Here is a 56,224-nt window from a genome sequence, read left to right on the forward strand (position 1 = left end):
CCAGGGGGCAGGCGGGCGTCTTCACGGTGACCGGCATCGGCCCATAGGCGACCGTGGTCGGGTTGCCGGCCAAGGTCTGGGCCAGGGCACGGGCGCAGGTCATCAGCGGCATGACGTACAACAGGTTGATGCCGTTGACCTCGGCACAGTCTCCCAGGGCGAAGATGTTGGCATGGGAGGTACGCAACTGGCGATCGACCACCACGCCACGGTTGACTTCCAAGCCGGCGGCAGCGGCCAGGTCGGTGCGCGGGCGCAGGCCGATGGCCGAGACCACTAGGTCGCAGGGGATCACCCGGCCATCGGACAGATGCGCCTCCAGGCCTTCGCCCACCCGCTGCAGGCGGGTCAGCACCGGCCCCAGGTGAAAGCGCACGCCAAGGCCCTCCAGGCCCGCCTGCACGGCACCGGCGGCGGCCGGGTGCAACAGGGTCGGCATCACCTGCTCGCAGGGCGCGACCACCTCGACGGCGTAGCCTCCCAGGGTCAGGTCGTTGGCGAATTCACAGCCGATCAGGCCGGCGCCGAGGATCAACACCCGCTGCTTGCCCTGCGCGGCGCGGCGGAAACGGTCGTAGTCTTCCAGGTCATTGATCGGGAAGACCAAATCGCCGGCGTCGCCCTCGATGGGCACCTGCACGGTCTGCGCACCCCAGGCAAGGACGAGGTCGCGGTACTGCACCGCTTCCTCGCCAATCCACAGGCGTTTGTGGCCCGGGTCGATGCCACTGATGCGGGTATGGGTGCGGATCTCGGCCTTGAGTTGCTCGGCCATGGTCCCGGGTTCGGCCATGCACAGGCCATCGGCGTCCTTGTGCTTGGCAAAGCCGGTGGAGAGCATGGGCTTGGAGTAGGAACGGCCGTCGTCGGCGGTGATCAACAACAGCGGCGTTTCGCCATCAAGCTTGCGAAATTCACGGGCCAGGTTGTAGCCCGCAAGGCCGGTACCGATGATTACCACAGGGGACGTCATGCCGTGCTTCCTCTCTCGAACAGGGGGTTGCGATCAGCCGATGGCGATCATTTCGAAATCACTCTTGCCGACACCACAATCCGGGCACAGCCAGTCTTCCGGCACGTCTTCCCAGCGGGTGCCCGGGGCGATGCCGTCGTCCGGCCAGCCCTCGGCTTCGTCGTAGATCAGGCCACAGACAATGCATTGCCATTTTTTCATCACGGTTTTCCTCGAACTGACTCAGGCTTGACGCGACCGCCCGGCCCTCGAAGGGGGCCTCAGCCTCGGGCTTTGTACTGGCCCTGCCAGCAGTATGCAAGCAATCCGGGCAAACATGCTAAGCTCGCCACCTCTCTGGCCTGTATCAAGCATACCGACGTGCCGTACGAAACCCCGCAAGCAGCCGCTGTCGCGTGGCTGCCGTCTTCACAGCTGGCGGCCGACGTCGCCCAGCCGACCCTCGACTGGCTCTTCGACCAGGGCTCCCTGACCCGCCGCCTGACCCGCCTGTCCAACGATCATTTCTCGGTCACCCCGTTGTTCGAGGGCTGGCAGGCCCTGCGCGACGACGAGTGCCAGGCCCTGGGCCTGGCGCCCGGCGAGGAAGGCTGGGTGCGCGAGGTCTACCTGCGTGGCCATGGCCAACCCTGGGTGTTCGCCCGCAGCGTGGCCGGGCGCAGTGCCCTGGAGCGTGGCGGCCTCGACCTGGAGACGCTGGGCAGTCGCTCGCTGGGCGAACTGCTGTTCTGCGACCAGGCCTTCGTCCGCCATCCCATCGAGGTGTGCCGTTATCCACAGGCCTGGTTGCCGCCCGAGGTGCGCCACGGCGAGCTGTGGGCACGGCGCTCGCGCTTCGCCCGCGGCGGCCTGGACCTGCTGGTGGCCGAGGTGTTCCTGCCCACGCTGTGGCAAGCGGCCAAGGAGGAGATCCGCTGATGTACCTGCAACTGCTCAAGTCGCTCAACCGCCTGCACCCGCGCGCCTGGGACTTCGTCCAGCTCAGCCGCATGGATCGTCCCATCGGCATCTACCTGCTGCTGTGGCCGACCCTGTCGGCGGTGTGGATCGCCGGGCAAGGCTCGCCGACCCTGGCCAACGTGTTGATCTTCGGCCTGGGCGTGGTGCTGATGCGTGCCGCGGGTTGCTGCATCAACGACTTCGCCGACCGCAAGGTCGACGGCCACGTCAAGCGCACCGCCGACCGGCCGCTGGCCAGCGGCCGGGTCAAGCCGCGCGAGGCGGTGATGCTGTTCGCGCTGCTGGTCGGGGTGAGCTTCCTGCTGGTGCTGTGCACCAACGCCCGGACGGTGTGGCTGTCGTTCGGCGCCGTGGCCCTGGCGTTCTGCTACCCGTTCATGAAGCGCTACACCTACTACCCCCAGGTGGTGCTGGGCGCCGCCTACTCCTGGGGCATTCCCATGGCCTTCACCGCGGCAGGCGGCGACCTGCCGGCCAGCGCCTGGCTGCTGTACATCGCCAACCTGCTGTGGACCGTGGGCTATGACACCTACTACGCGATGGTGGACCGCGACGACGACCTGAAGATCGGCGTGAAATCCACCGCCATCCTGTTCGGTGAAGCCGACCGGGTGATCATCCTGACCTTGCAGATGCTGTCGCTGGGTTGCCTGCTGCTGGCTGGCAGCCGCTTCGAGCTGGGGGCTTGGTTCCACCTGGGGCTGCTGGGCGCGGCGCTGTGCTTTGCCTGGGAGTTCTGGTCGACCCGCGGGCTGGATCGCGAATCGTGCTTCAAGGCATTCCTGCACAACCATTGGGCGGGGTTGTTGGTCTTCGTTGGCGTGGTGCTGGACTACGCGTTGCGCTGAGTTGGCTGGGGCTGCCTTGCAGCCCCTTCGCCCTCAAGGCTTGGCGATATGCCAGACGTCCTTCACGCCATCACCAGTCTTGTCCCCGGCTTTCTTGTCCTTGATGAAGGTGTACAGCGGCTTGCCATCATAGGCCCACTGCTTGCTCCCGTCGTCGCGGGTGATCTGGGTCCACTTGTCGGTGGCCGCTTCATCATCCGCCTTGACCAGCAGCGGCGGCCAGTTCTTGGCGCATTCGCCGTTGCACGCCGACTTGCCGCCTTCGTCCTTGTCGAAGGTGTAGAGCGTCATGCCCGCGTGGTCGACCCACATGCCATCCTTTTCCATCGCATGGTGCGCCGACGCCACCCCCGGTAGCGCCAGTGCAGCGAAAAGGGCCATCCAGCTCAGCGTATGTCGTGTCATTGGAATCACCATTGTTTCGGGGGTGGAGGGAGGTCCGAGTGCCGTTTCGACGGCCCTTTGAAGCCTAGCCCAGTCACGGAATGTCGCCAGAACCGCCAATGTCCTGTCACACAGCTGCAATAATTCCGTTATCTAATGCGGGCCAAGACATCGTTCCCGGGAGAGGTATTGAGCATGGTTGGCAGAAACATTCTGATCGTCGACGACGAGGCGCCCATTCGCGAGATGATCGCCGTTGCATTGGAAATGGCCGGCTATGACTGCCTGGAAGCGGAGAACTCGCAGCAGGCCCATGCCATCATCGTCGATCGCAAACCGGATCTGATCCTGCTCGACTGGATGCTGCCGGGCACCTCGGGCATCGAGCTGGCGCGCCGCCTCAAGCGCGACGAACTGACCGGCGACATCCCGATCATCATGCTCACTGCCAAGGGCGAAGAGGACAACAAGATCCAGGGCCTGGAAGTCGGCGCCGATGACTACATCACCAAGCCGTTCTCGCCCCGCGAGCTGGTGGCGCGCCTGAAGGCCGTGCTGCGCCGTACCGGTCCGAGCGACAGCGAGGCGCCGATCGAGGTCGGTGGCCTGCTGCTCGACCCGATCAGCCACCGCGTGACCATCGATGGCAAGCCGGCCGAGATGGGCCCGACCGAATACCGCCTGCTGCAGTTCTTCATGACCCACCAGGAACGCGCCTACACCCGTGGCCAGTTGCTCGACCAGGTCTGGGGCGGCAACGTCTACGTCGAGGAGCGCACCGTCGACGTACACATCCGCCGCCTGCGCAAGGCGTTGGGTGAAGCCTACGAGAATCTGGTACAAACCGTCCGGGGCACCGGCTATCGCTTTTCCACCAAGAGCTAGCCGCAAGCTCCAAGCCTCAAGCGGCAAGAAAGAGCAGCCAGCGTCAAGCCTGCTCGCCGCTTCAGGCTTGAAATAAAGGACTGAACAGCACCACCGATCCGCTTCTTCTTGCAGCTTGAAGCTCAAAGCTGGATCCGAAGGATTCGTCAATTGAACCAGAACTGGCACGCGACCCTGATTCGCCACATGCTGCTGTTGATCACCGTCTGCCTGGTTGGCGGGCTGGTCAGTGGCTACTACGGCTGGAGCCTGGCCATCGGCCTTGCCCTCTACCTGGGCTGGACCCTCAAGCAGCTGCTGCGCCTGCATGACTGGCTGCGCAACCACCAGCCCGACGAAGCACCGCCCGACGGCTACGGTCTGTGGGGCGAGGTGTTCGACAGCATCTACCACCTGCAACGGCGCGACCAGCGCGTACGCGGCCGCCTGCAGGCGGTGATCGACCGGGTACAGGAGTCCACCGCCGCCCTGCGCGACGCGGTGATCATGCTCGACAGCGAAGGCAACCTGGAGTGGTGGAACCGCGCCGCCGAAACCCTGCTGGGCTTCAAGACCCCACAGGACGGTGGCCAGCCGGTGACCAACCTGGTCCGCCACCCGCGCTTCAAGGAATACTTCGAGTCGCAGAACTACGTCGAACCGCTGGAGATCCCCTCGCCGATCAACGATCGCCTGCGCGTCCAGTTGCACATCACCCGCTATGGCAACAACGAGCACCTGATGCTGGTGCGCGACGTCACCCGCATCCACCAGCTCGAGCAGATGCGCAAGGACTTCGTCGCCAACGTCTCCCACGAGCTGCGCACCCCGCTGACGGTGATCACCGGCTACCTGGAGACCCTGCTGGACAACGTCGAGGAGGTCAACCCGCGCTGGAACCGTGCGTTGCAGCAGATGAGCCAGCAAGGCTCGCGCATGCAGACCCTGCTCAACGACCTGCTGCTACTGGCCAAGCTGGAGGCCACCGACTACCCGTCGGACAACCAGCCGGTGGCGGTCGACGCCCTGCTGCAGTCGATCAAGGCCGACGCCCAGGCCCTGTCCGGCCCGCGCAACCAACGCATCAGCCTGGATGCCACGCCCGGCGTGCGCCTCAAGGGCAGCGAGTCGGAACTGCGCAGCGCCTTTTCCAACCTGGTGTTCAACGCGGTCAAGTACACCCCCGACGAAGGCAACATCCGCATCCGCTGGTGGGCCGATGACCAGGGCGCGCACCTGTCCGTGCAGGACTCGGGGATCGGCATCGATGCCAAGCACCTGCCACGGCTGACCGAGCGCTTCTACCGGGTCGACTCCAGCCGCGCCTCCAACACCGGCGGCACGGGGCTGGGCCTGGCCATCGTCAAGCACGTGCTGCTGCGCCATCGTGGCCGCCTGGAGATCAGCAGCGTACCGGGGCATGGCAGTACCTTCACCTGTCACTTCGCGCCTGCACAATTGGCCAACGCCAGGGGCTGAGCCGGGGCTGCGCAGCCTCTCCCAAAGCCTGTCCCCTTTGCTTTTGCAGCCCCAGCCGCTACATTGAATCCCCTGTGCCAGCCGGAGCTGGCACTTTTTTTCTCCCTTTTCTGAAGACGGACCCCGTAAAAACTCCATCATGGACCCTTCCCCTGGTATCAGCCTCACCACCCTGTTCGCCGACTTCGGCATGATCATCTTTGCCTTGTTCCTGGTGCTGCTCAACGGCTTCTTCGTTGCCGCCGAGTTCTCCATGGTCAAGCTGCGCTCCACCCGCGTCGAATCCATCGCCGACCTGCACGGCTGGCGCGGCAGCATCCTGCGCAAGGTCCACAACCAACTGGATGCCTACCTGTCGGCCTGCCAGCTGGGCATCACCCTGGCCTCCCTGGGCCTGGGCTGGGTCGGCGAACCGGCCTTCGCCCACCTGCTCGAGCCGGTGCTGGCCGCCGTGGGCGTCGACACGCCGGAGCTGGTCAAGGCGATCTCGTTCTTCATCGCCTTCTTCGTGATCTCTTACCTGCACATCGTGGTCGGCGAGCTGGCGCCCAAGTCCTGGGCGATCCGCAAGCCCGAGCTGCTGTCGCTGTGGACCGCCGTGCCGCTGTACCTGTTCTACTGGCTGATGTACCCGGCCATCTACCTGCTCAACGCCAGCGCCAACACCATCCTGCGCATCGCCGGGCAAGGCGAGCCAGGGCCCCACCATGAGCATCACTACAGCCGCGAGGAGCTCAAGCTGATCCTGCACTCCAGCCGCGGGCACGACCCGAGCGACCAGGGCATGCGCGTGCTGGCCTCGGCCGTGGAGATGGGCGAGCTGGAAGTGGTCGACTGGGCCAACTCCCGCGAGGACATGATCAGCCTCGACGCCCGTGCGCCGCTCAAGGAAATCCTGGCGATGTTCCGGCGCCACAAGTTCAGCCGCTACCCGGTCTACGATGCCGAGCGCGAGGAGTTCATCGGCCTGCTGCACATCAAGGACCTGCTGCTGGAGCTGGCCGACCTGGACCACATTCCCGAGACCCTCGACCTGGATGACCTGTGCCGCCCGCTGGAGCGCGTGTCCCGCCACATGCCGCTGGCCCAGTTGCTGGAGCAGTTCCGCAAGGGCGGTGCGCACTTCGTGCTGGTCGAGGAAGCCGACGGCAAGGTGATCGGCTACCTGACCATGGAAGACGTGCTGGAGGTGCTGGTCGGCGACATCCAGGACGAACACCGCAAGACCGAACGCGGCATCCTCGCCTACCAGCCCGGCAAGCTGCTGGTACGAGGCGATACGCCGCTGTTCAAGGTCGAGCGCCTGCTGGGCGTGGACCTTGATCACATCGAGGCGGAAACCCTCGCCGGGCTGGTCTACGAGACCCTCAAGCGCGTGCCCGAGGAAGAGGAAGTGCTGGAGGTCGAGGGCCTGCGCATCATCATCAAGAAGATGAAAGGGCCGAAGATCGTACTGGCCAAGGTGCTCAAGCTCGATTGACCGCACGGCGGCCCAGCCCGCTCAAGGATTGCCGGCCGTGAAGTCCGGCAATCCGCCGATCGGCCGGTCGAACTGGTAGGGAATCGACTCCAGCGCCAGCCCCACATTGCGTTGCACCACGAAATGCAGGTGCGGCCCGGTGCTGTTGCCGGTGTTGCCCGACTTGGCCAGCAGCTCGCCCACGGCCACCCGCTGCCCCTCGCCCACCACCACCGAACCGCGCATCAGGTGCAGGTAGACGCCCATGGTGCCGTCGGGGTGGAGGATCCTGACGAAGTTGCCGGAGGGATGGCTGCCGCGCCCGCTCTGGTCGTTCTCGACCTTCACCACCACCCCGCCCCGCGCGGCGACGATGGGCGTGCCTTCGGGCATGGCGATATCCATGGCATGGCGGCCCTTGGGGCCGAAGTGGCTGAAGCGGCCATTGGGCCCCTGGGTCAGGCGGAACGGGCCGCCGCGCCAGGGAAAGGGGTAACGATAGGCCTGGGGCCGCTGGGCCGGGTCGCCCAGGGCATGGCGAAACTTCGACGCATACTTCAGGCGCGCCCCCTGCCTCGCCATCAGCACGCTGAGCACCTGGGTCGAACGCGCCTGCAGCACCCGCCGCACGATTCTCGGTGCATTGCCGCCCTGGGCATTGGCCAGGCGCTCCAGGCGCAGCTCGACCTCCACCGGGGCGAACAAGGCATTGTGCGCAACGAAGCGCACGCCTGCGGCGAATGGCTCGGCGCGCAAGCGCACCTGGCTGTCGAGGCGCTCGGCCATCGGCTCACGGAACACGAAGGCCCTGGCGCCAGGGCTGGGCTGGTAGGAATAGGACACCACGCCGAAGGTGTCGGTGGTCGTGTAGAGGGTCATGCCCAGGCTCGGCGCCGAGGCCGTGAGCAAGGCACAGAACAGCAGCGGGCGAATGGGCATGATGGTGGCTTTTTGACATTTATTGTTGTCTCGAAGCCTAGCAGCCGGTTTACAGGGAGGTATGGCAGTTGGTCGGAGAAGGTGCCAGTCGGTCAAGCGGGACGGGGCTGCTCGCCGGCAGCCCCACAAGGTTCACCGCTGCCCTCAAGCCCGACGGGGTTGTGGGAGCTGGCTTGCCAGCGATGGGGCGCGAAGCAGCCCCAAAATGGCAGCGGAAAGTCGTGACTGTTTCAATCACGCCCCTGGGGTGAAATGCTTCTGTGCAGTCCCACGGGCGATCAGGCGCGACAGGTAGTCGAGCTTCTGCGCATCCTGGTCGACGAACTTGAACGTCAGTTGCAGCCAGTCGCTCTCAGGCTTCGGCTCCAGGGCGGCAATGGCATGCAGGTAGCCATTGAGGCGAGCGACTTCGGCATTCTCGCCCTGCTCCAGGTCCAGCACCGCACCTTCGAGCACTTGTGGCAGGGCTGCACTGCGGCGCACCACCAGCAGTGCCTCCTTGAGGCTCAGGGCCTTGATCACGCAAGGCTGAATGCCACTGGACAGGCGCAGCTGGCCCTGCCCACGGCCGGCCTGGGCCGCCGCCGCCGCACTCTTGGGCGCCGGCGCACTGATCAAGGGCTTGGCCGGGGCCGCCTTGACCGTTTCCGGACGGCCGCTGGTCAAGGCATTGAGCGAGTCGTTGGCGAATGCCGCATTGGCCCGTGCAGGCGCGCTGGCCACCAAGCCTTCGAGCTTGCCGATCTTGCTCAGGGCCTTCTTCACTTTGGTCAGCAGCTGCTCGTTGGTGAATGGCTTGCCGACGAAATCGGAAACACCGGCCTGGATGGCCTGAATCACGTTTTCCTTGTCGCCACGGCTGGTCACCATGATGAACGGCAGGGCTTTCAACTCTGGTTGCTGACGGCACCAGGTCAGCAGTTCGATGCCGGACATCTCCGGCATCTCCCAGTCGCACAGGACCAGGTCGAAACGCTCCTTGCCCAGCAGGGCCATGGCCTTGCGGCCGTTGACCGCATCCTCGACGACTATGCCGGGGAAGGCATTGCGCAGGCACTTCCTTACCAGGTCGCGAATGAACGGCGCATCGTCCACGACCAGCACATTGACTTTACTCATCCCTACTCCTCTTGAGTCCCGACTAGCATACCGCCGACTGATGGCCATTTGCCAAAACCTGAGTCACGCCGGGACTGCGCACATCGCTCGCGGGTGCCTGCTGGATGCTCGAGCACAAACGAAAACGCCCGGCCAGAGCCGGGCGTCGATACTCAGGAGCACTACTACTTATCGTCAGGCTCGGCCGGAACATTAGCGTTTTCGGCCGCGCCCTCGACTTCCGCCTTCATACGCTTGAGGCCCAGGTGACGCACGTCGGTACCCCGCACGAGGTAGATCACCAGCTCCGAGATGTTGCGCGCATGGTCGCCGATGCGCTCCAGCGAACGCAGCGCCCAGATGACGCTGAGGACCCGCGAGATCGAGCGGGGGTCTTCCATCATGTAGGTGACCAGTTCACGCAGGGCGGTCTTGTACTCGCGGTCGATGTTCTTGTCGTACTGGGCCACCGACAGGGCCAGGTCGGCATCGAAGCGGGCGAAGGCGTCCAGTGCGTCACGTACCATGTTGCGCACCTGGTCGCCGATGTGGCGCACCTCGACGTAGCCCCGTGGCGACTCGCCTTCCTCGCACAGCTGGATGGCACGGCGGGCGATCTTGGTCGACTCGTCGCCGATGCGCTCCAGGTCGATCACCGATTTGGAAATGCTGATGATCAGGCGCAGGTCGGAGGCCGCCGGCTGGCGGCGGGCGAGGATGCGTACGCACTCCTCATCGATGTTGCGCTCCATCTGGTTGATCTGCTCGTCGACCTCTCGCACCTGCTGGGCCAGGCCCGAGTCGGCCTCGATCAGCGCGGTGACCGCGTCGTTGACCTGTTTCTCGACCAGGCCGCCCATCGCCAGGAGGTGGCTGCGAACCTCCTCGAGCTCGGCGTTGAACTGCTGGGAGATGTGATGCGTCAGACTTTCTTTGTTAATCATGCTTTCGCTCCGCACGTAAGCTGCAAGCCTCAAGCTGCAAGCTTCAAGTGGTTCGTGTCGTTCCCTGGCCCTGTGCCAACCGCTTTTTCTTGCAGCTGCGCCGCAGGCGCCGTTAACCGTAGCGGCCGGTGATGTAGTCTTCGGTCTGCTTCTTCGCCGGGTTGGTGAACAGGGTGTCGGTATCGCCGAATTCGACCAGTTTGCCCATGTACATGAACGCGGTGTAGTCCGAGACACGCGCCGCCTGCTGCATGTTGTGGGTCACGATGACGATGGTGTACTTGGATTTCAGTTCGTAGATCAGCTCTTCGACCTTCAGGGTCGAGATCGGGTCCAGGGCCGAGCAGGGCTCGTCGAGCAGCAGGACTTCCGGCTCCACGGCGATGGTGCGGGCGATCACCAGACGCTGCTGCTGACCACCGGACAGGCCCAGGGCCGAGTCGTGCAGGCGGTCCTTGACCTCGTCCCACAGGGCCGCGCCCTTCAGGGCCCACTCGACGGCTTCGTCGAGGGTGCGCTTTTTGTTGATGCCCTGGATGCGCAGGCCGTAGACCACGTTTTCATAGATGGTCTTGGGGAACGGGTTGGGCTTCTGGAACACCATGCCGACCCGGCGGCGCAGCTCGGCCACGTCCTCGCCCTTGCGGTAGATGTTGTTGCCGTACAGGTTGATCGCGCCTTCCACGCGGCAGCCATCGACCAGGTCGTTCATGCGGTTGAAGGTCCGCAGCAGGGTCGACTTGCCGCAGCCGGACGGGCCGATGAAGGCAGTCACGCGCTGCTTGGGGATGTTCATCTGCACGTCGAACAGCGCCTGCTTGTCGCCATAGAACAGGGACAGGCCAGGCACCTCGATGGCCACGGTTTCCTCGGCCAGGCGCAGGCTCTGCTTGTCGCGGCCCAAGGCCGACATATCGATGCCGTGGGCGTGGGATTCTTGCTGCATGTTCTCACTCCGTTCGTAGCTGCCAGCTTCGAGCTGCAAGCTGCAAGTTAGGGCAAAGCGGCAATCTGCTAGGGGCTTGCCGCTGTGGCTTAAAGCTGAAGTCAGCTGTCGAGGGCCTTGTACTTCTCGCGCAGGTGGTTACGGATCCACACGGCGGAGAGGTTGAGGGTGGCGATCACCAGCACCAGCAACAGCGCGGTGGCGTACACCAGCGGTCGCGCGGCCTCGACGTTGGGGCTCTGGAAGCCGACGTCGTAGATGTGGAAGCCCAGGTGCATGATCTTCTGGTCCAGGTGCAGGTAGGGGTAGTTGCCATCCAGCGGCAACGACGGCGCCAGCTTCACCACGCCCACCAGCATCAACGGCGCCACTTCGCCCGCGGCACGGGCCACGGCGAGGATCATGCCGGTCATCATGGCCGGGCTTGCCATGGGCAGGACGATCTTCCACAGGGTCTCGGCCTTGGTCGCGCCGAGGGCCAAGGAACCTTCGCGCACGGTACGCGGGATACGCGCCAGGCCTTCTTCGGTCGCCACGATCACCACCGGTACGGCCAGCAGCGCCAGGGTCAGCGAGGCCCAGAGCAGGCCTGGGGTACCCAGGGTCGGCGCCGGCAGCGCCTCGGGGAAGAACAGGCGGTCGATCGAGCCGCCCAGCACATAGACGAAGAAGCCCAGGCCGAACACGCCGTAGACGATCGCCGGAACGCCCGCGAGGTTGTTCACCGCGATGCGGATCAGGCGGGTGACCGGCCCCTGCTTGGCATACTCACGCAGGTAGACCGCGGCCAGCACACCGAACGGGGTGACGATCACGGCCATGATCAGGGTCATCATCACGGTACCGAAGATGGCCGGGAAGATACCGCCCTCGGTGTTGGCCTCACGCGGGTCGTCGCTGAGGAACTCCCAGACCTTGGCGAAGTAGGTGCCCATCTTGGTCAGGCCGGACATGGCGTTCGGCTGGTAGGCGTGGACCACCTTGCTCAGGTTGATCTCCACCTCACGGCCATTGCCATCGCGGGCCACCAGGCTGTCGCGGGCGAAGGCCTGGTGCAGGCCACCCAGGCGCTCCTCGATGGCCTTGTAGCGGTTGTTCAGCTCGGCGCGATCGGCCTCGATATCAGCCTGGGCGGCGGCGTCCAGCTTGCCCTGCAGCTCCAGCTGACGGGTCTTCAGGCGCAGGCGCTCCAGGCCATGGTTGATGGCACCGATGTCCTTCTTCTCGAGGGTCTGCAGCTCACCGGCCAACTGGTTGGCGCGCTTGAGGCGAGCCTGCAGTTCGGGCCAGGCGGCCGGGCCTTCGGCGACCACACGGCCTTCTTCCTTGACGCTGACCAGGTAGCCATAGAAGTTGCCCCATTCGCGGCGCTCCAGGGCGATCAGCTCGGCCGGCTTCTGCTGGTCGACCAGCCACTCGCCGACCAGCCAGGTGAAGTCGCTGCCGTTGAGGTCGCGGTTGCCCACCTTGACCAGTTCGCGGGTCATGAACTCCGGGCCTTCGTCCGGCACCGGCAGGCCGGCGCCCTTGAGGCGGGCACGCGGCACCTCTTCCTTCTGCACGACCTCACCGATGATCACATGGTCGGCCTGCCCCGGCACCTTGTAGGTGGCCTGGATCAGGTCGGCCGGCCAGAAGTGGCCCAGGCCGCGCACGGCGATCACTGCCAGCAGACCCACGGTCATGATCACCGCGATGGCGACCGCGCCACCGCTGATCCAGACGCCGGGGGCGCCGCTCTTGAACCAGCCCTTGAGGGAATCCTTTTTCACGGATCTCTACCTTTCTATCAAAGCGACGAGTATTTCTTGCGCAGGCGCTGGCGAATCAGCTCGGCCAAGGTGTTCATGATGAACGTGAACAGCAGCAGCACGAGGGCGGCGAGGAACAGCACACGATAGTGGCTGCCGCCGACTTCCGATTCGGGCATTTCCACCGCCACGTTGGCGGCCAGGGTACGCATGCCTTCGAACAGGTTCAGCTCCATGACCGGGGTGTTGCCAGTGGCCATGAGCACGATCATGGTCTCGCCCACCGCACGGCCCATGCCGATCATCAGCGCCGAGAAGATGCCCGGGCTGGCGGTGAGGATGACCACGCGGGTCAGGGTCTGCCACGGCGTCGCGCCCAGGGCCAGGGAGCCCAGGGTCAAGCTGCGCGGCACGCTGAACACGGCATCCTCGGCGATCGAGTAGATGTTCGGGATGACCGCGAAGCCCATGGCGATACCGACCACCAGGGCGTTGCGCTGGTCGTAGGTGATGCCCAGGTCGTGGGTGATCCACAGGCGCATGTCGCCGCCGAAGAACCAGGTCTCGAGGAACGGGCTCATGAACAGGGCGAACCAGCCGATCACCAGGATCACCGGGATCAGGATCGCCGCTTCCCAGCCGTCCGGGATACGCAGGCGGATCGACTCGGGCAGGCGGCTCCAGGCGAAGCCCGCCACCAGGATGCCCACCGGCATGATCAGCAGCAGGCTGAACACGCCTGGCAGGTGGCCTTCCAGGTAGGGCGCCAGGAACAGGCCGGCGAAGAAGCCGAGGATCACCGTCGGCATCGCTTCCATCAGCTCGATCACCGGCTTGACCTTGCGGCGCATGCCCGGGGCCATGAAGTAGGCGGTGTAGATGGCAGCGGCGATGGCCAGGGGCGCGGCGAGGATCATCGCGTAGAACGCCGCCTTGAGGGTACCGAAGGTCAGCGGCGACAGGCTCAGCTTGGGCTCGAAGTCGGTGTTGGAGGCCGTGGACTGCCAGACGTACTTCGGCTCGTCATAGTTCTCGTACCAGACCTTGCCCCACAGTGCGCTGAAGGAAACTTCCGGGTGCGGGTTGTCCAGGTTCAGGGGCAGCAACTTGCCGCCTTGCTCGATGAAAATGCGGTTGGCCCGTGGCGACAGGGCCATCACACCGGCGCCTTCGGCGGCTGGCTCGACCAGCAGGGTACGGTGCGCGGTGCTGTGGAACACGCCGAGCTTGCCGTCGGTATCCAGGGCGATGAAGCCCTTGCGGCGTTCCTCGGCATCGATCTGGGCGATCGGCGCCTTGCCCATCTGGAAGCTGCGGATCAGCTTGAAGCGCGACTCGCCATCCGGGTCACGGGCCATGAACCACTGGCTCAGGCCGCCCTTGGAGTCGCCGAAGATCAGCGAGATGCCGCCGACCAGCTGGGTGCTGGCGGTGATTTCCGCCTTGCCGTCCTCGAGCAGCTTGTAGCGGCCATTGAGGGTCTTTTCACGCAGGCTGAAGACATCGGCCTGGGCGCGGCCATTGACCACGTACAGCCACTGCTGGCGCGGGTCGATGAAGATCGCCTTGACCGGCTCGGACATCTGCGGCAGCGCGATGCGGTTCTGCTCGCTGGTGACCTCGCCGGTCATCATGTTCTCTTCGCGGGTCAGCTCGACCACCTGCAGGTGCGAGCCGGTGGAGCCGGCCAGCAGCAGGGTGTCGCCATTGACGTTGACGCTCACGTGCTCCAGCGCGCGGCCCTGGTCATCCAGGACATACGGCTCCTGGCCGTAGGGGTAGTCGATGGCTGCCTCGATGGTCTTCTTGTTGTCCGGGTAGGTGATCTTGTAGCTGTGGCTGAACACCAGCGCCTGGCCGTTGGACAGGCCCAGCACCACCAGCGGGCTGCCCGGCTGGTCGGTGCTGATCGAGGAGACCTCGGTGCCGGCCGGCAGCGCCAGGTCGACGCGCTTGACCTCGGCACCGGTCTTGGTGTCGAAGAACAACGCCTGGCCCTTGTCGGAAACACGCATGCCCACGAGGTTCTGCTCCTCGAGCGCGATCATCAGCGGCTTGCCGGCATCCTGCTGCAGCCAGGTCGGCTCCAGGGCCTTCTTGCTGGAAAGCTCGGCGCCCTGGAACAGCGGCAGCACCACGTAGGCCAGGTAGAAGAAGATCAGGGTGATGGCTGCCAATACGGCAAGCCCGCCCACCAGTACGTACCAGCGGGTCAGGCGGTCTTTCAGCGCACGCAGGCGGCGCTTGCGTTGCAACTCGGGCGTATTGAAGTCAATCCGCACGGGGGGAGAATTTTGGGTCATTGTGGAGTTGGCCAGATCATTCATGCGCACACCCTAGCGGTCCCGTATGACAAAAACATGACAATGCAGTGACGCAAAAAAGCCCGCCGCTCAGGAGCCCTGGCTGCGGACCGAGAAATCGTGGAAGGAGCCGGCGCAAAGCACCCACTCCTTCCGCTTCACCGCTTACTGCTTGGCCGCGACGTTGGCGTTGTGCGACAGGCCCAGGTCAGCCAGGGTCTTGTCGACCACCTTGGCCGGCAGCGGGATGTAGCCATCCTTCACCACCACCTGTTGGCCAGCCTGGGACAGGACCAACTTGACGAATTCGGCTTCCAGCGGGGCCAGAGGCTTGTTCGGGGCCTTGTTGACGTAGACGTACAGGAAACGCGACAGCGGGTAGGTACCGTTCAGGGCGTTGGCTTCGTTGTCCTCGATGAACGCGCCACCTTCCTTCTTGGCCAGGGGCACGGTCTTGACACTGGCGGTCTTGTAGCCGATGCCCGAGTAGCCGATGCCGTTCAACGAGCTGCTGATCGACTGCACGACCGAAGCCGAGCCAGGTTGTTCGTTGACGTTGGGCTTGAAGTCACCTTTGCACAGGGCTTCTTCCTTGAAGTAGCCATAGGTGCCGGAAACCGAGTTACGGCCGAACAGCTGGACCGGCTTGTTGGCCAGGTCGCCGGTCACGCCCAGGTCGCCCCAGGTCTTGACGTCGCTCTTGCCGCCGCACAGGCGGGTCGTGGAGAAGATCGCATCGACCTGGGCCATGGTCAGGCCCTTGATCGGGTTGTCCTTGTGCACGAACACAGCCAGGGCATCCACGGCGACCGGGATGGCGGTCGGCTTGTAGCCGTACTTCTGCTCGAAGGCCTGCAGCTCGACGTCCTTCATCTTGCGGCTCATCGGGCCGAGGTTGGCGGTACCTTCGGTCAGGGCGGGCGGCGCAGTGGAGGAGCCGGCGGCCTGGATCTGGATGTTTACGTTCGGATATTCCTTCTTGTAGGCCTCGGCCCACAGGGTCATCAGGTTCGCCAGGGTATCGGAACCGACGCTGGAGAGGTTGCCCGATACACCCGTGGTCTTGGTGTAGGTCGGGATTGCAGGGTCGACAGCGGCAACCGCATTGGCGGTGGCTACGCCAGCGGCGGCGAATGTCAGGGCCGCCATCAAACGCTTCAGTTTCATGCCTTGCTCCTAGCAGGAATATTTGGGGTGTGAGATGGATCGGGCCCAAGTATCTGCAGGCCGCATGAACACTCTATGACTCGAATATGACAATTGGATGAAAGGCCATCACTGCTCACGCAGGATGGCCTTTACAGGATGTTGCAAGGGCGGAGATAGAGCGGCAGTCAGCGCTTCTTGGCCAGCAGGTACAGCCCCACCAACAGACCGACGGCGCACAGCCCGGCCACATAGTAGGCCGGTGCCATGGGGCTGAGCTTGAGCAGCGCGGTGACCACCATGGGCGTCAGGCCGCCGAAGATGGCGTAGGCCAGGTTGTAGGAGAACGACAGGCCACTGAAGCGCACCACCGCCGGAAACGCCTTGACCATCACGTAGGGCACGGCGCCGACGATGCCGACGCACAGGCCGGTCACGGCATACAGGGGGAACAGCAGGTCCGGGCGGCTCGGCAGGCTGTGGTAGAAGGCCCAGGACGAGGCCAGCAGCAGCAGGCTGCCCACCACGAAGACGCGCCCGGCGCCAAAGCGGTCGGCCAGGCTGCCAGCGCCGATGCAACCGAGGCTGAGCAGGACGATGGCCAGGCTGTTGGCCTTGAGCGAATCGGTGGGGCTGACGTGGTAGAGGCTCTGCAGCAGCGCCGGGGTCATCAGGATCACCACCACGATGCCGGCCGACAGCAGCCAGGTCAGCAGCATCGACAGGATGATCGCCCCGCGGTGGTCGCGCAGCACCGCACGCAGCGGCAGCTCCTCGGCCAGGACCTTGCGCTGCTGCATCTCGGCGAACACCGGGGTCTCGTGCAGCCAGCGGCGCAGGTACACCGCGAACAGGCCGAACACGCCACCGAGCAGGAAGGGGATGCGCCAGGCGTAGTCCGCGACTTCCTCAGGGGTGTAGACGGTGTTGATCAGGGTCGCCACCAGCGAGCCGAGCAGGATGCCCGCGGTCAGGCCGGCGGTGAGGGTACCGCAGGCGTAACCGGTGTTACGCGCAGGCACGTGTTCGGAGACGAACACCCAGGCCCCCGGCACCTCGCCACCGATGGCCGCACCCTGGACGACGCGCATCATCAGCAGCAGGATCGGCGCCCACAGGCCGATTTGCGCATAGGTCGGCAGCAGGCCCATGACCAGGGTCGGCACGGCCATCATGAAGATGCTCAGGGTGAACATCTTCTTGCGCCCGAGCAGGTCGCCGAAGTGGGCCATGATGATCCCGCCCAGCGGCCGCGCCAGGTAGCCCGCGGCGAAGATACCGAAGGTCTGCATCAGGCGCAGCCATTCGGGCATCTCGGCCGGGAAGAACAACTTGCCCACCACCGTGGCGAAGAACACGAAGATGATGAAATCGTAGAACTCCAGAGCCCCGCCGAGAGCGGACAGCGAGAGGGTCTTGTAGTCACTGCGGGTCAGTGGCCGGGTAGGCTGATCGATACTGCTCGGCACGGAGGTCATGGGTTTTCTCTTGTAGGTCGTGCACGCCGCTTGGCTCGCGGCTTCTGAGTAGGGTGGCCAGCGAAGATAACAAATTGCCGGGCCAGGCTCATAGCGGTACAAAATCCATACAGATATTCATCAATGTGCAGTCGTCGCTGGCTGTTCAGGTCTATATACTGGCCTCTCGTAGGAAAAGGTTGCGCCCCGTATGGGATGTTGTGCGAAAACGCCGGTCGGTATGCTCAGGCGGTTTCGCAGAGTCTCCCTTGGCCGCCCAGTGAAACGAAATCAGCGTAGGATATTGCCAGCTGAATCGTTTTCCCGGCGTCCGTCATTGCGCCAACCAACGAAGCGTCACGGGTCAGAGGCCCCCACCGCATGATTGAGCTCGAACAAGAAGATCCTATCCCACAGGGCGACCTGGCCCTCCAGATCACTGCTTTGCCCCGTGAAACCAACGGTTTCGGTGACATCTTCGGCGGCTGGCTGGTCGCCCAGATGGACCTGGCCGGCACCGCCATGGCCAGCCGCGTCGCCGGCGGCCGCGTCGCCACGGTGGCGATCGACCGCATGGCCTTCCTGGTCCCGGTGGCCGTGGGCGCGCAGCTTTCCTTCTATACCCAGACCCTGGAGATCGGCCGCAGCTCGATCCAGATGATGGTCGAAGTGTGGAGCGACGATCCGCTGTCCAGCGAATGGCGCAAGGTCACCGAGGCGGTGTTCGTGTTCGTCGCCATCGACGGCAGCGGCCGTACCCGTTCCGTCCCTCGTCGCTGAGCCGGGAGCGCGGTAAACTCGGTGCAGGGCACAAGGTCCAAGGGGCTTACGTGCATCACGACGAGACAAGCGCATGGCTACCTTCCAGGTCGAAACGGAACAACACGGCGAACTCAATTGCTGGCGGATCACCAGTGACCACGCCGAACTGCTGATCGCCCAGCAGGGCGCCCAGGTCCTGAGCTACCAGCGGCTGGGCGAACCGCCCCTGCTGTGGCTGAGCGACCAGGCCATCTTCCGCCGGGGCAAGTCGGTACGCGCCGGCGCGCCGGTGTGCTGGCCATGGTTCGGCAACCTGCAGCGCAATCCCCAGGCCGTCCAGGCCATGTACCACGGCGAGCAGGCCCCGGCCCACGGCCTGGCCCGTACGCGCGACTGGCAGTTGCTGGGCATCGAGGACGCGGGCAGCGACCTGCGCATCGAGTTCGGCCTGCCCGAGGCCCAGGGTGACCTGCCCGGCTGGCCGCACGAAGTCGAACTCAAGCTGCTGGTCGAATTGGGCGGGCAACTGAAGCTGACGCTGACCAGCTACAACCTGGGCAACGATGACGTGACCCTCAGCCAGGCCCTGCACAGTTACTTCGCGGTGAGCGATGTGCACCAGGTGCAGGTCGAGGGCGTCGCGGGGCTGGACTACATCGAGACCCTGGCCGACTGGGAACAGCGCCGGCAGCAGGGGGCACTGGGCTTTACCGGCGAGACCGATCGCATCTACCTGGGCACACCGCAGCGGCTGGCGATCGTCGACCCTCACTGGAACCGGCGTATCACGCTCGACAGCAGCGGGTCGCGCTCGGCAGTGATCTGGAACCCCTGGACCGACCGCGCCCACGAGCTGGCGGACATGGCTGACGACGGCTGGCAGCGGATGCTGTGCATCGAGACGGCGAATGTGTGGGATGACGTGGTGACGCTGGCGCCAGGGGCGAGCCATGCGTTGAGCGTCACCTTCGCCAGCGAAGCGCTCTAGGCAACTGCGCAAACCCCTTTTGAAGCGGCCCGTTCAGGGCCGCTTCGTGCCTCAACTGACGGCCTCAGAGATCGGCATCCTCCACGACCCTCACCATCCCCGCATCCAGGGCATAGGCTGCATCCGCCAGGTCATTGCTGACCGTCTCGACCTTCAAGGTGCCGCTGACCCACAGCGGCGTGTAGATATCATCGATCTTCAGCCCCTTGGGATAGCGCACCAGCACCAGTTGGTTAGGCGGTGGTGGCGGCACGTGGATGCAGGCGCCAGGATACGGCACCAGGAAGAACAATGTGCTGTTGCCCTTGGCATCGCTTTCCAGCGGCACCGGATACCCGCCCAGGCGGATCTGCCTGCCGTTCATGGCCGCCACGGTCTTGGTCGAGTACATCACCGCCGGCAGGCCCTTGCCCTGCTTGAGGCCACCCTTCTGGGTGAAGGTACCCATGGCCTCCGGGGAGTCGTGGTCGATCTCGGGCATCTGCTCCAGCGCCTTTTGGTCCGACTTGGGCATCAGCTCCAGCCAATCGGTCTCGGGCAGCTCGGCATGGGCCAGGGCACTGACCAGCAACAAGGGAATGAGGAAAAACGCACGCATGGAAATGCTCGGCAACTCGGATGGAATTGCCGGGCATTCTAGCCGTTAATCAGCGCTTCTTGATGAATCCGTAGATCACCAGCAGGACGACGGCGCCGACCAAGGCACCGAAGAAACCCGCAGCCTGCCCCGCCTGGTAGATACCCAGGGCTTGTCCGCCATAGGTGGCGACCAGGGAGCCGGCGATGCCGAGGAGGATGGTCATGATCCAGCCCATGCTGTCGTCCCCCGGCTTGATGAACCGGGCCAGCAGGCCGACGATGAGGCCGATGAAGATGGTTCCAATGATACCCATGGCAATCCCTCTGCAGTGAAATGGAACAAGCCATAGCCTAGACAGCGCTTTGGCTTGTTGCCATTTCAGAGGGCCTGCCGGGCGCAGAGGTTCAATCAGCCGGCGATCAGCGCTTCGACTTCGGCGATCTTGCGCTGCAGGGTGGCCATGTCCTTGCTACGCAGGGTGGCGTGGCCAACCTTGCGCCCGATCTTGAAGGCCTTGCCGTAGTGGTGCAGGTGGCAATCGTCGATGGCCAGCACCTTGTCCACGGCCGGCACCTGGCCGATGAAGTTGAGCATGGCGCTCTCGCCGACCTTGGCCGTCGGGCCCAGCGGCAGGCCGGCCACGGCGCGCAGGTGGTTCTCGAACTGGCTGCACTCGGCGCCCTCGATGGTCCAGTGCCCGGAGTTGTGCACGCGCGGGGCGATCTCGTTGGCCTTAAGGCCACCGTCGACCTCGAAGAACTCGAAGGCCAGCACGCCGACGTAGTCCAGCTTCTCCAGCACGCGGCCAACGTAGTCCTCGGCCAGCGCCTGCAGGGGGTGGGCCTCGCTCGCCACCGACAGGCGCAGGATGCCACCCTCGTGGGTGTTGTGCACCAGCGGGTAGAAACGGGTTTCGCCATCACGGCCGCGCACGGCAACCAGGGAAACCTCGCCAGTGAAGGGCACGAAGCCTTCCAGCAGGCACGGCACGCTGCCCAGCTCGGCGAAAGTGCCCACGACATCCTCGGCGCTGCGCAGGACTTTCTGGCCCTTGCCGTCGTAGCCGAGGGTACGGGTCTTGAGCACCGCCGGCAGGCCGATGGTAGCCACCGCAGCGTCCAGGTCCGCCTGGGACTGGATGTCGGCGAAGGCTGGGGTCGGGATTCCCAGGTCGCGGAACAGGCTCTTCTCGAACAGGCGGTCACGGGCGATGCGCAGGGCCTCGGCGCTCGGGTAGACCGGGACGAACTGGGACAGGAAGGCCACGGTCTCGGCCGGGACGCTCTCGAACTCGAAGGTCACCAGGTCGACTTCGTCGGCCAGTTGGCGCAGGTGGTCCTGGTCGCCGTAGTCGGCACGCAGGTGTTCGCCCAGGGGCGCGGCGCAGGCGTCCGGAGCCGGGTCTAGGAAAGCGAAGTTCATGCCCAGCGGGGTCCCCGCCAGGGCCAGCATGCGGCCCAGCTGGCCGCCACCGATTACACCGATTTTCATGTTCGTCAATCTCAGGCCTGGCGCGGGTCCGGGTTATCCAGGACGGTTTCGGTCTGCTCCTTGCGGAACTGCTTGAGCGCGGCATGGTACTGGGGGTACTTGGCGCCCAGGATGCTGGCCGACAGCAGCGCGGCGTTGATGGCGCCGGCCTTGCCGATGGCCAGGGTGGCGACCGGCACGCCCGCGGGCATCTGCACGATCGACAGCAGCGAATCGACACCCGACAGCATCGACGATTGCACCGGCACGCCCAGTACCGGCAGGTGGGTCTTGGCGGCGCACATGCCCGGCAGGTGGGCGGCGCCACCGGCACCGGCGATGATCACCTCGATGCCACGGCCTTCGGCCTCTTCGGCGTACTGGAACAGCAGATCCGGGGTACGGTGGGCGGAAACCACCTTCACCTCGTAGGGAATGCCGAGTTTCTCCAGCATATCGGCGGTGTGGCTAAGGGTGGACCAATCGGACTTGGAGCCCATGATCACGCCAACCAGTGCACTCATCGTCGAGCCTCTTCGCTTGTGCGCCCTTGGGCGCGTCAAAAAACAACAAGCCACGCGGGACGACCGGCGTGGCTTGTTTGCTGAGTCATGACCGGGTCGATCCGGTCCAGGGGCCGCGCAGTATAACGTAACGCGAGGCCATCCAGGCACCCCCGGCGACCAACTGTCGGCCTTATTTTTCGGGGCCTTGGCTGACTTTTGGGTCAACCGCGCCGATCGCCGCGCCGCCTTCGAGCTTGCGCCATAACAGCCGCACGTTGGCCTTGCGCACCAGGGCGCAGCGGTACAGGCGGATTTCCAGCGGTACATGCCACTGGCTGCCACCGCAGATCGCCAGTTCGCCGCGCTCCAATTCGCCACGCATCGACAGCCGCGGCACCCAGGCGATGCCCATGCCCTCGAGGGCCATGCTCTTGAGACTGTCGGCCATGGCGGTCTCATAGACAGTGGTATAGCGCAGGTTGCGCTGGCGCAGCAGCAGGCTCACGGAGCGGCCAAGGAAGGCCCCGGCGCTATAGGCCAGCAGCGGCACGCTGCTCTCGCCCTCGAGGTCGAACAACGGCTTGCCGTCGGCACCCACGGCACAGACCGGCAGCATCTCGGTGGTGCCCATGTGCAGCGACGGGAAGATCTCCGAGTCCATCTGCAAGGCAGCGTCCGGGTCATAGAAGGCCAGCATCAGGTCGCAGCCCCCTTCGCGCAATGCGTGCACCGCATCACCGACGTTGGTGGCCACCAGGCGCGTGGCGATGTTCAGCCCGTCGTTGCGCAACTGCGCCACCCAACGCGGGAAGAAACCGGAGGCCAGGGAGTGCGCGGCCGCCACCTGGATCACCTCGCCCTGCCCGCCTTCAAGATGATGCAAATGACGGAGAACTTCGCTCAACTGGTCGACAACCGTACGCGCGGTGACGAGAAACAGCTGGCCGGCCTCGGTCAGCTCGATGGGCGTACGGGAACGATTCACCAAGGTCAAGCCCAATGCCGCCTCGAGGCTGCGGATGCGTCGGCTGAACGCCGGCTGGGTCACGAAACGCCGCTCCGCTGCCTGGGAAAAACTGCGGGTCGCAGCCAGGGCGCTGAAATCTTCCAACCACTTGCTTTCGAGGTTCATGCAGCGATCTCCGGATGTGCACCAAAATGGAACACGTTCGAATGTCAATTGGCGTCACATCAAACACTATGCCGTTTGTGCATAGGTTAGCGTGCAACAGCATTGGCCGCAAAATCCGGGCGAGCCTAGGATTGGCGGCATTCCGGCAGGTGCCGGGTTTTAATCGAGATGATATCCGTCATGTCCTCCGCTGCATCGTTCCGCGTCGAAAAAGATCTGCTTGGTACCCTTGAAGTTCCTGCCGATGCCTACTACGGCATCCAGACCCTGCGCGCTGCCAACAACTTCCACCTCTCCGGTGTTCCGCTGTCGCACTACCCGAAGCTGGTCGTGGCCCTGGCCATGGTCAAGCAGGCCGCTGCCGACGCCAACCGTGAGCTGGGTCACCTGAGCGATGCCAAGCATGCCGCCATCAGCGAGGCCTGCGCCCGCCTGATCCGCGGTGATTTCCACGACCAATTCGTGGTGGACATGATCCAGGGCGGTGCCGGCACCTCCACCAACATGAACGCCAACGAGGTCATCGCCAACGTCGCGCTGGAGGCCATGGGCCACCAGAAGGGTGAGTACCAGTACCTGCACCCGAACAACGACGTGAACATGGCGCAGTCGACCAACGACGCCTACCCGACCGCGATCCGCCTGGGCCTGCTGCTGGGCCACGACGCCCTGCTGGCCAGCCTCGAGAGCCTGATCCAGGCCTTCGCCGCCAAGGGCCAGGAGTTCGACCACGTCCTGAAGATGGGTCGTACCCAGTTGCAGGACGCCGTGCCGATGACCCTGGGCCAGGAATTCCGTGCCTTCGCCACCACCATGACCGAAGACCTGAACCGCCTGCGCTCCCTGGCACCCGAGCTGCTGACCGAAATCAACCTCGGCGGCACCGCGATCGGCACCGGCATCAACGCCGACCCGGGCTACCAGGCCCTGGCCGTGCAGCGCCTGGCGACCATCAGCGGCCAGCCGCTGGTCCCGGCCGCCGACCTGATCGAAGCCACCTCCGACATGGGCGCCTTCGTGCTGTTCTCCGGCATGCTCAAGCGCACCGCGGTCAAGCTGTCGAAGATCTGCAACGACCTGCGCCTGCTGTCCAGCGGCCCGCGTACCGGCATCAACGAGATCAACCTGCCGGCACGCCAGCCGGGCAGCTCGATCATGCCAGGCAAGGTCAACCCGGTGATCCCGGAGGCCGTCAACCAGGTGGCCTTCGCCATCATGGGCAACGACCTGGCCCTGACCGTCGCCGCCGAAGGTGGCCAACTGCAGCTGAACGTCATGGAGCCGCTGATCGCCTACAAGATCTTCGACTCGATCCGCCTGCTCCAGCGCGCCATGGACATGCTGCGCGAGCACTGCATCGTCGGCATCACCGCCAACGAACAACGTTGCCGTGAACTGGTCGAGCACTCGATCGGCCTGGTCACCGCCCTGAACCCGTACATCGGCTACGAGAACGCCACCCGTATCGCCCGCGTCGCCCTGGAATCCGGCCGCGGCGTGCTGGAACTGGTGCGCGAGGAAGGCCTGCTGGACGAAGCGATGCTCAACGACATCCTGCGTCCGGAAAACATGATCGCTCCACGTCTGGTTCCGCTGAAGGCGTAACCGACCGCTTGTAACGTCTCACCAGGTCGAGGGACTAGACACCTCTCAACCTTTCAAGGGCCCGAGCGCACGCTCCGGGCCCTTTTTTTATTCGCCTGTCGGTGGCTTCAGGGGGGCAAGGCGTTGCGCCGCATCCGGCATACAACTTGCTCCATAATGTCCCCCAGCCCAACGGGACATCGCGCATGCTGCACAGCCACCTCACCACCCTCAATGCCGTTTCGCTGATCCTCAAGGTCTTCCAGGAGGAGGGCTGCGACGCCACGCAACTGCTGGCCGGCAGTGGCATCGGCCCGGCAGACCTGGGCCATCCCGACGCGCGCATCACCACCCAGCAGGAGTTCCAGGTGTGTGCCAACGCCGTGGCCCGGCGCGAGGAAATCGGCCTGGAGCTGGGTCGGCGCATGCATGTGTCGTGCTACGGCATGCTCGGTTACGCCCTGCTCTCCAGTGCCACTTTGGGTGACGCCCTGCGCCTGGCGCTGCGCTACCCGGCCCTGTTGGGGACGGCCTTCCAACTGCGCCTGGTGGACGATGGCCCACGAGTCTGGCTCAGTGCCAGCGACTATCGCGACAGCCCGGCGCTGGCTGCCTTCAATGCCGAGTTCTGCCTGGTTTCGCTGAAGGTGATCTGCGACGACCTGCTGGGCCGTCCGCTACCGCTGCTGGCCACGCGCTTCGAGCATCCCCGACCCGGCTATCATGCGCTCTACAACGGGGCATTCCCATGCCCTCTGGGCTTCGAGGCCCGCGACAATGCCTTCGCCTTCGAGCGCCGCTGGCTGGAGATGCCCTTGCCGCTGGCCGACCCCATCACGCACAAGGCCATGAGCGAACGTTGCCGGCAACTGAACCTCGAGTTCACCGGCCGCCAGGCCTGGCTGGAGCGGATCCGCCAGTTGCTGATGTGGCAACTGGACGCCGCGCCGGGCCTGGAAGGCCTGGCCCGGCAAATGAACTGTTCGTCGCGCACCCTGCGCCGGCACTTGCAGGCCCTGGGTAGCAGCTATCAGCAACTGCTCGACGAACTGCGCTTCGAGCGCGCCAAGCAACTGCTGGCCGAGGACCAGATGCCGATCTATCGCATCGCCGAGACCTTGGGCTTCAGCGAGACAGCGAGCTTCAGGCATGCCTTCCAACGCTGGAGTGGAGTGGCCCCCAGCCATTTCCGCGGCTGAGCAGTGCCGACAAGCCCTACTGGGGCCGCTTCGCAGCCACAAATGGGCGTTTGAAGCCTTAGCTGAGTGGCGCATCCGCGAACAGGGCCTCCAACCGGACATCACCCTTTGGCCACATCGATCCCCTTTTGGCCGTTTGCGTCGTTCTCCCCCGCCTGACCGCCCGTGAAAATGGGCCCACGCCAGTGAACCCGGAGAACAACAAATGCTGACGATCTATTCCGATGATCACCGCCTGCACCACGGCCGCTGCGAGCTGATCGACGGCAAGCTGATGCCGTGCTTCGAGATGCCTTCGCGTGCCGACCACGTCCTGGAGCAAGTCAAAAAACGCAACCTCGGCCCCGTCCAGGGCCCCACCGACTTCGGCCGCGCGCCACTACTGCGGGTGCATGGCGCTAGCTACCTGGACTTCTTCGAGGGCGCCTGGGCACGCTGGGCCAAGCTGGGCCAGGAAGGCGACCTGCTGCCCTTCACCTGGCCGGCGCGCACCCTGCGCCAGGTCAAGCCGACCAGCCTGCATGGCGAGCTGGGCTACTACAGCTTCGACGCCGGCGCGCCGATCACCGTCGGTACCTGGCAGGCCGCCTACAGCGCCGCGCAGGTCGCCCTCACCGCCCAGGCGGCGATCCAGCAGGGTGCCCATTCGGCCTTCGCCCTGTGCCGTCCGCCAGGACACCACGCCGCTGCCGAAGTCATGGGCGGCTACTGCTACCTGAATAACGCCGCGATCGCGGCCCAGGCCTTCCTCGACCAGGGCCGGAGCAAGGTCGCCATCCTCGACGTCGATTACCACCATGGCAACGGCACCCAGGACATCTTCTACCGCCGGGGCGATGTGTTCTTCGCCTCGATCCATGGGGACCCACAGGCCGAGTTCCCATTCTTCCTCGGTTATGCCGACGAAACCGGCGAAGGTGACGGCGAGGGCTGCAACGTCAACTATCCCCTCCCCGCCGGCAGCGACTGGACGGCATGGAGCGCAGCCCTGGAAGACGCCTGCCAGCGTATCGAGGCCTACGGCCCGGACGTGCTGGTGATCTCCCTGGGTGTGGATACCTTCAAGGACGACCCCATCTCGCAGTTTCGCCTCGACAGCCCGGACTACCTGGAAATGGGCGAGCGCATCGCCCGCCTGGGCAAGCCGACCCTGTTCGTGATGGAAGGTGGCTACGCTGTGGAAGAAATCGGCATCAATGCCGTCAATGTGCTGGAAGGCTTCCAGCGCGCCCAGCCAGGAGCCCGGCCATGATTCGACTCAAGCGTCTGCTCGCCCCGTTCATCGCCGCCGGCCTTGTCGCCGGCGCCCTGCAGGCCCATGCCGAACAGCGCACCCTGCGGGTGTACAACTGGTTCGACTACATCACCCCGCAGACCTTGGTCGACTTCCAGAAAGACACCCAGGTCAAGCTGATCTACGACATCTTCGACACCAACGAGGCCCTGGAAGCCAAGCTGCTCACCGGCAATTCCGGCTATGACGTGGTGGTACCGTCCAACGTGTTCCTCGCCAAGCAGATCGAGGCCGGCGTGTTCCAGCCCCTGGACCGCACCCAGCTGCCGAACTGGCAACACCTGGACCCGGCGCTGATGAAGCTGATCGAGGCCAACGACCCGGGCAACAAATTCGCCGTGCCCTACATGTACGGCACCGTGCTGATCGGCTTCAACCCCGACAAGGTCAAGGCGGCGCTGGGCGACAACGCCCCGGTGGACAGCTGGGACCTGATCTTCAAGGAAGAGAACATCGCCAAGCTCAAGCAATGCGGCGTCGCCCTGCTCGACTCGCCGTCGGAGATCCTGCCCTTGGCGCTGCAGTACCTGGGCCTGCCGCCCAACAGTGAAAAGCCGGCCGACTACAAGCAGGCCGAGGCACTGATGCTCAAGATCCGCCCGCACGTGACCTACTTCCATTCCTCCAAGTACATGGCCGACATCGCCAATGGCGATATCTGCGTGGCCGTGGGCTACTCGGGCAGCTTCTCCCAGGCCGCCAACCGTGCCCGCGATGCGAAGAATGGCGTGGTGGTGGACATGCGCCTGCCCAAGGAAGGCGCGCCGATCTGGTTCGACATGCTGGCCATCCCCAAGAATGCCGCCAACCCCGAGGATGCCCATGCGTTCATCAACTACCTGCTGCAACCGGAGGTGATCGCACCGATCAGCGACTTCGTCGGTTACCCCAACCCGAACAAGGACGCCACCGACAAGGTCAGCCCAGAGATCCGCAACAACCCCAACCTGTACCCGACCGAGCAGGCCATGGCCACGTTGTATACCCTCAAGCCATTGCCAAGGGACGCCGAACGGGCGCGCACGCGGGCCTGGACACGGATCAAGTCGGGCACCTGAGTTGCGGTTCGGGGCCTGAGTCGATCACAGAGGGTGTGATTTGCAGGGGCGTCTGTTCTGTCTGTACCGGCCCTATCGCCGGCAAGCTGGCTTCCAAGTACTCCACCAGCCCCCGAGGGCAACGGGGACCCTGTGGGAGCGGGCTTGCCCGCGAATGGGGCGCCAAGCGCCCCCTTCATGTCACTGCCGCCAAGCCTTGCGCAAACGCATCAAGGCATCGGCGATCCGAGCTTCCGGCACCGCAGCAAACCCCAGCACCAGCCCTGCCCGTTTATCCACAGGCACCTCGCTGTCCTCCAACCAATAATTGCTCAGCGGCGTGATCTCCACCCCTGCCGCTTGCGCCCTGGCTACCAGCTCCTGCTCGCGCGCAAAGTTATCCACATCCACCTTCACGTGCAGCCCCGCCGCCACCGCCGGCATGCTCCCCAGCCCGGCGATATCCTCGGGCCAGCCAGCCTTCAGCACGTTGCGTCGCGCCAACGCGGCCTTGCGCATGCGTCGGATATGCCGCTGGAAGTGCCCCTGGGCCATGAACTGCGCCATCACCTGCTGGGTGCCCACCTCGGAGTGACGTACCGCCAGCGCCCGCCCCTGGCTGAACCCCTGCACCAGTTGCCTGGGCAGTACCAGGTAGCCCAGGCGCAAGGCGGGGAAGGCGATCTTGCCGAAGGTGCCGACGTACAGCACCCGGCCCTGCCGGTCCAACGCCGCCAGGGGGGCCAGGGGGGCGCCGCTGTAGCGGTACTCGCCGTCGTAGTCGTCCTCGATGATCCACCCCCCCTGGCGCCCGGCCCAGGCCAGCAGCGACAGGCGCCGGGCCAGGCTCATGGTGACACCGGTCGGGTACTGGTGGGCGGGTGTGACATAGGCCAGCCGGCAATCGGTCAGTTGGGCGAGCCGCTCGCAATCCAGGCCTTCGTCGTCCACCGGCACACCCCTGACATTGGCCCCCGCCACGGCAAAGGTGTGTCCGGCGGCCCGATACCCTGGGTTTTCCACAGCCACGCCGTCGCCCGGTTGCAGCAGCAACTGTGCACAAAGGCTGATCGCCTGCTGTGCACCACTGGTGATCACAATTTGTTCAGCACTGCAGGAGAGCCCACGTGACCGACGCAGGTAGGCAGCGATGAGCTCGCGCAACGCAGGCTCGCCCGCCGGATCGCCATAACCCAGCGATGCAGGGTCGGGATTTCGCCAGAAACCCGCTTGCAGCCTGGCCCAGACCTCGAACGGGAACAGGTCGAAAGCCGGCACGCCAACGCGAAATGCCCGCGGCGCTCCCGCTTGTGGAGGCGGCAGATGGTTATTCTTCAGACGCTGCAGAGGCTCACTGGCACCCGGAAAACTGGATGAATCCTCAGTATCAACTGACGAAAATGTGGATAAGTCTGTTGATAAACCCAGGGATAACCCTGTGGACAGTTGTGTGGATAATTTAGGTAGCCGACTGACGTAGGTGCCATCCCCTACCCGGCTTTCTATGTAGCCCTCGGCATACAGCTGGTCATAGGCACGCACCACGCTGTTGCGCGAAAGCGCCAGCATCGCCGCCAGGTCCCGCGTTGCCGGCAGGCGCGTGCCACTGCCCAGGCGCCCATCCAGCACCCGTGCGCGCAATGCCTGGTAGAGCTGCTGGCTAAGCCCGCGACGGCGGTCGAGCACGATACCCGCCGGGTCGAAAGGCAACGCAAGGGCGCGCTCATTCATGGTATTGGACCTTTCAAAACAGCCTTTATTGGCTCTTACATAGAGCCAATAGCCTGCCTAGGATGGAGCCATTCGACAAGGAGCTGCGCCATGTACAACGCCAGACCCCACCAGGAACACGACCTCGAGCGTTTGCATGCACAGATGCTGGAAACCCGCCTCGCGGTGCTGGTCAGCCATGGCGCGCAAGGCCTGCTGGCCACCCACCTGCCAGTGCTGGTCGATACGACCGAGGGCGAGTACGGCACGGTCCATGGCCACCTGGCGCGGGCCAATCACCAATGGCAGGACCTGGCACAAGGCGGCGAGGCCCTGCTGGTGTTTCCCGGGGCAGACGCCTATGTCAGCCCGTCGTACTACCCCAGCAAGGCCGGCGACCCGAAGGTGGTACCCACCTGGAACTACCTGGCGGTGCATGCCTATGGCCCGGTCGAGGTCATCCACGACGCGCCACGCCTGCTGGACATCGTCAGCCGCCTGAGCGACCGCCACGAGCAGGGCCGCAGCGAGCCGTGGAAAGTGGCCGACGCCCCCGCCGACTACATCGACGGCATGCTCCGCGCCATCGTCGGCATCCGCCTGCCCATCGCCCGCCTGCAAGGCGCGCGCAAGCTCAGCCAGAACCGCAGCGCCACCGACATCCAGGGCGTGCGCGACGGCCTGGCCCGCAGCCCCGACTACCTGGACAAGCAACTCGCGGCGCAGATGCGCCTCCCCTGAAGGAAGAAAGCCCCATGACCCGCATCACCCTGCGCCCGGTCGGCGCCAACGACCATGCCGCCTGGCTGCCCCTGTGGCAGGCCTACCTGCGTTTCTACCAGACCAGCTTGGCCGACGAGGTCAGCAACGTTACCTGGCAGCGCATCCTCGATCCCAACGAGCCAACCCATTCGGCCCTCGCCTGGGTCGACGGCAAGGCGGTAGGCATGGTCAACTGGATCTATCATCGCTCCAACTGGAGCGTCGAGAACGCTTGCTACCTGCAGGACCTGTACGTCGATAACACACAGCGTGGCCAGGGTATCGGCCGCCAGTTGATCGAGCACGTCTATGCCACGGCCAAGGCGGCTGGCTGCGCCAAGGTGCACTGGCTGACCCACGAGACCAACGCGACCGCCATCGGCCTGTACGAACAGGTCGCCGAGCGGCCAGGCTTCATCCAATTTCGCAAGGCACTGTGAGCCGGGAGCCGAACATGAACCAGCCGCTACACTGGAAACCCGCCGCCCTCCCCAAGGCCGAACCCCTTGAAGGCCGCTTCGTTCGCCTGGAAAAGCTCGACTCAAGGCACCACGGCGACGACCTGTGGGACGTGCTGCAGGGGCCGGGCTCCGACCCTGCCCTGTGGGACTACCTGCCCTACGGCCCATTCTCCGAACGGCCGGACTTCGACCTCTGGCTGGACGGCAACGCGGCCAGCCGCGATCCGCTGTTCTACAGTGTCATCGATCGCGCCAGCGGCCAGGTGCAGGGCATCCTGAGCCTGCTGTCGATCGTCCCCGAGCACGGCCGCATCGAGATCGGCCACATCGCCTTCAGCGCCGCCATGCAGCGTACACCAAAAGGCACCGAGGCGATCTACCTGCTGGGCAAGCTCGGCTTCGGGCTGGGCAACCGCCGCCTGGAATGGAAGTGCAACAACGCCAATGCCCGCTCGAAGCGCGCGGCAGAGCGCTTGGGCTTCGTCTTCGAAGGGGTGTTCCGCAACCACATGGTGATCAAGGACCGCAACCGCGATACGGCCTGGTATGCGATTACCGATGAACAGTGGCCAGCGGTGGCAGCGGGGTTCGAGCGTTGGTTGAGCGAAGCCAATCAACGGCCCGAAGGGCAACTCGAAACGCTCGAGGCCTGCCGGAACCGGACCTGAGCAAGCTCGCCAGGGCCAGGTAAGGATCAGATGACCTGACGCTGTCGCCTGACCACCCCCCATCTGTAGGCCGAATGGGCGAAATACGGCGTTCTTGTTTCTGTCTTTCCCAGGATTCCGTGAAGAACCCAAAAAAAGGGGAGCATATCGCTCCCCACGAGGTAAACCGCTTGCAGTCGAAGGCGTCTATCAGCCCTCGATCTCGATCAGGATCTCACCCGGAGTCACCCGGTCGCCCTTGGCCACGTGGATAGCGACGACCTTGCCGGCGATCGCCGCCTGGACTTCGGTCTCCATCTTCATGGCTTCGGTGATCAGTACCGCCTGACCGGCCTTGACCATATCGCCTTCCTTGACCAGCACGTCGACGATGTTGCCCGGCATGGTGGTGCTCACATGACCCGGATCGCTGGCCTGCTTGCGCTTGCTGCCGCCACCACCGACGAATTCGTTGAGCGGCTCGAACACCACTTCTTCCGGCATGCCATCGATGGACAGGTAGAAGTGACGCTTGCCTTCGGCCTTGACACCGACACCGGTAATGTCGACGCGGTAGGTCTCGCCGTGCACGTCGATGACGAACTCGGTCGGCACACCTTCGCCGCTGGCCGAGGCCACGGCACCGGCTTCCGGGATCGGCAGCAGGACTTCGGGCTTGAGGGTGCCGGCTTCGCGCTCCTCGAGGAACTTGCGGCCGATGTCCGGGAACATGGCATAGGTCAGCACGTCTTCTTCACAGCTGGCGAGGCTGCCGATCTCGGCGCGCAGCTTGGCCATTTCCGGCTTGAGCAGGTCGGCCGGACGCACGTCGATCACCTCTTCGCTGCCGATCGCCTGGCGCCGCAGCTTCTCGTCGACTACACCCGGGGCCTTGCCGTAGCCGCCCTGCAGGTACAGCTTCACTTCGTTGGTGATGGTCTTGTAGCGCTCGCCGGCCAGCACGTTGAAGAACGCCTGGGTGCCGACGATCTGCGAGGTCGGGGTGACCAGCGGTGGGAAGCCGAGGTCTTCGCGCACGCGCGGGATCTCCGCCAGCACTTCGTTCATGCGGTTGAGCGCGCCCTGCTCCTTGAGCTGGTTGGCCAGGTTGGAAATCATGCCGCCTGGGACCTGGTTGACCTGCACGCGGGTATCCACGGCGGTGAACTCGCTTTCGAACTGGTGGTACTTCTTGCGCACGGCGTAGAAGTACAGGCCGATCTCCTGCAGCAGCTCCAGGTCCAGGCCGGTGTCGTACTCGCTGCCCTTGAGCGCGGCGACCATCGACTCGGTGCCCGGGTGGCTGGTACCCCAGGCGAAGCTGGAGATAGCGGTGTCGATATGATCGGCGCCGTTTTCCACAGCCTTGAGCTGGCACATGGCGGCCAGGCCGGCGGTGTCGTGGGAGTGGATGAACACCGGCAGCGACTGCTCGGCCTTCAGCGCCTTGACCAGTTCGCCAGTGGCATAGGGAGTCAGCAGGCCGGCCATGTCCTTGATCGCCACCGAGTCGCAACCCATGGCTTCCATCTGCTTGGCCTGGGTCACGAAGGCTTCGATGGTGTGCACCGGGCTGGTGGTGTAGGCGATGGTGCCCTGGGCGTGCTTGCCGGCAGCCTTGACCGCCTCGATGGCCACGCGCAGGTTACGCACGTCGTTCATGGCGTCGAAGATGCGGAACACGTCGATGCCGTTGACCGCGGCCTTGGCGACGAAGGCCTTGACCACGTCGTCGCTGTAATGGCGGTAGCCCAGCAGGTTCTGGCCGCGCAGCAGCATTTGCAGGCGAGTGTTGGGCAGGGCCGCACGCAGCTTGCGCAGGCGCTCCCACGGGTCTTCCTTGAGGAAGCGCACGCAGGCGTCGAAGGTGGCGCCCCCCCAGACTTCCAGCGACCAGTAGCCGACCTTGTCGAGCTTGTCGCAGATCGGCAGCATGTCTTCGGTGCGCATGCGGGTGGCCAGCAGGGACTGGTGAGCATCGCGCAGGATTGTGTCGGTGACAAAGATTTTCTTGGACATTATTCGGTTCCTCACAGGCCTGCGTGTGCAGCAATGGCGGCGGCGATGGCCAGGGCCAGCTCTTCGGGTTTGCGCTTGATCGAGTAGTTGGTCAGTTCCGGGTGGCTTTCCACGAAGCTGGTGTTGAACTGGCCGCTACGGAATTCCGGATTGCGCAGGATCTCCTGGTAATACGCGGCAGTGGTCTTCACGCCTTGCACACGCATGTCGTCCAGGGCCCGCAGGCCACGGTCCATGGCTTCTTCCCAGGTCAGCGCCCAGACCACCAGTTTCAGGCACATGGAGTCATAGAACGGCGGAATGGTGTAGCCGGTGTAGATCGCGGTATCGGTGCGTACCCCGGGGCCACCAGGTGCGTAGTAACGGGTGATCTTGCCGAAGCTGGGCAGGAAGTTGTTCTTCGGATCCTCCGCATTGATGCGAAACTGCAGCGCGTAGCCGCGGTGCTGGATGTCTTCCTGCTTGACCGACAGGGGCAGGCCCGAGGCGATGCGGATCTGCTCGCGGACGATATCGATGCCGGTGATTTCCTCGGTGATGGTGTGCTCCACCTGCACGCGGGTGTTCATCTCCATGAAGTACACCTCGCCATCGGCGAGCAGGAACTCCACGGTGCCGGCATTCTCGTAGTTGACCGCCTTGGCCGCGCGCACCGCCAGGTCGCCGATGTAGGCGCGCTGTTCCGGGGTCAGCTGGGGGCTCGGGGCGATCTCGATGAGCTTCTGGTTGCGACGCTGGATCGAGCAATCGCGCTCGAACAGGTGCACCACGTTGCCGAAACTGTCACCGAGGATCTGCGCCTCGATGTGCTTGGGATTGACGATGCACTTTTCCAGGAATACTTCGGCCGAACCGAAGGCCTTGGTGGCCTCGGAGATCACCCGCGGGAAGGCCTGCTCCAGCTCCTCGCGGCTGTTGCAGCGACGGATGCCGCGGCCACCACCACCGGAGGTGGCCTTGAGCATCACCGGGTAACCGATGCGGTCACCTTCGCTCAGGGCTTCATGGATGTCGGCGACGTTGCCTTCGGTGCCAGGGGTCACGGGCACCCCGGCCTGGATCATGGTGCGGCGCGCCTCGGTCTTGTCGCCCATGCGGCGAATGACGTCGGCGGCAGGACCGATGAACTTGACCCCGCGCTCGGCGCAGATTTCCGCCAGTTCGGCGTTCTCCGAAAGGAAACCGTAGCCCGGATGCAGGGCATCGCAGCCGGTTTCCACGGCAAGGTTGACCAGCTTGCGCGGGTTCAGGTAGCCGGACAGGGGCTCGGCACCGATACTGTAGGCCTCGTCGGCGCGCTTGACGTGCAAGGCATGACGGTCGGCGTCGGAAAAGATCGCGACCGAGCGAATGCCCATCTCGGCGCATGCACGCACGATCCGAACTGCGATTTCACCCCGGTTGGCGATCAGGATTTTTTTTATCACTGGAGTCTTCCCAAAGCCGATGGAACAGACGACCCGGTTCTACCGGTCGGCGCGTGACCAGACGCTACTGGCCAGTCGCGTATTCACCCTAGCGCTGTAGGTTGATAAACAAAAATCAATATTTATTAGAGGCAGCATTAGCAAAAGCTTATAGTGCAGTAACAAGGTTTTGCCGGAGCCTGGAGAGAAATGCGTAAGTCATTGATGCGTATGACATTGCGTCAATTGCAGATCTTCAACGAAGTGTGCGATTTGCGCTCGTACAGCCGAGCGGCGGAGGAAATGGCGCTGACGCAACCCGCCGTTAGTCTACAGATCCGTCAGCTCGAAGAGCTGATCGGCCAGCCGCTGTTCGAGTACGTCGGCAAGAAGCTCTACCTGACCGAAGCGGCCGAAGCCCTGCAACGGGCCAGCCGGGACATCTTCGGGCGCCTGGAGAACCTCGACATGCAGCTGTCGGACATGCAGGGTTCACTGCAGGGGCAGTTGAAGCTGGCGATCGAGTCCAGCGCCAAGTACTTCGTGCCACACCTGTTCGCCGCCTTCAAGCAACGTCACCCGGAGGTCAACCTGACCCTCACCGTGGTCAACCGGGCCCAGGCGATCCGGCGCCTGTCGGACAACCGCGACGACCTGATCATCATGTCGATGGTCCCCCAGGACATGGGCCTGGAGTTCATGCCGTTCCTGAACAACCCGATCGTCGCCGTGGCGCCGCCCGACCACCCGCTGTGCAAGCTGGAAAAGCTCCGCCTGCAGGACCTGGAGCCTCATACCCTGCTCATCCGCGAGCAAGGTTCGGGCACACGCAAGGCCTGCGAGGAATACTTCAAGGACAAGCGCGTGCACTTCACCCAGACCCTGGAAGTGGCGTCCTCCGACGCCCAGCGCGAATGCGTGATCGCCGGCCTGGGCATTGCCCTGCTGACCCGCCATGCACTGAACATGGAACTGGCCACGGGCGTACTCAAGGAACTGCCGGTGGAGGAGCTGCCGCTGTACCGCAGCTGGTGCCTGGTGCAGTCCAAGGCCAAGCGGCAGTCGCCGGTGGCCTTGGCGTTCCAGGCGTTCATTCGCAATGAACGTGCGAGGATCAGCGGGCTTGTGGAGCGATTTTCGGGGAAGTTGCCGCCGATACCTGCCATACCGTGATGTCTTTCAGCTCAGGGTAGTCGGCGATCTCACGCAGTAATTGGCGTTGCTCGCAATAGCTTTCGATCGCACGGCGAAACTCCATGCGACGCTGATCCTTCTCGTGCTGTTTGCGAGCCTTGGCGCTGGGGTGGTACGAGCCATCGTGGTCACGAGCCATTGCCTGTCTCCCAGATGAGGATGCGGGGAGTTTCAGACTGGCGTGATGGTTTTACGGTTTGGTGCAGATCGGGTGACAGTATCGTGAATTCTTGCCGCCAATGGCGGCTTGTTCGCAGGCCAAGAGCCTCTGGGGCCGCTTGGCTTGCCTTGGGCATCCAGGATCAGTCGTCGGTCGCCTTGATCGACTTCGGCGACAACCGCAGGCTGCGCAGGCTGCGCTTGACGCTCTTGAGGTGGTTGACCAGGCTCGGCCCACGGGCCATGGCCACGCCCATGGCCAGCACATCGATCACCACCAGGTGGGCGATCCGTGAGGTCAGCGGGGTGTAGATCTCGGTGTCCTCGTGCACGTCGATGGCCAGGTTGACGGTGGACAACTCCGCCAGCGGCGTCTGGCTCGGGCACAGGGTAATCAGGTTGGCACCGCTCTCGCGCACCAGGTTGGCAGTGATCAGCAGGTCCTTGGAGCGGCCCGACTGGGAGATGCACACCGCCACGTCGCCCGGCTTCAGGGTCACCGCCGACATCGCCTGCATGTGCGGGTCGGAATAGGCCGCGGCGCTGAGCAGCAGACGGAAGAACTTGTGCTGGGCATCGGCGGCCACCGCACCGGAGGCACCGAAACCGTAGAACTCCACGCGCTGGGCCTGGGCCATGGCGGTCACCGCCTGCTGCAGTGCCTGCGGGTCGAGGTGCTCGCGCACTTCCATCAGGGTATGCAAGGTGGTGTCGAAGATCTTCAGGCTGTAGTCGGCGACCGAGTCGTCCTCGTGAATCGCGAACTGCCCGAAACTGGCGCCAGCGGCCAGGCTCTGGGCCAACTTGAGCTTCAGGTCCTGGAAGCCCGAGCAACCGATGGCCCGGCAGAAGCGCACGATGGTCGGTTCGCTGATCCCTACGCTGTGGGCCAGGTCGGCCATGGAACTGTGCATGACGGCAGCCGGATCGAGCAGTACATGGTCGGCCACTTTCAGTTCCGATTTGCGCAGCAAGTGGCGCGATTGGGCGATATGTTGCAACAGATTCACAGGCTGGACTCGGTTATGATCGGCTGGCCGGGATGTAGCTTTCTTGTAGTTATACTACATGACCGGCGACCCGCCCAGCTAAACGAATGTGGAGAGTGGTGGTTTTGACTATTCCTTGCGACATCCTGGTCTTCGGCGGCACGGGCGACCTGGCCCTGCACAAATTGCTGCCGGCGCTCTACCATCTGTATCGCGAGGCCCGTCTGCACAACGCCGTGCGCATCATTGCCCTGGCCCGGCGCAACCTGCCACGGGACGAGTACGTCAAGCTCGCCGAACGCCACTGCCGCGCCCAGATCGCTCGCAATGATTTCGAAGAGGACGTCTGGCGGCGCTTCTGCGCCCGCCTGGACTACTTCGCCATGGACGCCTCGCAAAGCGCCGACTTCGGCCGCCTGGCCCGTTATCTCGGCGAGCCCGGCGGGCTGACGCGGGTCTACTACCTGGCCACCGCCCCCAACCTGTTCGTGCCCATCGTCAACCACCTGCGCATCGCAGGCTTGGCCGACAGCGAGGCGCGCATCGTGCTGGAAAAACCCATCGGCCACTCGCTCGGTTCGGCCACCGCCATCAATGAAGCCATAGGCGCGGTGTTCGACGAGTCCCAGGTGTTTCGCATCGACCACTACCTGGGCAAGGAGACGGTGCAGAACCTCATGGCCCTGCGCTTCGCCAATGCCCTGCTCGAGCCGGTGTGGCGCAATGGCCAGGTCGATCATGTACAGATCAGCGTCTGCGAGACCCTCGGGGTGGAGAACCGTGGCGCCTATTACGACCGTGCCGGGGCGACCCGCGACATGCTGCAGAACCACCTGCTGCAGTTGCTGTGCCTGGTGGCCATGGAGCCTCCCGCGCAGTTCGAGGCCGAGGCGGTGCGCGACGAGAAGGTGAAGATCCTCCGTGCCCTCAAGCCGATCACCGGCCAGGACGTGCAGGACAAGACCGTGCGCGGCCAGTACGGCGCCGGCAGGATCGGCGGCCAGGAAGTGCCGGCCTACTACTTCGAGAAGGACGTGGACAACGACAGCGATACCGAGACCTTCGTCGCCGTGCAGGCACAGATCGACAACTGGCGCTGGGCCGGCGTGCCGTTCTACCTGCGCACCGGCAAGCGCATGGCGCGGCGCTCGTCGCAGATCGTCATCCAGTTCAAGCCTGTGCCCCATCAGCTGTTCAGCGGTGGCCAGGTCAACCAGTTGCTGATCCAGTTGCAACCGGAGGAACGCATCAGCCTGCGCATGATGACCAAGAGCCCGGGCAAGGGCATGCGCCTGGAACCGGTGGAACTGGACCTGAACCTGGCCCAGGTGTTCGGCCAGACCCGCCGCTGGGAAGCCTACGAGCGCCTGCTGCTGGATGTGCTGGCGGGCGATTCGACCCTGTTCATGCGCCGCGACGAAGTGGAAGCCGCATGGGCCTGGATCGACCCGATCCTCAAGGGCTGGGAGGAGCACTTCCAGGCCCCGCGCCCCTACCCCGCCGGCACCAACGGGCCGGAGCAAGCCAACAGCCTGCTGGCGCACCAGGGCCGGGCCTGGCACGCATGAAGCAGCGCTTTGCCCCCTAGGCGCCGGGATTGGCCAGCAGGGCCTCGAAGCGTCGCGCGTCGACCGGCTTGCTGATCAGGTAGCCCTGCGCCTCGTCACACCCATGCTCGCGCAGGAATGCCAGCTGCTCGCGGGTTTCCACCCCCTCCGCCACCACCTTCAGCTCAAGGCTCTTGGCCATGGCGATGATCGCCCGGGTGATGGCCGCATCCTGCCGGCCTTCATGCAGGCCGCGGATGAAGGCCTGGTCGATCTTCACGTAGTCGACCGGGAAGCGCTTGAGGTAGCTCAGCGACGAATAGCCAGTGCCGAAGTCGTCGATAGCCAGCTTGACCCCCAGCTCATGCAACTGGCGGAAGGTGGCGATGATGTGCTCGACGCTGTCGAGCAACTGGCTTTCGGTCAGTTCCAGCTCCAGCAGGTGCGGCGCCAGCCCGCTCTCGTCCAGCACCTGGCGCACCAGGCTGACGATCTTGCCCTGGCGCAGTTGGTAGACCGACAGGTTCACCGAGACGCGGATCGCCAGCCCCTGGCGCTGCCACTCGCACGCCTGCCAGCAGGCCTGGCGCAGGACGAACTCACCCATCGGTGCGATCAGCCCGGTTTCCTCGGCCAGGCCGATGAACTCGCCCGGCGGCACCATGCCCCATTCGGGATGCTGCCAGCGCACCAGCGCTTCGGCCGCGTGCAGGCGGCCGCTGCGTAGGCACAGCTTGGGCTGGTAGTAGACCAGCAACTGCCGCTCGTCGAGGGCCTTGCGCAGTTGGTTTTCCAGTTGCAGGCGCTCAAGGGTGCTGGCGCGCAGGCTCTCGGTGTAGAACTGGAAATTGTCGCCGCCCAGGTGCTTGGCATGCTGCTTGGCCATGTCAGCCTGGCTCAGCAGCGCGTTGACGTCGAAGGTCGCGTCCGGCAACAGGCTGATCCCCACCGAGGCGCTGACCACCACTTCATGGCCACCTAGGCGCTGGGGAACGCGCAACTTGTCGAGCAACCGCGTAGTGACCCGCACCAGGCTGGACAGGTTGCTGTAGCCGTCGAACAGCACGACGAATTCATCACCGGAAAGACGCGCGACGGTATCGGCCTCGGGCACCGCATTGGCGATGCGCTGGGCCATCCGCTTGAGCAACGTGTCGGCCCATTCATGGCCGAGGCTCTCGTTGAGCAGCTTGAAACGGTCCAGGTCGATGTGCAGCAGCGCCAGGCTGCGACCATTGAGGCGCACCCGCTGCACCGCCTCGTGCAGGCGCAGGCGAAACAGCGCGCGGTTGGCCAGCCCGGTCAGGTCATCGTAATGGGCCAGGTAGCGCAAGCGCTCCTCGGATTCGCGTCGCGCCGACAGGTCGGTATAGAAACCGACGATGTTGCTGATATTGCCGCGCACGTCACGCACGCCATTGAGCTGCAGCCATTGCGGGTAGAGTTCGCCATTGCTGCGCGCCTCCACCAACTCGCCCTGCCAGCGCCCCTGCTGCTCCAGGGCCTGGCCGATCGCCTGGCTGTGGCGCCGGGCATCGCGGCTGCAGGGCAGGTCCAGGGCGTTGCGCTGGATCAGCTCCCCCCGACAGTAGCCGGTGATGTCGCAAAAAGCCTGATTGACCGCCAGCAGCTGGAAATCCGCATCGAGAATGGCGATGCCTTCGCTGGCCGCTTCGAACACAGTGGCGGCCAGGCGTTGCTGCTCTTCCTGCTCCTTGCGCGCCGTGATGTCGCGGCGCGTGCCGAGCATGCGCAGCACCTTGCCGTCGGGGCCATGCTCCACCGCCCGGCCACGGTCCTCGATCCAGCACCAGTGGCCTTGGGTGTGGCGCACGCGGTACTCGACACAATAGTCTTCGCTGCGGCCCTTGAGGTGCTCGACCAGGGTCCGGCGCAACAGCGGCAGGTCGTCCGGATGCAGGCGTGGCTTGAGGTCGGCACGGACCGAGCGGACCTGCCGCGGGTCCAGGCCGAACAAGGCATGCAACTGGGTGTGATGCACCTCGTCGCTCTCCAGGTTCCAGTCCCACAGCCCCAGCTCACTGGCGTCCAATGCCAGGGCCAGGCGCTGCTCGCTCGTACCCAGGGCATGGTTGGCCAGGTCCAGTTCATGGCTGCGCTGGGCTACCTGCTGCTCCAGCCCGGCCTGGGCCTGGCGCAGTTGATCTTCGGCGCACCGGCGCTGTTCCACCTCGCTGAGCAATACTTGGTTCAGGTGCTCGCCATGGCGCTGGGCCTCCTGCAACTGCTCGATCAGCGCCTGGTTCTGGAAGCGCCGTAACAGGCCGCGCTCGATCAGCCGGTTGACCTGCCAGGCCACCACCATCAGCGCCGCCAGCAGGATCAGGCCGAGCCAGCCCCACCCTCGCTGCAGACCCGCTTGGTAGTAGAACAGGAACAGGATCGGTGGCAGCAGGCAGGGCAAGGCGAAACTGAGAAAGGCCGGCAGGCTCACCGCATAGGCCACGCTGGCCGACAGCACCGCTGCCCCCAGCAAGCCGAACACCCAGGCCTGTTGCACGAAGTTATCCACAGGCACCAGGACGATCGCCGCACAGGCCAAGGTCAGGCCGCTGAACGCCGAGCCGAGCAGGAACATGCGCTGCCAGGTCGGCTTGGCCTGGCGCGCTGGCGTCGCCGCATCGAAAGCCGCCACCTGGATCACCCGCAGGGCCACCAGCGCCAGCAACCAGATCAGCCACACGCCGACCAGCAGGTAGCGCGCAGGGCTCCACAACAGCCAGGCGCACAGCAGGCCGTTGAGCAACATGAACAGGGTGGGCAACAGCGAGCCCTGGTAGAGCAGGCGGGTTCGCTCGATGGAGAGCTGGGTCGCGAATTGCCTGCGTACGTTCCTTATGGTTTGCGGCGATGCTCCGCTCGCCGTGCAATCCTGGGTCATAGGGCAGTGTTCTTGTTATGTTCTGGGCCACAAAACGAGCAGGGAGCATACACAAGCCCCGCCCCAGGCCAAACTGCTCTGCGTCAGGATGCGCGAAAATACCGCGGCCTTCGCCCCGCGACCGCTCAAGCACGCGGCTCACTCAGCCGTGTCGATGAGTGGCCGGCCAGGCACGGCAAGATTTATCCCAGGGCCGTTTGCCCCTGCCCCCTGCGCGGCCCTAGAATGGCCGGATGCGCAACGATGACCTCTCCCTCCTGCTGAACTCCCTCAACGACGCCCAACGCCAGGCCGTAGCGGCCCCGGTGGGGCGTCAATTGGTGCTTGCCGGCGCCGGCTCGGGCAAGACCCGCGTGCTGGTGCACCGTATCGCCTGGCTGATCCAGGTCGAGCAGGCCTCGCCCCACTCGATCCTGTCGGTGACCTTCACCAACAAGGCCGCGGCGGAAATGCGCCAGCGGATCGAGCAACTGCTGGGCATCAACCCGGCCGGCATGTGGGTGGGGACCTTCCACGGCCTGGCCCACCGCCTGTTGCGGGCCCACTGGCAGGAAGCGCGGCTGGCGCAGAACTTCCAGATCCTCGACAGCGACGACCAGCAACGCCTGATCAAGCGGGTGATCCGCGAGCTCGGCCTCGACGAACAGCGCTGGCCGGCGCGCCAGGCCCAATGGTTCATCAACGGGCAGAAGGACGAAGGCCTGCGCCCGCAGCACATCCAGGCCAGCGGCGACCTGTTCCTGGCCACCATGCGCTCGATCTACGAAGCCTACGAACAGGCCTGCGAGCGTGCCGGGGTCATCGACTTCTCCGAATTGCTGCTGCGCGCCCTGGACCTGTGGCGCGACCACCCCGGCCTGCTCGAGCACTACCAGCGGCGCTTCCGCCACCTGCTGGTGGACGAGTTCCAGGACACCAACGCAGTGCAGTACGCCTGGCTGCGCCTGCTCGCCGCCGGTGGCGACAGCCTGATGGCCGTGGGTGACGACGACCAGTCGATCTATGGCTGGCGCGGCGCCAAGATCGAGAACATCCACCAGTACACCGCCGACTTTCCCGACGCCGAACTGATCCGCCTGGAGCAGAACTATCGCTCCACCGGCGGCATCCTCAAGGCTGCCAACGCGCTGATCGCCAACAACAGCGGGCGCCTGGGCAAGGAGCTGTGGACCGACATGGGCGAAGGCGAGCCGCTGAGCCTGTACGCCGCCTATAACGAGCACGACGAAGCGCGCTACGTGGTGGAAACCATCGAAAGCATCCTCAGGCAGGGCAACGCACGCAGCGAGATCGCCATTCTCTACCGCTCCAATGCCCAGTCGCGGGTGCTGGAGGAAGCCCTGCTGCGCGAGCGCATCCCCTACCGTATCTATGGTGGCCAGCGCTTCTTCGAACGCGCCGAGATCAAGAACGCCATGGCCTACCTGCGCCTGCTCGAAGGCCGTGGCAACGACGCGGCCCTGGAGCGGGTGATCAACGTGCCACCCCGCGGCATCGGCGAGAAGACCGTCGAGGCCATCCGCGAGCACGCGCGCCACAGCCAGTTGTCGATGTGGGAGGCGATGTGCCAGTTGCTCGCCGCCAAGGCCCTCAAGGGCCGCGCCGCCAGTGCCCTGGGCGCCTTCATCGAACTGATCGAGAACCTCGCCGCCAAGGTCCTGGACATGCCGCTGCACCTGATGACCCAGACCGTCATCGAACAGTCCGGGCTGATCATCTATCACCAGGAAGAAAAGGGCGAGAAAGGCCAGGCGCGGGTAGAGAACCTCGAGGAACTGGTCAGCGCGGCGCGCAACTTCGAAACCAGTGACGACGACGCCGACCTCTCGCCCTTGTCGGCTTTCCTTGGCCACGCCTCGCTGGAAGCCGGCGATGCCCAGGCCGACGAGCACGAGGACAGCATCCAGTTGATGACCCTGCACAGCGCCAAGGGCCTGGAGTTTCCCTATGTGTTCCTGGTGGGCATGGAAGAGGGCCTGTTCCCCCACAAGATGAGCCTGGAGGAGCCCGGCCGCCTGGAAGAGGAGCGGCGCCTGGCCTACGTGGGCATCACCCGGGCCATGCGCCAGCTGATCATGACCTATGCCGAGACACGTCGGCTGTATGGCAGCGAGACCTACAACAAGGTGTCGCGCTTCGTACGGGAGATTCCGGCCGGGTTGGTCCAGGAAGTGCGCCTGTCCAACAGTGTCAGCCGCCCCTTCGGCGGTGCGCAGGCCACCTCGAGCAGCCTGTTCGCCAATGCCAGCATCCCACAGACCGCGTTCGCCCTCGGCCAGCGCGTGCAGCATGCGGTGTTTGGCGAGGGCGTGATCCTCAACTTCGAGGGCTCCGGTGCCCAGGCGCGGGTGCAGGTGAACTTCGCCGAAGGCAGCAAGTGGCTGATGCTGGGGTACGCCAAGCTGGAAGCGATCTGACCTGTGGGCTGCATTGCAGCCCCAGATAACAGTTGAAATGTCCTACAGCCTGATCAGCCTTGGCCTCCGGTCAATCAGGCAAAAGCTGGAAACATTATGGCACTGGCCATATGTCCTACAACCTGTGCACCATGACGCGCGTGCAATCCACAACAGGGGAAATCCCACTTATGCAACGTTTTCTTAGCATCGCTCTGGCGCTCTGCGTCGGCCTGACGCTGAGCCTGGATGCCAACGCCAAGCGCTTCGGCGGTGGCAAGAGCTCGGGCTCCGCGCCTATCCACCAGACCCGCCAGGCCACGCCAACCACGCCTGCCGCCGCGCCGACCGCGCCTGGCCGCGCTCCGGCCGCCGCCAGCGGTGCTTCGCGCTGGCTGGGCCCACTGGCCGGCCTCGCCGCCGGTGGCCTGCTGGCCTCCATGTTCATGGGCGATGGCTTCCAGGGCATGCAGATCCTCGACTTCCTGATCATGGGCCTGATCGCCTTCCTGGTGTTCCGCTTCATCGCCGCGCGGCGTCGCCAGCAGCAGCCGCAGATGGCCGGTGCCAACCACGCACCGTACCAGCGCGAAACCCACGCCCAGCCTGCCCAACCGTCGATCTTCGGTGGCGCCGCAGCCCCCGCTGCAACAGCCGCACCGGTGATCAACGCGCCAGCCTGGTTCAACGAGCAGAGCTTCCTGGCCGCCGCACGCACCCACTTCATGTCGCTGCAGCAGCACTGGGACGCCAACGAGATGGACAAGATCTCCGAGTTCGTCACCCCGCAGATGCTCGAGTTCCTCAAGCGCGAGCGTGCCGACCTGGGTGATGGCTTCCAGTCCACCTACATCGACAACCTCGAAGTGCAGCTGGAAGGCATCGACGACCGTGCCGACCGGACCATCGCCACCCTGACCTTCCATGGTGTGTCGAAGACCTCCCGTTTCGACCAGGGCGAAGCCTTCAGCGAAAGCTGGCACATGGAGCGCGCCCAGGGCGAGAACCAGCCTTGGCTGCTCGCCGGTATCCGCCAGAACGGCTGATTCCAGGCATTGCACAACGAACCCCGGGCATGTCCCGGGGTTTTTGCTTTTGGCCCAGTGGGCTACTAGGGTATAACGCGCAGCGTCGTCATCAAGGTCAGAGGATGTGAACCGTGGAAGAAGTGATCGATCAGCTCCGTGAAGCCAATGAGCCGGTACCGGTGCCACTGGAACTGCCGGACGAAGACCTGTTGGTCGAGATCGAGGAAGAACTGCTGATCAACATGCCGTTCGGCCTGCGGGAGTTCCTGCTGACCGTCAGCGACGTGGTCTACGGCAGCCTGGAGCCAGTGACCGTCACCGACCCGCAATCCCACACCTACCTGCCCGAGGTGGCCGCCAATGCCTGGGATGCCGGCGTCCCCCGCGACCTGGTGCCGCTGTGCCAGGATGGCGACAACTACTACTGCGTCGAGGAAGATGGCACGGTGGTGCTGTGGGACGCGGAAGAAGAAGCGATCAGCGAAGACAGCTGGGAGACGGTCTGGCACTGGGCCCGGGACGTCTGGCTGGAAAGCTGACCGGCAATCGAACCTGCCTGCGCCGATGAAGGCGCAGGCAGTCGGCATGCGCTCGCTCAGTGCGAGTCGCGGTGGTTGTCCAGAGTTTCCAGCAAGGCGATCTGCATGCGGGTATGCACCCGGATGAACCAGCGCCACAGCAGTGCCACCACCACCGCCGCCACGACTGCGATCACCAGCAACAGCTCATTGGTGGGCAAGATGCTCGCCGACAGGGCCGACAGCAGCAGGAAGATCACCAGCAACGACAGCAGCGGAATCACCTCGGCGATCACCCGACGCACACGCTGGGTATGTCGCCCGGCCATCTCGGGCTTCACGCCCATCTCCGCCAGCAGCATCGACAGCGCCTTGAGCTTGCGGTAGGCGGCGATCAGGAACGGCAGCGACAACAGCAGCGCGGCGCCCCAGATCAGCGCCTTCTGCTGGCTGACATCGCTGACCCATTCGCTCAACCACTCACCGATACGCCCGGCGAAGTAGCCACCACTGAAGAAGATGGCGATCACCAGGGCCAGGTTCACGCCCACCTGCAGCAGGATGCGCCGGATCATCGCCGCGAGCATGGCCCCCTCGCCCTGGGGCTGGATGCTGCGCAGCCACTCGCCATACAACGACAGCACCCTCGCCAGGCGGCTTGGCACCACATTGCCGAGCTTTCGCGAGAGCGGGTCGGCGGCGCGAATCAGGTAGGGCGTGAGCAAAGTGGTGATGGCCGACACCGCAACGGCGACAGGGTAGAGGAAGTCGCTGGTGACCTGCAGCGACATGCCGAGGGCGGCGATGATGAAGGAAAACTCGCCGATCTGCGAAAGCCCCATCCCCACCCGCAGCGAGGTGCGGCCGTCATTGCCGGCGATGAAGGCCCCCATGCCGCAGGACAGCATCTTGCCCAGCACCACCGCCAGGGTGATCACCAGGATCGGCCAGGCGTACTGGATCAGCACGCTCAGGTCGATCATCAGGCCGATGGCAACGAAGAAGATGGCGCTGAACAGGTCGCGAACCGGCTCGATCAGGCGCTCGATCTTCAGCAACTGGCGGGATTCGGCCATGATCGCGCCGATCAGGAACGCGCCCAGGACCATGCTGTATTCGAGCTTGACCACCAGCAGGCAGAAGCCGAAGCACAGGCCCAGCACGGTAATCAGCAACATCTCGTTGCTCTCGAACTTCGCCACGTACGCCAGCAGCCGTGGCACCAGCAGGATGCCGATCACCAGCGCGACGATCATGAACAACGACAGCTTGCCCACCGTGGAGAACACTTCGCCCGAGCTTACCGTGCCGCTGACCGCGATGCCCGACAACAGGGCGATGATGCCGATGCCGAGGATGTCCTCGACGATCAGTACGCCGAAGATCAGCTGGGCGAAACGCTCGTTCTTCATCTTCAGGTCGTTGAGCGCCTTGACGATGATGGTGGTCGAGGAAATGGCCAGGATCGCCCCGAGGAACAGCGAATCCATGGTATTCCAGCCGAACCAGCGGCCGATCTCGAAACCGATCCAGATCATCAGGACGATTTCCATGAACGCCGCGATGAACGCCGTGGCCCCGACCTTGAACAGCTTGCGCAGGCTGAACTCCAGGCCCAGGCAGAACATCAGGAAGATCACCCCCAGTTCGGCGAGGGTCTTGATGGTGTCTTCATCGTGGATCAGGCCGAAGGGCGGTGTGTGCGGGCCGATGATGAAACCGGCGACGATGTAGCCCAGCACCACGGGCTGCTTGAAGCGATGGAACAAAATGGTGACCACCCCGGCGACCAGCATGATCACTGCCAGATCCTGGATGAAGCTGATGGCATGCATGGCGTGGTACTCCTTTCTCGATGCCAGGGCAAACCGCTCCTCTGCCAAGGCAAACCTGAGCGAGCAGCAAATACATAATGTTTTTAACGCAGGAACGCCCATGTTGCATGGGCGTGCTCAGGTTAACATCGCGCCCTGCCGCAGAAAGCCGATGCAATATGTAGAAACAGATCGGCCATTGCGTCATTGTCGATGGCACTATCCGCGTGACGATGTCGCATCGGCCGACGTCCCGTAAAGATCGGAACCACCAAGGGGGAACAGAAGTGTCTGCAGATAACGGCCCCGTTTCAGCGCAACCTTACCGTGAGCTCACTATGGAACCTGGAAACGCCCAGTTGACGATGACTGTCCTGATGACCCCGGACATGGCCAACTTTTCCGGCAACGTACATGGCGGCACCCTGCTCAAGTACCTCGATGAAGTCGCCTACGCCTGCGCCAGCCGTTATGCCGGGAGCTATGTGGTGACCCTCTCGGTGGACCAGGTAATCTTCCGCGAACCGGTGCACGTCGGCGAGCTGGTGACCTTCCTCGCATCGGTCAACTATACCGGCAACACCTCCATGGAGGTGGGCATCAAGGTAGTGACCGAAAACATCCGCGAACGCTCCGTGCGCCACTCCAACAGCTGCTTCTTCACCATGGTCGCGGTCGATGACAACCGTCGCCCGGTGCCGGTACCGCCGCGCCAGCCCCAGACCCAGGAAGAGAAACGCCGCTTCCTGCAGGGCCAGCAGCGTCGACAGATCCGCCAGGAGCTGGAGCAGCGCTACCAGAACCTCAAGACCGACTCGATCTAGACCGGCTGGGCCTCGAAGCGCACCCGCGGATGCACGATGCGATCCTGGGCCCGCACCAGTTGCAGTTCGTAGCTGGCGCAGGCCTGGGTTTCGAGCAGCACCTCATGCACTGCCGCTGCGGTGAACTCGAAGGCGCGTACCCAGCTGTCGCCCAGCAGCACGCGGGCCAGGAACAGGCCCGAGGTCAGGTCGCCCACGCCCACCGGCTGACGCGGGAAAGCCAGCAAGGGGCGGCTCAGGTGCCAGCTTTCGTCCCGGGTCACCAGTAACATCTCGAAACTGTCCGCAGCGCGCCCCGGGTAGGCCAGGTGCTTGACCAGCACCACCTGCGGCCCGCGCTCGATCAGGCTGCGCGCCATGGCCACGCAGTCCTCCAGCGACTCGGCCCGGCGCCCGCAGAAACTGTCCAGCTCCAGCTGATTGGGGCAGAGGATGTCGGCTACCGCAGCGGCCTGCTCGAGCAGGAACTCGCTCACCTCCACCGGCACGATGCAGCCTTTCTCCGCATGCCCCATGACCGGATCGCACAGGTACAGCGCCTTGGGATTCACCGCCTTGATCCGCTCGACACCAGCCAGGATCGCCCGGCCCTGTTCGGCACTGCCCAGGTACCCGGAGAGCACCGCATCGCAGTGCCCCAGCTCGCCAATGCCGGCAATACCTTCCACCAATGCCGGAATCTGCGCGGGCGCGAGCACTTCGCCTGCCCACTGGCCATACTGAGTATGGTTGGAGAACTGTACGGTGTTGAGCGGCCAGACGTTGACCCCGACCCGCTGCATGGGGAACACCGCCGCGCTGTTTCCGGCGTGGCCGAAGACCACATGGGACTGGATAGCGAGTAGATGCGGCGTGCGTTTCATGGGGTATTTTTCCGAAGCAGTTCTTGGGATGCGAGGCGCAGTATGAACCCGATTGCCACCTGTACGACAGGCCAGGAACGCGGTTAAGCTGGACTGACCTGTCTGGAGCCTATGCAAATGTTGACCCTGGAGAACCTTTTCGTCCTGATGTTGGTGGCAACGGCCGGCGCCTGGCTGTGGCACAACCATGGGCTACGCGAAAAGGCGCTGGAGCGGGTCAAGCAGCATTGCGCCAACCTCGACCTGGAACTGCTCGACGACAACGTCGCGCTCAAGCGCATCGCCTTCGTGCGTGATGCCAACGGCCGCAAGCGCCTGGCGCGGATCTACGGTTTCGAATTCACCGTCACTGGCGAACAACGCCACCCTGGGACGGTGACCCAGTTCGGTGCCCACACCATGCTGATCGAACTGGCGCCCTACCCGTTCGAGATCAAGACCCCGCCAAAGGCCGACAACGTCATCGAGATGCAGCAATGGCGCCAGGAGCACAATCGCTGGCGCAACTGATCAGCCCTCCAGGCGACAGTCGGCCAGCGCCGCCTGCAGGGCTTCCCGCGGTTGGGCCTGGTCGAAGATCAGTTCGATACGGGAATCCTTGCGCCACTCGCTCGGTTGCCAGGCCTGTGGGCCTGCGTCCAAGGCATTGAACGAGCGCCAGCCTTCACCGCTGTGGATAACACCCTTGGCCCGGCGCCATGGCCATGCCTCGAGAAAAGCCTGCATGCGTAGTGCATCGAAGCGCTGGCTGGGGTGCCAGCGCCAGCCGATGCTCCAGCCGCCCTCGCCCTGTTGTGCCTGGCAGATCGGTTGGCGCGGATCTGTCCACAAGGCGGCAGACGACACGAAAGCGTTGTCCACAGCAAGCTTATCCACAAGCGAGCATCGAGCCTCTTCTGTGGGCAAAACCGGAAGCTGCGCCAGGGAAAATGCGCCATGCTCTGTCCACAAGGCCGGTAAGGCCGGCAGTTGTGCAGTTATCAACAGGCGTGACGGTTCATCCACAAGGCCAGCCTTGTTGAAAACCAGCAAGGCCGCTGCCGCCAGCGCCTCACGCTGCGTGTCCGGCAGCGCCTGGCCACGTGCCAGGGCCTGGGCATCCAGAACCATCAACAGCGGCTGCACGGCCAGCACGCCTGTCCATGGCGCTTGGCCAAGCTGTTCGAGCAGTTGCAGTGGATGGCCGAGGCCAGAGGGCTCGATGAACAGGCGGTGGGGTCGTGCCTTGCGCAGCAGCCGGCCCAGCCCCACCTGGAACGGCATGCCGTTTACGCAGCACAGGCAACCGCCAGCCACCTCGCCGATGGCGATGCCCTCCTCATCGCGGCAGAGCAAGGCCGCGTCGAGGCCGATCTGGCCGAATTCGTTGACCAGCACCGCCCAGCGTTCTCCCGCGGGGCGCTGGGCCAGCAGCTGACGGATCAGGCTGGTCTTGCCGGCACCCAATGGGCCAGCGATCACGTGGGTAGGGATGTTTTGCAACATGTGATGGTTCAATGGCGTCCCCAGAGCCGCCGCAGGCCCCATAAACCACCCACTATGCGCCCTCAAGCCAACCAGTCAAGGCTGAGCAACAGGCGCAGCTCCCCCGCTCCGGTCAGCGGCGAGCGGTGTATCAGGCCGGCACCTTCATTGCCCAGCCACTTCTCGCCCTTGAGCAAGGCGACTGCCCCCACCTGCAGGCACTGGATGTTATCCACAGGCGGTGGGGCGTGCGGTAATGCGGTGCGATCGATGCGGCCTTCCTCCAGCCATTCGCTGCCCTTGCCGGCATAGGTGGTGAGCAAGCGCAACGGCACGTGATCCACATGAAAGCGCGGGCACATCGTCCCTTCCAGCACCCGCAGGCGCAAGCCGACGCGCCGGGCGCCAAGCAGGCAGGTGTAGGCCGATACCAACCACGCCACGTCTGCGACAAAGCCTTCGTAGCCATGCAGGTCGGCTGCGCCGCTCAACAGGCCAGGCAGCACGGGCATTTCCCGCTCGTCCACATCGATCACCCGCTCGTCCGCCATGGGTTGGCCCAGGCTGAGCAACAGTGCAGCGAAGTCCTCCACCTGCGCCGCCAGCCGGCGCTGCCAAACCGCCAGGTTGACCCCATCCTGGAGAATCTCCGCCAGCACCTGGGGCGATTCGCCGAAGACCTGACGGATATCCACAGCCCTGCTTGCCAGCATCACGCGGCAGCCTCCTCATGCCAGGGGCCGAACGGGTCGGGCAGGCGCAACCAGGCCATCGGCCCCAACGCCATTTCCTCATCGGTCAACAAACAGGCATCCAGCTCTGTGGATAACCTGGCGAAATCGATGTCCTGCCCGATGAATACCAGTTCCTGGCGGCAATCCCCGACCTCCACGCTCCAGTGCTTGAGAATTGCCGCGGTGTTCTCCTCGTCCTGCGGCCAATGCTCCCGTGGCACGAAACGCCACCAGCGCCCGGCCAGCCCATGGCGCATCATGCCCCCGGCCTGGGACCAGCTTCCGGCCTCCTGGAACTTGCTGGCCAACCAGAAGAACCCCTTCGAACGCAACAGCCTGCCATTGCTCCAGGGCTTGTGGATAAAGTCGAAGAAGCGTTGTGGATGCAGTGGCCGACGGGCCTGCCAGGTGCTCGCGGCGATCCCGTATTCCTCGGTTTCCGGGACGTGTTCGCCGCGCAACTCCTGTAACCAGCCGGGCGCCTGGGCGGCCTGGTCGAAATCGAACAGGCCGGTATCGAGAATGCGCTCAAGCGGCACCTGGCCCATGACCATGGGCACGATCTGCGCCCGGCCATTGAGGCTGCGCAAGATGGCCGTGAGCTCTTCGCGCTCATGCTGGCCGATCAGGTCGATCTTGCTGACCAGCAGCACATCGGCGAACTCCACCTGCTCGATCAGCAGGTCGCTGATCGATCGCTCATCCCCCTCGCCCAAGGTTTCGCCACGGCTGGCCAGGCTATCCGCCGCCTGGTAGTCACGCAGGAAATTCAGGCCATCGACTACCGTGACCATGGTGTCCAGGCGTGCCATGTCGGACAGGCTACGGCCCTGTTCGTCACGGAAGGTGAACGTCTCGGCCACCGGCAACGGCTCGGAGATGCCAGTGGACTCGATCAGCAGGTAGTCGAAACGGCCCTCCTGCGCCAAGCGCGCCACTTCCTCGAGCAGGTCCTCGCGCAGGGTGCAGCAGATACAGCCGTTGCTCATCTCCACCAGCTTCTCTTCTGCACGGTTGAGGCTGACATTGCGCTGTACCTCGCTGGCATCGATGTTGATTTCACTCATGTCGTTGACGATCACGGCAACACGCAGGTCCTCGCGATTACGCAGGACATGGTTGAGCAAGGTGCTCTTGCCGGCCCCCAGGAAGCCGGACAGCACGGTAACAGGGAGACGTTTGGTCATTGGCGGAGCCCTCATCAGACGAGCGCATTCGAAACGATGCATTGCTTACTGTTATATTATAACAATACACTTTCGCCAAGCCGTGCTCGTCGAACGGTACCCGGAGATGAAAATGAAACTGCCCCGTGCCGTTGTGCTGCTGTTGCTCATCGCGCCTTCGTCAGTACTTGCCATGCCACGCACAGATCTCCCCCTGTGTACACGCAGCGCAACGCTTCTGGCTTGCCAGGATGGCCAAGGCAGCTATTACAGCGTGCGTACCGAGGGCAGCACCTTCTACCTGCGCGGCTACGACAGTGTGAGCCGTCGGCTGTGGGCACAAGCCAACAGCCGTTACGGCTCACTGACGTTCTTCACCGGCCTGGCCAGCGACGGCGAGGCGTGGGTGGGTATAGCCGGCGTATCGGCTGGACCACCCTGAACCGCGTCTCCAGTTCCAGCGGGCAGCGCTTCAACCTGCACTGCAGCCTGATCGGCGGCTGCCGCTGAATGCCAACCTTTCTTGGAATCCGCAAATGACCAGCCTGACGCTCCCCGACATCGCCATCCAGACCAGCCAACGAACATCGCCTTTGGACTGGGTAGGCATGCAGGGCATCGCACTGCCGCTGCAGTTCGAAGGACGAACCCTGAACGCCCGGGCCGATGCCGGGGTCAACCTCGATGACGGCGTGTCACGAGGGATACACATGTCTCGGCTTTACCTGGCCCTGGAATCCCTCGAGCAGTCGGAACTCAACCCCCTGGCCGTGCGGCGGTTGTTGGCCCGCTTTCTCGCCAGCCATGAAGGGCTTGCCTCTGCCGCCTATCTGCGGCTGGCATTCGACCACATGCTGAAACGACCTGCCCTGGTGAGCCCATTGGCGGGTTGGAAAAGCTATCCGGTAACCGTGGATGCCAGGATCGAAAATGCGATGTTCCACGTGGAACTATCCGTTGTGATTCCTTATTCATCCACATGCCCTTGCTCGGCTGCACTGGCCAGGCAATTGATACAGCAGCAGTTCGTGGCGGATTTCGCCAACCGCGAAACGGATCGGCAAGCGATCCTGGAGTGGCTGGGTAGCAGCCAGGGAATCGTCGCCACACCTCACAGTCAGCGCAGCCAGGCATATGTCAGGGTGCGTTTGCAGAGCAATCTGGAGGAGCTTCCGGTCACCCAACTGATCGACAGGGCGGAAGCTGCGTTGGGCACCGCCGTGCAGACGGCGGTAAAACGCGCCGATGAGCAGGCCTTTGCCCTGGCCAATGGGCAGAACCTGATGTTTTGCGAGGATGCGGCACGACGCCTGCACTTGGCATTACGACAGCTCGCTTGGGTCAGCGGATTCGAATTGCGCGTGGAACATGCGGAGAGCTTGCATGCCCATGATGCTGTCGCGATTAGCCGCTGGCAGTGGTGAGGATCGAGTTCAGTTGCCATTGGGGGCTGCCTTGCAGCCCCCAATGTCGCTTGAGCCGGCTCCCAAAAGGCTATGGATCACCCGTCGCTACGCGGCTTCACCGAGCCGCAGTCATCGCTCAGCCAAACGGCCCGGGTATTCATGCTGCCCTGCTGCTGAACACCCGAGGCATTGAACGTACCGCTGACCTGGGTAAGGAACTCGCGGTCGCTGAGAAAAGTAGCCTGGCCGCTCCCCTGCGCCTTGGGGCAACTGAACTCGAATTTCCAGACATTGCCCGTGCGCTCGGTAATCCGCTGGGTACATCCGGACTGCGGATCCTGCAGCGGGATGTCGTCGGTCTTGACCTGCTCCGGGGTCAGGCAGGAACGTACACCTTTCCCCGCCAAGGTGACGCCCTGCTTGGCCAGGACGCCTTCCATCATCGCTCGCTGCTCCGGCGGCAAGTTCTTCAACTGCCCGAGCATGAACTCCATGTCGGGCAGGGGTTTGCCATCGACCTGCATGTTGCTGGTGGTCAACTCCCACAGGCCGGGTTGCAGCATCTGCGCATGGACCAGCGGACTGCTCAGGCCAAATGCCAGCGCCAACAATGGCAGACGAATCTTCATGGATGAATGCTCCTCGAAATACCGGCAACTGGCCGATTGTGCCTTAGACGTCATTTCCGCTTCCGGGTTGCAAGCCAGGCCGGGAACGTGCTCTGTTATCTGCAGTGCTCTCCGCAAGCAGGACGCGTATGGATTATCACAGCCCCTACTTCTTCGGTTACTTGCTCGGCCTGATCCACCTACTCGGTATCATCGCCGCGCTCCATGCGGTGTTCACCGTGCGTACCGCCCAGGGTGCAATCGCCTGGGCGATGTCGCTGTTCTTCATTCCCTACTTCACCCTCATCCCCTACCTGATTTTCGGTGCCCGCTCCTTCTATGCCTATATCCAGGCCAGGCGCCAGGCCAACCAGGAAATGCACGTGGCCATGGCCAACCTCAATTGGCGACCCTGGGTAGAGGAAGCGCTGGCGGCTCGTGAGTCGGAAAGCTATGCAGCCCTGCGCGCCCTACCGAAACTGGGGCGCATGCCCTGCCTGGCGAACAACCAAGTGAAGCTGCTGATCGACGGCCAGGCTACTTTCGACGCCATCTTCGCCGCCATCGGCGAAGCACGCCATGCGGTGCTGGTGCAGTTCTTCATCATCCATGACGATGCCATCGGCACGGAACTGCAGCAGCTACTGCTGCGCAAAGCTGCCGAAGGGGTGCAGGTCTTCGTGCTCTATGACCGGGTCGGCAGCCACGCCTTGCCGTCCAGCTACTGCCAGGTGCTGCGCGACGGTGGCGTGCAGGTCCATGCCTTCGCGACCCGACGCGGCTGGTTCAATCGCTTCCAGGTCAACTTCCGCAATCACCGCAAGATCGTCGTGGTCGATGGCGTGCTGGGGTTCCTCGGCGGACACAACGTGGGGGACGAATACCTGGGCGGCCATCCGCGCCTGTCGCCTTGGCGCGATACCCATGTGCAGGTCAGCGGTCCGGTTCTGGCCTGCCTGCAGGAGTCGTTCGCCGAAGACTGGTACTGGGCCACACGCGAGCTGCCGCCCCTGATCCTGCCAGACACCTACCCCGACAACGGCGTACTTTGCCAGGTGCTCGCCAGCGGCCCGGCCGACTCCCAGGAAACCTGTGCGCTGTTCTTCTTGGAGGCCATCCACTCGGCGACCCGACGGATCTGGATCACCAGCCCGTACTTCATTCCCGACGAAGCGATATTCGCCGCTCTGCGCCTCGCCGTGCTACGCGGCGTCGACGTGCGCATCCTCATCCCGTCACGCCCAGACCATCACATCGTCTATGCCGCCTCGAGCCTGTTCGCCTTCGAAGCGGTACGTGCCGGGGTGCGCATGTTCCGCTACCAACCCGGATTCCTGCATCAGAAGGTAGTGCTGGTGGACGACGAGGTCAGTGCGATCGGCAGCGCCAACCTGGACAACCGCTCGTTCCGGTTGAATTTCGAGATTACCTTGCTGACGGTGGACCGGGACTTCGCCGACCAGGTAGAAGCGATGCTGCTCAAGGATTTTGCCGACGCCACGGA

The 56,224-nt window shown here is 64.3% G+C and carries 51 protein-coding genes and 1 pseudogene (1 of these 52 cut by a window edge); 24 read left to right on the forward strand and 28 right to left on the reverse strand.

Annotated elements, in window-relative coordinates; genetic code table 11:
• On the reverse strand, positions 1–973 hold a 973-nt coding region (locus WCE05_RS09145; RefSeq protein ID WP_368815793.1), incomplete at its 3' end, for an NAD(P)/FAD-dependent oxidoreductase.
• A 33-nt stretch (positions 974–1,006) separates the two neighbouring features.
• Entirely contained in the window at positions 1,007–1,174 is a 168-nt protein-coding gene (locus WCE05_RS09150) for a rubredoxin (RefSeq protein ID WP_011536423.1), read from the reverse strand.
• A 159-nt stretch (positions 1,175–1,333) separates the two neighbouring features.
• Here WCE05_RS09150 and WCE05_RS09155 point away from each other — a divergent pair, with 159 nt between their 5' ends.
• Both WCE05_RS09155 and ubiA read left to right on the forward strand, forming a co-directional pair.
• Positions 1,334–1,891, forward strand: coding sequence for a chorismate lyase (locus WCE05_RS09155; protein ID WP_225786781.1), 558 nt, complete (start codon positions 1,334–1,336; stop codon positions 1,889–1,891).
• The gene (ubiA, locus tag WCE05_RS09160) at positions 1,891–2,781 is read left to right on the forward strand and encodes a 4-hydroxybenzoate octaprenyltransferase (RefSeq protein WP_368815794.1); all 891 of its coding nucleotides are present in this window, start codon (positions 1,891–1,893) and stop codon (positions 2,779–2,781) included. Before WCE05_RS09155 ends, ubiA begins: the two co-directional genes overlap by 1 nt.
• A 33-nt stretch (positions 2,782–2,814) precedes the next feature.
• Here ubiA and WCE05_RS09165 read toward each other — a convergent pair whose 3' ends face one another.
• Positions 2,815–3,186 carry a hypothetical protein gene (locus WCE05_RS09165; RefSeq protein ID WP_225786783.1) on the reverse strand — a complete coding sequence of 124 codons (372 nt, stop codon included), beginning with the start codon at positions 3,184–3,186 and terminating at the stop codon, positions 2,815–2,817.
• A 174-nt stretch (positions 3,187–3,360) separates the two neighbouring features.
• Here WCE05_RS09165 and phoB point away from each other — a divergent pair, with 174 nt between their 5' ends.
• The 3 genes from phoB (at position 3,361) to WCE05_RS09180 (ending at position 6,988) form a co-directional block, all read left to right on the forward strand.
• A complete protein-coding gene (gene phoB / locus WCE05_RS09170; protein WP_003253341.1) occupies positions 3,361–4,050 on the forward strand; it encodes a phosphate regulon transcriptional regulator PhoB in 690 nt (229 codons plus the stop codon).
• Between the two features lie 186 nt (positions 4,051–4,236).
• Positions 4,237–5,508: a phosphate regulon sensor histidine kinase PhoR gene (gene phoR / locus WCE05_RS09175; protein ID WP_253080406.1), complete on the forward strand. Its 1,272-nt coding sequence runs from the start codon at positions 4,237–4,239 to the stop codon at positions 5,506–5,508.
• 139 nt (positions 5,509–5,647) lie between these two features.
• Complete coding sequence (locus tag WCE05_RS09180) at positions 5,648–6,988, forward strand: hemolysin family protein (protein ID WP_225786785.1); 1,341 nt, start codon at positions 5,648–5,650, stop codon at positions 6,986–6,988.
• Positions 6,989–7,009: 21 nt separating this feature from the next.
• On the opposite strand, the gene WCE05_RS09185 is transcribed toward WCE05_RS09180, so the two are convergent.
• The 8 genes from WCE05_RS09185 to WCE05_RS09220 all read right to left on the reverse strand — a co-directional run bounded on the left by WCE05_RS09185 (position 7,010) and on the right by WCE05_RS09220 (position 17,572).
• Positions 7,010–7,906 (reverse strand): M23 family metallopeptidase, encoded by an 897-nt coding sequence (locus WCE05_RS09185; RefSeq protein WP_225786786.1) that lies wholly within the window; start codon positions 7,904–7,906, stop codon positions 7,010–7,012.
• A gap of 234 nt (positions 7,907–8,140) precedes the next feature.
• Positions 8,141–9,025, reverse strand: a complete 885-nt coding sequence (locus tag WCE05_RS09190; RefSeq protein ID WP_368815795.1) for a response regulator — start codon at positions 9,023–9,025, stop codon at positions 8,141–8,143.
• Positions 9,026–9,189: 164 nt separating this feature from the next.
• A complete protein-coding gene (gene phoU / locus WCE05_RS09195; protein ID WP_253167631.1) occupies positions 9,190–9,948 on the reverse strand; it encodes a phosphate signaling complex protein PhoU in 759 nt (252 codons plus the stop codon).
• Between the two features lie 112 nt (positions 9,949–10,060).
• Positions 10,061–10,894, reverse strand: coding sequence for a phosphate ABC transporter ATP-binding protein PstB (pstB, locus tag WCE05_RS09200; RefSeq protein WP_225786789.1), 834 nt, complete (start codon positions 10,892–10,894; stop codon positions 10,061–10,063).
• Between the two features lie 101 nt (positions 10,895–10,995).
• Positions 10,996–12,666: a phosphate ABC transporter permease PstA gene (gene pstA, locus WCE05_RS09205; protein WP_225786790.1), complete on the reverse strand. Its 1,671-nt coding sequence runs from the start codon at positions 12,664–12,666 to the stop codon at positions 10,996–10,998.
• A gap of 17 nt (positions 12,667–12,683) precedes the next feature.
• Positions 12,684–14,972 (reverse strand): ABC transporter permease subunit, encoded by a 2,289-nt coding sequence (locus WCE05_RS09210; protein WP_225786791.1) that lies wholly within the window; start codon positions 14,970–14,972, stop codon positions 12,684–12,686.
• Positions 14,973–15,113: 141 nt separating this feature from the next.
• The gene (locus WCE05_RS09215) at positions 15,114–16,115 is read right to left on the reverse strand and encodes a phosphate ABC transporter substrate-binding protein PstS (protein ID WP_225786792.1); all 1,002 of its coding nucleotides are present in this window, start codon (positions 16,113–16,115) and stop codon (positions 15,114–15,116) included.
• Positions 16,116–16,282: 167 nt separating this feature from the next.
• On the reverse strand, positions 16,283–17,572 hold the full coding sequence (locus tag WCE05_RS09220) for an MFS transporter (protein WP_368815796.1): 1,290 nt from the start codon (positions 17,570–17,572) through the stop codon (positions 16,283–16,285).
• Positions 17,573–17,932: 360 nt separating this feature from the next.
• Between WCE05_RS09220 and WCE05_RS09225 the strand changes: the two genes are divergently transcribed.
• Together WCE05_RS09225 and WCE05_RS09230 are read left to right on the forward strand one after the other, a co-directional pair.
• On the forward strand, positions 17,933–18,331 hold the full coding sequence (locus WCE05_RS09225; protein WP_003253317.1) for an acyl-CoA thioesterase: 399 nt from the start codon (positions 17,933–17,935) through the stop codon (positions 18,329–18,331).
• A gap of 73 nt (positions 18,332–18,404) precedes the next feature.
• Positions 18,405–19,301 carry a D-hexose-6-phosphate mutarotase gene (locus tag WCE05_RS09230; RefSeq protein ID WP_225786794.1) on the forward strand — a complete coding sequence of 299 codons (897 nt, stop codon included), beginning with the start codon at positions 18,405–18,407 and terminating at the stop codon, positions 19,299–19,301.
• Positions 19,302–19,365: 64 nt separating this feature from the next.
• Here WCE05_RS09230 and WCE05_RS09235 read toward each other — a convergent pair whose 3' ends face one another.
• From WCE05_RS09235 to WCE05_RS09255, 5 genes are all read right to left on the reverse strand, one after another.
• Positions 19,366–19,899, reverse strand: a complete 534-nt coding sequence (locus WCE05_RS09235) for a DUF3299 domain-containing protein (RefSeq protein ID WP_225786795.1) — start codon at positions 19,897–19,899, stop codon at positions 19,366–19,368.
• A gap of 49 nt (positions 19,900–19,948) precedes the next feature.
• Positions 19,949–20,194, reverse strand: coding sequence for a GlsB/YeaQ/YmgE family stress response membrane protein (locus WCE05_RS09240; RefSeq protein WP_225786796.1), 246 nt, complete (start codon positions 20,192–20,194; stop codon positions 19,949–19,951).
• 95 nt (positions 20,195–20,289) lie between these two features.
• Positions 20,290–21,372, reverse strand: a complete 1,083-nt coding sequence (locus WCE05_RS09245; protein WP_225786797.1) for a 5-(carboxyamino)imidazole ribonucleotide synthase — start codon at positions 21,370–21,372, stop codon at positions 20,290–20,292.
• 11 nt (positions 21,373–21,383) lie between these two features.
• Entirely contained in the window at positions 21,384–21,875 is a 492-nt protein-coding gene (gene purE / locus WCE05_RS09250) for a 5-(carboxyamino)imidazole ribonucleotide mutase (protein ID WP_225786798.1), read from the reverse strand.
• A gap of 172 nt (positions 21,876–22,047) precedes the next feature.
• Entirely contained in the window at positions 22,048–22,989 is a 942-nt protein-coding gene (locus WCE05_RS09255; RefSeq protein ID WP_225786799.1) for a LysR substrate-binding domain-containing protein, read from the reverse strand.
• A 180-nt stretch (positions 22,990–23,169) separates the two neighbouring features.
• Here WCE05_RS09255 and aspA point away from each other — a divergent pair, with 180 nt between their 5' ends.
• From aspA to WCE05_RS09275, 4 genes are all read left to right on the forward strand, one after another.
• Positions 23,170–24,594 (forward strand): aspartate ammonia-lyase, encoded by a 1,425-nt coding sequence (gene aspA, locus WCE05_RS09260; RefSeq protein WP_225786800.1) that lies wholly within the window; start codon positions 23,170–23,172, stop codon positions 24,592–24,594.
• Between the two features lie 185 nt (positions 24,595–24,779).
• Positions 24,780–25,772 (forward strand): AraC family transcriptional regulator, encoded by a 993-nt coding sequence (locus WCE05_RS09265; protein ID WP_368815797.1) that lies wholly within the window; start codon positions 24,780–24,782, stop codon positions 25,770–25,772.
• A gap of 205 nt (positions 25,773–25,977) precedes the next feature.
• Complete coding sequence (locus WCE05_RS09270; protein ID WP_368815798.1) at positions 25,978–27,024, forward strand: histone deacetylase family protein; 1,047 nt, start codon at positions 25,978–25,980, stop codon at positions 27,022–27,024.
• Positions 27,021–28,124, forward strand: coding sequence for a polyamine ABC transporter substrate-binding protein (locus tag WCE05_RS09275; RefSeq protein WP_368815799.1), 1,104 nt, complete (start codon positions 27,021–27,023; stop codon positions 28,122–28,124). The genes WCE05_RS09270 and WCE05_RS09275 overlap by 4 nt, the downstream gene beginning before the upstream one ends.
• A gap of 180 nt (positions 28,125–28,304) precedes the next feature.
• On the opposite strand, the gene WCE05_RS09280 is transcribed toward WCE05_RS09275, so the two are convergent.
• Positions 28,305–29,834, reverse strand: coding sequence for a PLP-dependent aminotransferase family protein (locus WCE05_RS09280; protein WP_368815800.1), 1,530 nt, complete (start codon positions 29,832–29,834; stop codon positions 28,305–28,307).
• A gap of 90 nt (positions 29,835–29,924) precedes the next feature.
• On the opposite strand from WCE05_RS09280, the gene WCE05_RS09285 reads away from it, so the two are divergent.
• Genes WCE05_RS09285 through WCE05_RS09295 form a run of 3 tightly spaced genes read left to right on the forward strand, consistent with a single transcriptional unit; the run spans position 29,925 to position 31,704 of the window.
• Entirely contained in the window at positions 29,925–30,554 is a 630-nt protein-coding gene (locus tag WCE05_RS09285) for an FMN-binding negative transcriptional regulator (protein WP_225786805.1), read from the forward strand.
• Between the two features lie 14 nt (positions 30,555–30,568).
• Complete coding sequence (locus tag WCE05_RS09290) at positions 30,569–31,015, forward strand: GNAT family N-acetyltransferase (protein WP_225786806.1); 447 nt, start codon at positions 30,569–30,571, stop codon at positions 31,013–31,015.
• Positions 31,016–31,029: 14 nt separating this feature from the next.
• Positions 31,030–31,704: a GNAT family N-acetyltransferase gene (locus WCE05_RS09295; protein WP_225786807.1), complete on the forward strand. Its 675-nt coding sequence runs from the start codon at positions 31,030–31,032 to the stop codon at positions 31,702–31,704.
• A 189-nt stretch (positions 31,705–31,893) separates the two neighbouring features.
• Here WCE05_RS09295 and oadA read toward each other — a convergent pair whose 3' ends face one another.
• Positions 31,894–33,702 (reverse strand): sodium-extruding oxaloacetate decarboxylase subunit alpha, encoded by a 1,809-nt coding sequence (gene oadA / locus WCE05_RS09300; protein ID WP_225786808.1) that lies wholly within the window; start codon positions 33,700–33,702, stop codon positions 31,894–31,896.
• 11 nt (positions 33,703–33,713) lie between these two features.
• Positions 33,714–35,129 carry an acetyl-CoA carboxylase biotin carboxylase subunit gene (locus tag WCE05_RS09305; protein ID WP_225786809.1) on the reverse strand — a complete coding sequence of 472 codons (1,416 nt, stop codon included), beginning with the start codon at positions 35,127–35,129 and terminating at the stop codon, positions 33,714–33,716.
• Positions 35,130–35,318: 189 nt separating this feature from the next.
• Here WCE05_RS09305 and WCE05_RS09310 point away from each other — a divergent pair, with 189 nt between their 5' ends.
• The gene (locus WCE05_RS09310; protein WP_317235042.1) at positions 35,319–36,281 is read left to right on the forward strand and encodes a LysR family transcriptional regulator; all 963 of its coding nucleotides are present in this window, start codon (positions 35,319–35,321) and stop codon (positions 36,279–36,281) included.
• Here the strand turns inward: WCE05_RS09310 and WCE05_RS09315 are convergent.
• Complete coding sequence (locus WCE05_RS09315) at positions 36,223–36,441, reverse strand: PA3496 family putative envelope integrity protein (protein WP_225786810.1); 219 nt, start codon at positions 36,439–36,441, stop codon at positions 36,223–36,225. The two genes, WCE05_RS09310 and WCE05_RS09315, sit on opposite strands and share 59 nt — an antisense overlap.
• A 163-nt stretch (positions 36,442–36,604) precedes the next feature.
• Positions 36,605–37,471: a transcriptional regulator HexR gene (hexR, locus tag WCE05_RS09320; protein WP_011536461.1), complete on the reverse strand. Its 867-nt coding sequence runs from the start codon at positions 37,469–37,471 to the stop codon at positions 36,605–36,607.
• 104 nt (positions 37,472–37,575) lie between these two features.
• On the opposite strand from hexR, the gene zwf reads away from it, so the two are divergent.
• The gene (zwf, locus tag WCE05_RS09325; protein ID WP_225786811.1) at positions 37,576–39,018 is read left to right on the forward strand and encodes a glucose-6-phosphate dehydrogenase; all 1,443 of its coding nucleotides are present in this window, start codon (positions 37,576–37,578) and stop codon (positions 39,016–39,018) included.
• 16 nt (positions 39,019–39,034) lie between these two features.
• On the opposite strand, the gene WCE05_RS09330 is transcribed toward zwf, so the two are convergent.
• A complete protein-coding gene (locus WCE05_RS09330; RefSeq protein ID WP_368815801.1) occupies positions 39,035–41,899 on the reverse strand; it encodes an EAL domain-containing protein in 2,865 nt (954 codons plus the stop codon).
• A 233-nt stretch (positions 41,900–42,132) separates the two neighbouring features.
• Between WCE05_RS09330 and uvrD the strand changes: the two genes are divergently transcribed.
• From uvrD to WCE05_RS09345, 3 genes are all read left to right on the forward strand, one after another.
• Entirely contained in the window at positions 42,133–44,316 is a 2,184-nt protein-coding gene (gene uvrD, locus WCE05_RS09335; protein ID WP_225786813.1) for a DNA helicase II, read from the forward strand.
• A gap of 170 nt (positions 44,317–44,486) precedes the next feature.
• Positions 44,487–45,341 carry a Tim44 domain-containing protein gene (locus WCE05_RS09340; protein WP_368815802.1) on the forward strand — a complete coding sequence of 285 codons (855 nt, stop codon included), beginning with the start codon at positions 44,487–44,489 and terminating at the stop codon, positions 45,339–45,341.
• Positions 45,342–45,454: 113 nt separating this feature from the next.
• On the forward strand, positions 45,455–45,862 hold the full coding sequence (locus WCE05_RS09345) for an SMI1/KNR4 family protein (protein ID WP_225786815.1): 408 nt from the start codon (positions 45,455–45,457) through the stop codon (positions 45,860–45,862).
• A gap of 56 nt (positions 45,863–45,918) precedes the next feature.
• Here the strand turns inward: WCE05_RS09345 and WCE05_RS09350 are convergent, their stop codons facing one another.
• On the reverse strand, positions 45,919–47,676 hold the full coding sequence (locus tag WCE05_RS09350; RefSeq protein ID WP_225786816.1) for a cation:proton antiporter: 1,758 nt from the start codon (positions 47,674–47,676) through the stop codon (positions 45,919–45,921).
• Between the two features lie 317 nt (positions 47,677–47,993).
• On the opposite strand from WCE05_RS09350, the gene WCE05_RS09355 reads away from it, so the two are divergent.
• The gene (locus tag WCE05_RS09355; RefSeq protein WP_253080394.1) at positions 47,994–48,479 is read left to right on the forward strand and encodes an acyl-CoA thioesterase; all 486 of its coding nucleotides are present in this window, start codon (positions 47,994–47,996) and stop codon (positions 48,477–48,479) included.
• On the opposite strand, the gene pdxY is transcribed toward WCE05_RS09355, so the two are convergent.
• Positions 48,476–49,342, reverse strand: a complete 867-nt coding sequence (pdxY, locus tag WCE05_RS09360; protein WP_368815803.1) for a pyridoxal kinase PdxY — start codon at positions 49,340–49,342, stop codon at positions 48,476–48,478. The two genes, WCE05_RS09355 and pdxY, sit on opposite strands and share 4 nt — an antisense overlap.
• A gap of 117 nt (positions 49,343–49,459) precedes the next feature.
• Here pdxY and WCE05_RS09365 point away from each other — a divergent pair, with 117 nt between their 5' ends.
• The gene (locus WCE05_RS09365; RefSeq protein ID WP_225786868.1) at positions 49,460–49,852 is read left to right on the forward strand and encodes a DUF3301 domain-containing protein; all 393 of its coding nucleotides are present in this window, start codon (positions 49,460–49,462) and stop codon (positions 49,850–49,852) included.
• Here WCE05_RS09365 and WCE05_RS09370 read toward each other — a convergent pair whose 3' ends face one another.
• The 3 genes from WCE05_RS09370 to zigA form a co-directional block, all read right to left on the reverse strand.
• Positions 49,853–50,827 (reverse strand): GTP-binding protein, encoded by a 975-nt coding sequence (locus WCE05_RS09370; protein ID WP_368815804.1) that lies wholly within the window; start codon positions 50,825–50,827, stop codon positions 49,853–49,855. It abuts the gene before it with no gap.
• Positions 50,828–50,889: 62 nt separating this feature from the next.
• Positions 50,890–51,522 carry a DUF1826 domain-containing protein gene (locus tag WCE05_RS09375; protein ID WP_225786820.1) on the reverse strand — a complete coding sequence of 211 codons (633 nt, stop codon included), beginning with the start codon at positions 51,520–51,522 and terminating at the stop codon, positions 50,890–50,892.
• Positions 51,519–52,727, reverse strand: a complete 1,209-nt coding sequence (gene zigA, locus WCE05_RS09380; RefSeq protein WP_368815805.1) for a zinc metallochaperone GTPase ZigA — start codon at positions 52,725–52,727, stop codon at positions 51,519–51,521. The genes WCE05_RS09375 and zigA overlap by 4 nt, the downstream gene beginning before the upstream one ends.
• Positions 52,728–52,839: 112 nt before the next feature.
• Between zigA and WCE05_RS09385 the strand changes: the two are divergent.
• Positions 52,840–53,216: pseudogene (locus WCE05_RS09385) on the forward strand (glutamine synthetase).
• Positions 53,217–53,242: 26 nt separating this feature from the next.
• Positions 53,243–54,130, forward strand: coding sequence for a GTP cyclohydrolase FolE2 (gene folE2 / locus WCE05_RS09390; protein ID WP_225786823.1), 888 nt, complete (start codon positions 53,243–53,245; stop codon positions 54,128–54,130).
• A 77-nt stretch (positions 54,131–54,207) separates the two neighbouring features.
• Here the strand turns inward: folE2 and WCE05_RS09395 are convergent, their stop codons facing one another.
• Complete coding sequence (locus WCE05_RS09395) at positions 54,208–54,741, reverse strand: DUF3617 domain-containing protein (RefSeq protein WP_225786824.1); 534 nt, start codon at positions 54,739–54,741, stop codon at positions 54,208–54,210.
• 128 nt (positions 54,742–54,869) lie between these two features.
• Here WCE05_RS09395 and cls point away from each other — a divergent pair, with 128 nt between their 5' ends.
• Positions 54,870–56,224, forward strand: partial view of a cardiolipin synthase gene (gene cls / locus WCE05_RS09400; protein ID WP_225786825.1) — the 5' portion only. It continues 85 nt past the right edge of the window; the window shows 1,355 of its 1,440 coding nt (coding positions 1–1,355); its start codon is at positions 54,870–54,872; its stop codon lies off the right edge, out of view.

The sequence above is a fragment of the Pseudomonas sp. I2 genome, assembly GCF_040984075.1.
Classification (GTDB): Bacteria; Pseudomonadota; Gammaproteobacteria; order Pseudomonadales; family Pseudomonadaceae; genus Aquipseudomonas; species Aquipseudomonas guariconensis_B.

What these genes read in the sequence shown, in the direction of transcription:
- WCE05_RS09285 (WP_225786805.1), top strand. Translation starts at nt 29,925, where the DNA reads ATGTACAACGCCAGACCCCACCAGGAACACGACCTCGAGCGTTTGCAT.
- WCE05_RS09190 (WP_368815795.1), bottom strand. Translation starts at nt 9,025, where the DNA reads ATGAGTAAAGTCAATGTGCTGGTCGTGGACGATGCGCCGTTCATTCGC.
- zigA (WP_368815805.1), bottom strand. Translation starts at nt 52,727, where the DNA reads ATGACCAAACGTCTCCCTGTTACCGTGCTGTCCGGCTTCCTGGGGGCC.
- WCE05_RS09395 (WP_225786824.1), bottom strand. Translation starts at nt 54,741, where the DNA reads ATGAAGATTCGTCTGCCATTGTTGGCGCTGGCATTTGGCCTGAGCAGT.
- WCE05_RS09355 (WP_253080394.1), top strand. Translation starts at nt 47,994, where the DNA reads ATGGAACCTGGAAACGCCCAGTTGACGATGACTGTCCTGATGACCCCG.
- phoU (WP_253167631.1), bottom strand. Translation starts at nt 9,948, where the DNA reads ATGATTAACAAAGAAAGTCTGACGCATCACATCTCCCAGCAGTTCAAC.
- pdxY (WP_368815803.1), bottom strand. Translation starts at nt 49,342, where the DNA reads ATGAAACGCACGCCGCATCTACTCGCTATCCAGTCCCATGTGGTCTTC.
- WCE05_RS09350 (WP_225786816.1), bottom strand. Translation starts at nt 47,676, where the DNA reads ATGCATGCCATCAGCTTCATCCAGGATCTGGCAGTGATCATGCTGGTC.
- WCE05_RS09225 (WP_003253317.1), top strand. Translation starts at nt 17,933, where the DNA reads ATGATTGAGCTCGAACAAGAAGATCCTATCCCACAGGGCGACCTGGCC.
- WCE05_RS09215 (WP_225786792.1), bottom strand. Translation starts at nt 16,115, where the DNA reads ATGAAACTGAAGCGTTTGATGGCGGCCCTGACATTCGCCGCCGCTGGC.
- WCE05_RS09235 (WP_225786795.1), bottom strand. Translation starts at nt 19,899, where the DNA reads ATGCGTGCGTTTTTCCTCATTCCCTTGTTGCTGGTCAGTGCCCTGGCC.
- uvrD (WP_225786813.1), top strand. Translation starts at nt 42,133, where the DNA reads ATGCGCAACGATGACCTCTCCCTCCTGCTGAACTCCCTCAACGACGCC.
- WCE05_RS09280 (WP_368815800.1), bottom strand. Translation starts at nt 29,834, where the DNA reads ATGAATGAGCGCGCCCTTGCGTTGCCTTTCGACCCGGCGGGTATCGTG.
- pstB (WP_225786789.1), bottom strand. Translation starts at nt 10,894, where the DNA reads ATGCAGCAAGAATCCCACGCCCACGGCATCGATATGTCGGCCTTGGGC.
- WCE05_RS09220 (WP_368815796.1), bottom strand. Translation starts at nt 17,572, where the DNA reads ATGACCTCCGTGCCGAGCAGTATCGATCAGCCTACCCGGCCACTGACC.
- WCE05_RS09275 (WP_368815799.1), top strand. Translation starts at nt 27,021, where the DNA reads ATGATTCGACTCAAGCGTCTGCTCGCCCCGTTCATCGCCGCCGGCCTT.
- WCE05_RS09315 (WP_225786810.1), bottom strand. Translation starts at nt 36,441, where the DNA reads ATGGCTCGTGACCACGATGGCTCGTACCACCCCAGCGCCAAGGCTCGC.
- WCE05_RS09340 (WP_368815802.1), top strand. Translation starts at nt 44,487, where the DNA reads ATGCAACGTTTTCTTAGCATCGCTCTGGCGCTCTGCGTCGGCCTGACG.
- phoB (WP_003253341.1), top strand. Translation starts at nt 3,361, where the DNA reads ATGGTTGGCAGAAACATTCTGATCGTCGACGACGAGGCGCCCATTCGC.
- WCE05_RS09150 (WP_011536423.1), bottom strand. Translation starts at nt 1,174, where the DNA reads ATGAAAAAATGGCAATGCATTGTCTGTGGCCTGATCTACGACGAAGCC.
- purE (WP_225786798.1), bottom strand. Translation starts at nt 21,875, where the DNA reads ATGAGTGCACTGGTTGGCGTGATCATGGGCTCCAAGTCCGATTGGTCC.
- WCE05_RS09255 (WP_225786799.1), bottom strand. Translation starts at nt 22,989, where the DNA reads ATGAACCTCGAAAGCAAGTGGTTGGAAGATTTCAGCGCCCTGGCTGCG.
- ubiA (WP_368815794.1), top strand. Translation starts at nt 1,891, where the DNA reads ATGTACCTGCAACTGCTCAAGTCGCTCAACCGCCTGCACCCGCGCGCC.
- WCE05_RS09365 (WP_225786868.1), top strand. Translation starts at nt 49,460, where the DNA reads ATGTTGACCCTGGAGAACCTTTTCGTCCTGATGTTGGTGGCAACGGCC.
- WCE05_RS09185 (WP_225786786.1), bottom strand. Translation starts at nt 7,906, where the DNA reads ATGCCCATTCGCCCGCTGCTGTTCTGTGCCTTGCTCACGGCCTCGGCG.
- WCE05_RS09210 (WP_225786791.1), bottom strand. Translation starts at nt 14,972, where the DNA reads ATGAATGATCTGGCCAACTCCACAATGACCCAAAATTCTCCCCCCGTG.
- WCE05_RS09245 (WP_225786797.1), bottom strand. Translation starts at nt 21,372, where the DNA reads ATGAAAATCGGTGTAATCGGTGGCGGCCAGCTGGGCCGCATGCTGGCC.
- folE2 (WP_225786823.1), top strand. Translation starts at nt 53,243, where the DNA reads ATGACCAGCCTGACGCTCCCCGACATCGCCATCCAGACCAGCCAACGA.
- WCE05_RS09290 (WP_225786806.1), top strand. Translation starts at nt 30,569, where the DNA reads ATGACCCGCATCACCCTGCGCCCGGTCGGCGCCAACGACCATGCCGCC.
- WCE05_RS09330 (WP_368815801.1), bottom strand. Translation starts at nt 41,899, where the DNA reads ATGACCCAGGATTGCACGGCGAGCGGAGCATCGCCGCAAACCATAAGG.
- WCE05_RS09265 (WP_368815797.1), top strand. Translation starts at nt 24,780, where the DNA reads ATGCTGCACAGCCACCTCACCACCCTCAATGCCGTTTCGCTGATCCTC.
- aspA (WP_225786800.1), top strand. Translation starts at nt 23,170, where the DNA reads ATGTCCTCCGCTGCATCGTTCCGCGTCGAAAAAGATCTGCTTGGTACC.
- WCE05_RS09295 (WP_225786807.1), top strand. Translation starts at nt 31,030, where the DNA reads ATGAACCAGCCGCTACACTGGAAACCCGCCGCCCTCCCCAAGGCCGAA.
- WCE05_RS09165 (WP_225786783.1), bottom strand. Translation starts at nt 3,186, where the DNA reads ATGACACGACATACGCTGAGCTGGATGGCCCTTTTCGCTGCACTGGCG.
- WCE05_RS09180 (WP_225786785.1), top strand. Translation starts at nt 5,648, where the DNA reads ATGGACCCTTCCCCTGGTATCAGCCTCACCACCCTGTTCGCCGACTTC.
- WCE05_RS09310 (WP_317235042.1), top strand. Translation starts at nt 35,319, where the DNA reads ATGCGTAAGTCATTGATGCGTATGACATTGCGTCAATTGCAGATCTTC.
- WCE05_RS09270 (WP_368815798.1), top strand. Translation starts at nt 25,978, where the DNA reads ATGCTGACGATCTATTCCGATGATCACCGCCTGCACCACGGCCGCTGC.
- WCE05_RS09230 (WP_225786794.1), top strand. Translation starts at nt 18,405, where the DNA reads ATGGCTACCTTCCAGGTCGAAACGGAACAACACGGCGAACTCAATTGC.
- phoR (WP_253080406.1), top strand. Translation starts at nt 4,237, where the DNA reads ATGCTGCTGTTGATCACCGTCTGCCTGGTTGGCGGGCTGGTCAGTGGC.
- WCE05_RS09240 (WP_225786796.1), bottom strand. Translation starts at nt 20,194, where the DNA reads ATGGGTATCATTGGAACCATCTTCATCGGCCTCATCGTCGGCCTGCTG.
- oadA (WP_225786808.1), bottom strand. Translation starts at nt 33,702, where the DNA reads ATGTCCAAGAAAATCTTTGTCACCGACACAATCCTGCGCGATGCTCAC.
- WCE05_RS09370 (WP_368815804.1), bottom strand. Translation starts at nt 50,827, where the DNA reads ATGTTGCAAAACATCCCTACCCACGTGATCGCTGGCCCATTGGGTGCC.